The sequence below is a fragment of the Vibrio clamense genome, assembly GCF_050337905.1.
Taxonomy (GTDB): Bacteria; Pseudomonadota; Gammaproteobacteria; order Enterobacterales; family Vibrionaceae; genus Vibrio; species Vibrio cortegadensis.
Map to the genome: position 1 here is coordinate 57,672 of NZ_JAKJTJ010000026.1, position 57,671 is coordinate 115,342.

At 42.0% G+C, this 57,671-nt stretch carries 50 protein-coding genes and 1 other RNA gene (2 of these 51 cut by a window edge); 35 read left to right on the top strand and 16 right to left on the bottom strand.

Annotated elements, in window-relative coordinates:
- Positions 1–686, top strand: partial view of a LysR substrate-binding domain-containing protein gene (locus L4C39_RS14650; protein ID WP_429746693.1) — the 3' portion only. 223 nt of this gene lie to the left of the window's left edge; 686 of the gene's 909 nt are visible here — the last part of the coding sequence; the start codon falls outside the window, past its left edge; the stop codon is at positions 684–686.
- Positions 687–734: 48 nt separating this feature from the next.
- On the opposite strand, the gene L4C39_RS14655 is transcribed toward L4C39_RS14650, so the two are convergent.
- Positions 735–2,243, bottom strand: a complete 1,509-nt coding sequence (locus L4C39_RS14655) for a sensor domain-containing diguanylate cyclase (RefSeq protein ID WP_017053787.1) — start codon at positions 2,241–2,243, stop codon at positions 735–737.
- Positions 2,244–2,635: 392 nt separating this feature from the next.
- Here L4C39_RS14655 and L4C39_RS14660 point away from each other — a divergent pair, with 392 nt between their 5' ends.
- Together L4C39_RS14660 and L4C39_RS14665 are read left to right on the top strand one after the other, a co-directional pair.
- Entirely contained in the window at positions 2,636–3,397 is a 762-nt protein-coding gene (locus tag L4C39_RS14660) for a substrate-binding periplasmic protein (protein ID WP_429746610.1), read from the top strand.
- Positions 3,394–5,559, top strand: a complete 2,166-nt coding sequence (locus L4C39_RS14665; protein ID WP_429746612.1) for an HD domain-containing phosphohydrolase — start codon at positions 3,394–3,396, stop codon at positions 5,557–5,559. The genes L4C39_RS14660 and L4C39_RS14665 overlap by 4 nt, the downstream gene beginning before the upstream one ends.
- 154 nt (positions 5,560–5,713) lie before the next feature.
- Here the strand turns inward: L4C39_RS14665 and L4C39_RS14670 are convergent, their stop codons facing one another.
- The 3 genes from L4C39_RS14670 to L4C39_RS14680 form a co-directional block, all read right to left on the bottom strand.
- A complete protein-coding gene (locus tag L4C39_RS14670; RefSeq protein ID WP_017053790.1) occupies positions 5,714–7,339 on the bottom strand; it encodes an endonuclease in 1,626 nt (541 codons plus the stop codon).
- 334 nt (positions 7,340–7,673) lie between these two features.
- A complete protein-coding gene (locus tag L4C39_RS14675; RefSeq protein ID WP_429746614.1) occupies positions 7,674–9,695 on the bottom strand; it encodes an alpha-amylase family glycosyl hydrolase in 2,022 nt (673 codons plus the stop codon).
- Positions 9,696–9,946: 251 nt separating this feature from the next.
- The gene (locus L4C39_RS14680) at positions 9,947–10,378 is read right to left on the bottom strand and encodes a YccF domain-containing protein (RefSeq protein WP_113796548.1); all 432 of its coding nucleotides are present in this window, start codon (positions 10,376–10,378) and stop codon (positions 9,947–9,949) included.
- Between the two features lie 296 nt (positions 10,379–10,674).
- Between L4C39_RS14680 and L4C39_RS14685 the strand changes: the two genes are divergently transcribed.
- The gene (locus L4C39_RS14685; protein WP_029203494.1) at positions 10,675–11,226 is read left to right on the top strand and encodes a prepilin-type N-terminal cleavage/methylation domain-containing protein; all 552 of its coding nucleotides are present in this window, start codon (positions 10,675–10,677) and stop codon (positions 11,224–11,226) included.
- A gap of 508 nt (positions 11,227–11,734) precedes the next feature.
- Here L4C39_RS14685 and L4C39_RS14690 read toward each other — a convergent pair.
- Positions 11,735–12,379, bottom strand: a complete 645-nt coding sequence (locus L4C39_RS14690; RefSeq protein WP_429746617.1) for a hypothetical protein — start codon at positions 12,377–12,379, stop codon at positions 11,735–11,737.
- Positions 12,380–12,523: 144 nt separating this feature from the next.
- On the opposite strand from L4C39_RS14690, the gene L4C39_RS14695 reads away from it, so the two are divergent.
- From L4C39_RS14695 to L4C39_RS14725, 7 genes are all read left to right on the top strand, one after another.
- Positions 12,524–13,453: a hypothetical protein gene (locus L4C39_RS14695; RefSeq protein WP_429746619.1), complete on the top strand. Its 930-nt coding sequence runs from the start codon at positions 12,524–12,526 to the stop codon at positions 13,451–13,453.
- Positions 13,454–13,575: 122 nt separating this feature from the next.
- Positions 13,576–13,782, top strand: coding sequence for a helix-turn-helix transcriptional regulator (locus tag L4C39_RS14700; RefSeq protein WP_429746621.1), 207 nt, complete (start codon positions 13,576–13,578; stop codon positions 13,780–13,782).
- Between the two features lie 4 nt (positions 13,783–13,786).
- On the top strand, positions 13,787–13,972 hold the full coding sequence (locus L4C39_RS14705; RefSeq protein WP_429746623.1) for a helix-turn-helix transcriptional regulator: 186 nt from the start codon (positions 13,787–13,789) through the stop codon (positions 13,970–13,972).
- A 171-nt stretch (positions 13,973–14,143) separates the two neighbouring features.
- Positions 14,144–14,719: a YagK/YfjJ domain-containing protein gene (locus L4C39_RS14710; protein WP_429746625.1), complete on the top strand. Its 576-nt coding sequence runs from the start codon at positions 14,144–14,146 to the stop codon at positions 14,717–14,719.
- 161 nt (positions 14,720–14,880) lie between these two features.
- A complete protein-coding gene (locus L4C39_RS14715) occupies positions 14,881–17,277 on the top strand; it encodes a type I restriction-modification system subunit M (RefSeq protein ID WP_429746627.1) in 2,397 nt (798 codons plus the stop codon).
- Positions 17,277–18,656: a restriction endonuclease subunit S gene (locus L4C39_RS14720; RefSeq protein ID WP_429746629.1), complete on the top strand. Its 1,380-nt coding sequence runs from the start codon at positions 17,277–17,279 to the stop codon at positions 18,654–18,656. The genes L4C39_RS14715 and L4C39_RS14720 overlap by 1 nt, the downstream gene beginning before the upstream one ends.
- The gene (locus tag L4C39_RS14725; RefSeq protein ID WP_429746631.1) at positions 18,656–21,928 is read left to right on the top strand and encodes a type I restriction endonuclease subunit R; all 3,273 of its coding nucleotides are present in this window, start codon (positions 18,656–18,658) and stop codon (positions 21,926–21,928) included. The genes L4C39_RS14720 and L4C39_RS14725 overlap by 1 nt, the downstream gene beginning before the upstream one ends.
- 17 nt (positions 21,929–21,945) lie before the next feature.
- Here L4C39_RS14725 and L4C39_RS14730 read toward each other — a convergent pair whose 3' ends face one another.
- The 4 genes from L4C39_RS14730 to smpB form a co-directional block, all read right to left on the bottom strand.
- Entirely contained in the window at positions 21,946–22,572 is a 627-nt protein-coding gene (locus L4C39_RS14730) for a hypothetical protein (protein ID WP_429746633.1), read from the bottom strand.
- 146 nt (positions 22,573–22,718) lie between these two features.
- The gene (locus L4C39_RS14735) at positions 22,719–23,960 is read right to left on the bottom strand and encodes an integrase domain-containing protein (protein ID WP_429746635.1); all 1,242 of its coding nucleotides are present in this window, start codon (positions 23,958–23,960) and stop codon (positions 22,719–22,721) included.
- A 165-nt stretch (positions 23,961–24,125) separates the two neighbouring features.
- Positions 24,126–24,492: a transfer-messenger RNA gene (ssrA, locus tag L4C39_RS14740) on the bottom strand.
- A gap of 66 nt (positions 24,493–24,558) precedes the next feature.
- Positions 24,559–25,044 carry an SsrA-binding protein SmpB gene (gene smpB, locus L4C39_RS14745; RefSeq protein WP_017053795.1) on the bottom strand — a complete coding sequence of 162 codons (486 nt, stop codon included), beginning with the start codon at positions 25,042–25,044 and terminating at the stop codon, positions 24,559–24,561.
- Between the two features lie 116 nt (positions 25,045–25,160).
- Here smpB and L4C39_RS14750 point away from each other — a divergent pair, with 116 nt between their 5' ends.
- Positions 25,161–25,589 (top strand): SRPBCC family protein, encoded by a 429-nt coding sequence (locus tag L4C39_RS14750; RefSeq protein ID WP_113796532.1) that lies wholly within the window; start codon positions 25,161–25,163, stop codon positions 25,587–25,589.
- 2 nt (positions 25,590–25,591) lie between these two features.
- Positions 25,592–25,942 (top strand): RnfH family protein, encoded by a 351-nt coding sequence (locus L4C39_RS14755; RefSeq protein WP_113796530.1) that lies wholly within the window; start codon positions 25,592–25,594, stop codon positions 25,940–25,942.
- 238 nt (positions 25,943–26,180) lie between these two features.
- Here the strand turns inward: L4C39_RS14755 and bamE are convergent, their stop codons facing one another.
- The 3 genes from bamE to nadK all read right to left on the bottom strand — a co-directional run bounded on the left by bamE (position 26,181) and on the right by nadK (position 29,469).
- Positions 26,181–26,540 carry an outer membrane protein assembly factor BamE gene (gene bamE / locus L4C39_RS14760; RefSeq protein ID WP_017053798.1) on the bottom strand — a complete coding sequence of 120 codons (360 nt, stop codon included), beginning with the start codon at positions 26,538–26,540 and terminating at the stop codon, positions 26,181–26,183.
- Positions 26,541–26,710: 170 nt separating this feature from the next.
- Complete coding sequence (gene recN / locus L4C39_RS14765; RefSeq protein ID WP_261888473.1) at positions 26,711–28,375, bottom strand: DNA repair protein RecN; 1,665 nt, start codon at positions 28,373–28,375, stop codon at positions 26,711–26,713.
- A gap of 209 nt (positions 28,376–28,584) precedes the next feature.
- A complete protein-coding gene (gene nadK / locus L4C39_RS14770; RefSeq protein ID WP_017053800.1) occupies positions 28,585–29,469 on the bottom strand; it encodes an NAD(+) kinase in 885 nt (294 codons plus the stop codon).
- Between the two features lie 146 nt (positions 29,470–29,615).
- On the opposite strand from nadK, the gene grpE reads away from it, so the two are divergent.
- The 4 genes from grpE (at position 29,616) to dnaJ (ending at position 35,459) form a co-directional block, all read left to right on the top strand.
- The gene (grpE, locus tag L4C39_RS14775) at positions 29,616–30,221 is read left to right on the top strand and encodes a nucleotide exchange factor GrpE (RefSeq protein ID WP_113796526.1); all 606 of its coding nucleotides are present in this window, start codon (positions 29,616–29,618) and stop codon (positions 30,219–30,221) included.
- 323 nt (positions 30,222–30,544) lie between these two features.
- Positions 30,545–31,819: a dicarboxylate/amino acid:cation symporter gene (locus L4C39_RS14780; protein WP_371711906.1), complete on the top strand. Its 1,275-nt coding sequence runs from the start codon at positions 30,545–30,547 to the stop codon at positions 31,817–31,819.
- Positions 31,820–32,184: 365 nt separating this feature from the next.
- Positions 32,185–34,098, top strand: coding sequence for a molecular chaperone DnaK (gene dnaK, locus L4C39_RS14785; protein ID WP_113796522.1), 1,914 nt, complete (start codon positions 32,185–32,187; stop codon positions 34,096–34,098).
- A gap of 215 nt (positions 34,099–34,313) precedes the next feature.
- Positions 34,314–35,459: a molecular chaperone DnaJ gene (gene dnaJ, locus L4C39_RS14790; RefSeq protein WP_113796520.1), complete on the top strand. Its 1,146-nt coding sequence runs from the start codon at positions 34,314–34,316 to the stop codon at positions 35,457–35,459.
- Between the two features lie 200 nt (positions 35,460–35,659).
- Here the strand turns inward: dnaJ and L4C39_RS14795 are convergent, their stop codons facing one another.
- The gene (locus L4C39_RS14795; RefSeq protein ID WP_017051700.1) at positions 35,660–37,129 is read right to left on the bottom strand and encodes an aminoacyl-histidine dipeptidase; all 1,470 of its coding nucleotides are present in this window, start codon (positions 37,127–37,129) and stop codon (positions 35,660–35,662) included.
- Between the two features lie 452 nt (positions 37,130–37,581).
- Here L4C39_RS14795 and vcdP point away from each other — a divergent pair, with 452 nt between their 5' ends.
- From vcdP to pgpA, 15 genes are all read left to right on the top strand, one after another.
- Positions 37,582–37,668, top strand: coding sequence for a small protein VcdP (gene vcdP / locus L4C39_RS20200; RefSeq protein WP_017051702.1), 87 nt, complete (start codon positions 37,582–37,584; stop codon positions 37,666–37,668).
- A 530-nt stretch (positions 37,669–38,198) separates the two neighbouring features.
- Positions 38,199–39,494 carry an NCS2 family permease gene (locus L4C39_RS14800; protein WP_017051703.1) on the top strand — a complete coding sequence of 432 codons (1,296 nt, stop codon included), beginning with the start codon at positions 38,199–38,201 and terminating at the stop codon, positions 39,492–39,494.
- Between the two features lie 41 nt (positions 39,495–39,535).
- Positions 39,536–40,000 (top strand): xanthine phosphoribosyltransferase, encoded by a 465-nt coding sequence (gpt, locus tag L4C39_RS14805; RefSeq protein WP_017051704.1) that lies wholly within the window; start codon positions 39,536–39,538, stop codon positions 39,998–40,000.
- An 87-nt stretch (positions 40,001–40,087) separates the two neighbouring features.
- Positions 40,088–41,335, top strand: coding sequence for an esterase FrsA (frsA, locus tag L4C39_RS14810; RefSeq protein WP_113796516.1), 1,248 nt, complete (start codon positions 40,088–40,090; stop codon positions 41,333–41,335).
- 136 nt (positions 41,336–41,471) lie between these two features.
- Positions 41,472–41,861, top strand: coding sequence for a sigma factor-binding protein Crl (crl, locus tag L4C39_RS14815; RefSeq protein ID WP_017051706.1), 390 nt, complete (start codon positions 41,472–41,474; stop codon positions 41,859–41,861).
- 98 nt (positions 41,862–41,959) lie between these two features.
- A complete protein-coding gene (gene proB, locus L4C39_RS14820) occupies positions 41,960–43,123 on the top strand; it encodes a glutamate 5-kinase (protein ID WP_113796514.1) in 1,164 nt (387 codons plus the stop codon).
- Between the two features lie 48 nt (positions 43,124–43,171).
- On the top strand, positions 43,172–44,425 hold the full coding sequence (locus L4C39_RS14825; protein ID WP_371711941.1) for a glutamate-5-semialdehyde dehydrogenase: 1,254 nt from the start codon (positions 43,172–43,174) through the stop codon (positions 44,423–44,425).
- 234 nt (positions 44,426–44,659) lie between these two features.
- The gene (gene nrdR / locus L4C39_RS14830; protein WP_017051709.1) at positions 44,660–45,109 is read left to right on the top strand and encodes a transcriptional regulator NrdR; all 450 of its coding nucleotides are present in this window, start codon (positions 44,660–44,662) and stop codon (positions 45,107–45,109) included.
- 5 nt (positions 45,110–45,114) lie between these two features.
- The gene (gene ribD, locus L4C39_RS14835; protein ID WP_429746641.1) at positions 45,115–46,296 is read left to right on the top strand and encodes a bifunctional diaminohydroxyphosphoribosylaminopyrimidine deaminase/5-amino-6-(5-phosphoribosylamino)uracil reductase RibD; all 1,182 of its coding nucleotides are present in this window, start codon (positions 45,115–45,117) and stop codon (positions 46,294–46,296) included.
- A gap of 20 nt (positions 46,297–46,316) precedes the next feature.
- The gene (locus tag L4C39_RS14840; RefSeq protein ID WP_429746643.1) at positions 46,317–46,970 is read left to right on the top strand and encodes a riboflavin synthase; all 654 of its coding nucleotides are present in this window, start codon (positions 46,317–46,319) and stop codon (positions 46,968–46,970) included.
- Between the two features lie 143 nt (positions 46,971–47,113).
- Positions 47,114–48,223 carry a bifunctional 3,4-dihydroxy-2-butanone-4-phosphate synthase/GTP cyclohydrolase II gene (ribBA, locus tag L4C39_RS14845; RefSeq protein ID WP_429746645.1) on the top strand — a complete coding sequence of 370 codons (1,110 nt, stop codon included), beginning with the start codon at positions 47,114–47,116 and terminating at the stop codon, positions 48,221–48,223.
- Between the two features lie 158 nt (positions 48,224–48,381).
- A complete protein-coding gene (gene ribH, locus L4C39_RS14850) occupies positions 48,382–48,852 on the top strand; it encodes a 6,7-dimethyl-8-ribityllumazine synthase (RefSeq protein WP_017051713.1) in 471 nt (156 codons plus the stop codon).
- Entirely contained in the window at positions 48,852–49,319 is a 468-nt protein-coding gene (nusB, locus tag L4C39_RS14855; RefSeq protein WP_017051714.1) for a transcription antitermination factor NusB, read from the top strand. Before ribH ends, nusB begins: the two co-directional genes overlap by 1 nt.
- Before the next feature lie 190 nt (positions 49,320–49,509).
- Positions 49,510–50,481: a thiamine-phosphate kinase gene (gene thiL / locus L4C39_RS14860; RefSeq protein WP_429746647.1), complete on the top strand. Its 972-nt coding sequence runs from the start codon at positions 49,510–49,512 to the stop codon at positions 50,479–50,481.
- Between the two features lie 2 nt (positions 50,482–50,483).
- Positions 50,484–50,987: a phosphatidylglycerophosphatase A gene (gene pgpA, locus L4C39_RS14865; RefSeq protein ID WP_017051716.1), complete on the top strand. Its 504-nt coding sequence runs from the start codon at positions 50,484–50,486 to the stop codon at positions 50,985–50,987.
- A 98-nt stretch (positions 50,988–51,085) separates the two neighbouring features.
- Here the strand turns inward: pgpA and dxs are convergent, their stop codons facing one another.
- The 3 genes from dxs to xseB are packed head-to-tail and all read right to left on the bottom strand — an operon-like array spanning position 51,086 to position 54,139.
- The gene (gene dxs, locus L4C39_RS14870) at positions 51,086–52,969 is read right to left on the bottom strand and encodes a 1-deoxy-D-xylulose-5-phosphate synthase (protein ID WP_429746650.1); all 1,884 of its coding nucleotides are present in this window, start codon (positions 52,967–52,969) and stop codon (positions 51,086–51,088) included.
- Between the two features lie 20 nt (positions 52,970–52,989).
- Positions 52,990–53,874 carry a (2E,6E)-farnesyl diphosphate synthase gene (gene ispA, locus L4C39_RS14875; protein WP_371711901.1) on the bottom strand — a complete coding sequence of 295 codons (885 nt, stop codon included), beginning with the start codon at positions 53,872–53,874 and terminating at the stop codon, positions 52,990–52,992.
- A 22-nt stretch (positions 53,875–53,896) separates the two neighbouring features.
- Positions 53,897–54,139, bottom strand: a complete 243-nt coding sequence (gene xseB, locus L4C39_RS14880; RefSeq protein ID WP_113796498.1) for an exodeoxyribonuclease VII small subunit — start codon at positions 54,137–54,139, stop codon at positions 53,897–53,899.
- A 309-nt stretch (positions 54,140–54,448) separates the two neighbouring features.
- Between xseB and pomA the strand changes: the two genes are divergently transcribed.
- The 3 genes from pomA to thiI all read left to right on the top strand — a co-directional run.
- Complete coding sequence (gene pomA, locus L4C39_RS14885) at positions 54,449–55,213, top strand: flagellar motor protein PomA (protein WP_017051720.1); 765 nt, start codon at positions 54,449–54,451, stop codon at positions 55,211–55,213.
- A 14-nt stretch (positions 55,214–55,227) separates the two neighbouring features.
- On the top strand, positions 55,228–56,169 hold the full coding sequence (locus tag L4C39_RS14890) for a flagellar motor protein MotB (protein WP_017051721.1): 942 nt from the start codon (positions 55,228–55,230) through the stop codon (positions 56,167–56,169).
- 331 nt (positions 56,170–56,500) lie between these two features.
- On the top strand, positions 56,501–57,671 hold the 5' portion of the coding sequence (gene thiI / locus L4C39_RS14895) for a tRNA uracil 4-sulfurtransferase ThiI (RefSeq protein WP_429746653.1). 278 nt of this gene lie beyond the right edge of the window; only the first 1,171 of its 1,449 coding nucleotides appear in the window; it begins with the start codon at positions 56,501–56,503; its stop codon lies beyond the right edge, outside the window.

The window sequence follows — 57,671 nt, forward strand, 5'->3', positions numbered from 1 at the left end:
ATAGCGTGATTGATAAGATATTGACGTCAGAAGTGGACAGTAATGAGATCCGTTTGAAGCTCACTCCATCTTTCGCTTTTAAATGGTTAGTGCCACGTTTAGAAAATTTTCATAAGCAATACCCAGATATTCAAATACAAATATTTGCGGAAGGAGCGTTGGTTGAAAGTGAGATAAAAGACTATGATCTTGCGATCGATTATGGCCCACTTCCTCATAAACATGCTGACTCAATGTTATTGAAGCCTGAATTACTGATGAAAGAGAAGTTGCTGCCGGTCATGAGTCCATCATATTTAAAAAGACATCCACAGTTAGAATCGACGAGTTTACAGCATTCTGATTTCGACTCAGTTGTATTGCTACATGATGCGATGCCGTGGGACAACGCGAGCAGAGATCTAGAGTGGAAATCATGGGCTTCAATCTATGGCGTTGAAATTAAAGTTAATCAAGGCCACTTCTTTAATCGAACTGATATGGCGATGTCGGCTGCGGAAGCTGGCGTTGGAATTGCGATGGCTCGTACCGCATTAATTCAAGATGAGCTACGAACCAAAAGATTGGTCACACCTTTTGAGCCCATACCTGCAGGAGCCGGTTATTTTCTAATATCCAATACCACATCACCAGCTGTTGAAAAATTCACGGCATGGTTGAGAGTGCAAATTAAGAATGAGTCCTGAAGCTCTGCCTCTTTGCCATAATTTCAAGCTGGTTTTGAACCATCACGTCTACTTATTTACGGGTTCACGATATACGACTACTTGGTTTTTGCCTCTTTCTTTGGCTTGATATAAAGCGACATCGGCTCGGTGTCGAAACTCATCTTCACCTTCGCCAGTATGCGTGCAAATACCAATACTAAGGGTGGCGTGTATATCTTGGTGGTGCCATTGCAAAGGAGAATTCGCAAGAGTGGTGCATAATCGGTTAGCGACTTCTATCGCTTTACTTTCTTCCGCATTCACAATGGTGATAGCAAATTCATCACCACCAAGCCTTGCGCACACATCAGATGAGCGAGTACAGGTTTTCAAGATTCGAGCAAGGTGGATCAGAGCTTCATCTCCCCCATTATGACCGTAGTTATCATTAATTGATTTGAAATTATCGAGATCAATGAAGGCGAGAGATACTCTAGATTTCCTCTCTAATACCTCTTTGAGATGAACATCAAAAGCTCTACGGTTCATGAGGTTAGTTAATGAATCATGCATTGCTAAGTAATTTAAATCTTTAGTTTTTTTAACTAACTCTTCTTCAACATATTTCTTTCGGGCATCCAATATGTTGACGATCATGAAGGCAAAGAGTGCTAGAAGTAAGCTTAAAAATAGCTCAATGAGCAATGTGATCCACTGACTTGGCGTTAGACTTAACTCTTTTGTTAACTCAAAACCCCAGACTCGATTATAGATGTTAATGCTTTCAAAGTAATATAGGTCATCTAGTATTCTTTCTACATTATTAGTAAAAAACTCTGAGCTTGAGCCATTAGGGTTAATCTCGCTGATTCGAATTGAAATATCATTTGTCGTTTGGATTTGAAGTAGCAGACTTTTAGTATATTTAGCAATATCAAGAACACCTACAACGATACCTATCATATGGTTATCGGATGGGTCGAAGACTGGGTAGTAGAGTAAAACGCCTTGTCGGCTTTTATCATTCTGAAAAAGCTCTAACTTTTCGGATATAGCAGGAAGTTTCGTGGTTTCAATATATCGAGCGACTTCTTGGAAATCTTCCGTGTCAGCGTAAAAACCAAGAAGTTTGATATTCTCTTTTGTTCGCGGCGTTATATCCGTCATGATATAGATATTATCAAACTCGAGTGGTAATCCCTTTTGAGTAAAGGTAAATGGTTCTGATTCTGGTGATATGATTTTGATCTTGTTGATTTTTTCTATGTATTTACGTGAGGTGGATTTTTCAAACCACTCTAGAGCTATGATTGATTGAGTTTGCCCAAGAACTTGCTCTGAAAATGAATCGAATCGGTCCCACTCATCTTCAGGCATGGTATGAAAAAAATTAGCAACAGACCCAATTTTTTCAATATCTCGCTCGACTAAAGTTTTGAGCATCGAGAGTTCAGTGTCAATATTCGCTTGGAATAACGCTTTATTGGCACTAGATTGGGTAAATATAGTGATAGACAAAATAGCCATAGTAACTATAACGACAGCAAGCAGAACACTTTTAGCGTGAGATGGCAGAAATATTTTTAGTCGATTCATTTACAGCTCATCAGGGTGCATAAGATTAATTAAGTAATAGTAATAGCAAATATTTCATAAGTTTCATATTAGGTTACAATTTAGTAGTGATCATGCTCTTAAAAATCAGAAAACCTGACATGCGTATTTTACAAGAGTGCTTTGCTAGATTTGTATTTTTATAAAATATTAAGATGTGGGAGTGAAAATATTAATTACATCATCTGACATTATTTGTATGTACTAGTTTTAATTTATTCAAAACTAAACTGGGTCTATTATTCACATAGCGCACATTATTCACTATACGGTCTGTTTTTTATTTGATAGTTTAGTAAAATTATTAATGTCAGTAGATAAATAGAATGAATGTTATAGTTCATGAAGCATAATAAAAAACAACAAGGTGAAGAATGAAAGCCATCAAGTGTATGGTGTGGAGTGCTGTTTGTGGTTTTCTCTATTCTTCATTAGCCAATGCGGTGTCATTAGATGTTGGGCTTATTGAAGGGGGAAGGGCTCCTTATTTTATGACCGCAACGGATGATCTACCAGATCACGGTATTTACGTCGATGCTTTACGTGAAGTTGGCGCTCAAACAGGGATAAATTTTCAATTCAAATATTATCCTCAAGCACGACTTCGAGCCTATATGAAGCATGGGATCCTAGATATAGAACCCGGAATCGATCCTAGCTGGAGAACTGAGCAAGGAGAAGAATCCATAAGTCTGTATTCTGATGTTATCCTTAGTTCAGATGAAGTTATCGTGTATAACCCTAAAGCGTTCATTTTACCTCCCTCTGTTGATGATTTTAAGTCGTTGCAGTTATGTACTTTGCTTGGATTTGATCTTTTTAATCAAGAACCTAATGCTAAAAAAAGTCACGATACATCAAAGGTAAAGCCTAATGTAGTCCGTGAAAATCAATTACTAAAGCTAGTTGAATTTGGTCGCTGTGATTATGCGATATTCCCTATCGATGTTATCAGTAAAAAAATAAAGCAATACGGACTTGAGATGACAAAACCTGTTGCAACTTACCAGTTAAGAATTAGATTACACCGAGACCGAAAGCTTTATTTAGAAGCAATTAACAATGCGATAGCTAATATGAAAAAGAGCGGAAAGCTGCAAGCTATAATCGATAGCTATACAAAGGGTAGCCAATGAACGTTTTAATCCAGAGTGTTGCTATATTCATGGTTGCACTAATGTCTTCGCTTAGTCTTGCATCTCCAGTTTCAAATACCAAAGACAGCAATGCATTACGAATGGCTAATGAGCTATCAGAGATTACCTCAGGGCTTGTTTATAATATGGATGAAGCTCAACTAAAGCGTACTATCCTTGCTATTCTATCTCAAGATGACAGTGTTAAAGCCGTAAGGGTTGTTGATATAGCCACATCAAGAGAACTCTTTTTATATTTTATCAATGATGGTGAAGCGGTCCTAGGCAAAGCGATTCCAGATGATTTTTCTAGATTTGATGTTGGTGAATCTAATATTGTGTTTAATGGGCATTTGATCGGTTCTGTCACTGTCTATAGTGAAGCCCCAAAAACACTAGCAGAAATAGACGGTACCGTTTCAAATCTAGGCTTACTGCTAATTGTATTTTTACTACTTACCGTTATTCTTTTCTTTATATTTAAAATATTAATCAGTGATTATCGAAGTAATAAAGTATACTTGGCTTTTGGTACAAAAAAGTTTGCTTATCTAGTGATGGGAGCATTGTCAACGTTTATTACTTTAAGCCTTGCAGGGAGTTGGTTACTATTAACTTATAATAAACAATCAATTGAAACTCGGTTAGAGGATTCATTTGTTCAGTATAATAAATCTTTGAATGAGTCTTTTGTATTAGATGGACATGTAAAGTCGAGTGTTTCTAGACATATTCTAAATAAGAAGCCACTACAAGATAGTGTCAGATATATAATTGATAATATTCGTTATGCTGATGCTAATGCTGTTCAGTCGTCTCGCGATACGTTAACGACGATCTTTGAACATTATGCTGGAATGGGATATGCGGGAGCGAAGTCCATTATATCATCTGATTTAGATGTCATTTATTCTTATGGTGATGCTTATCCCCTAGCTGAACTTGATATGTCGAAAACAAGTTCATTCATCCGAGCACTCAATGGCGAATCAAGCATATTACCAGCAAGAAAAGTGGCTGATCCGGAAAGTGGTATTGAGAAGTTTGTCCTGTTTTTTGCTATGCCATATCGTGATGTTGAGACCAAAAAGATAACAGCTGTCGTCATTATTGAGATGGATAATAGTAGTACTTACTTCGACAAGTTAGCCGTGTATCAGTTTGCTAAAACCGGAGAAATGATAGCCTATGATGGAAATGCAAATCAGCTATCTAGTCATCGTTTTCCACCACCAAACAAGTCAACTTCGGTTACTTTAAGCGATAGCGAGACCACTGGTGCTATTGAAGCGGTTAAAAATAGTAAGCGAGCTTACGATACTAACCGTGCATCAAGCCATCTCTATAAATTTGTCGATTATCGATCTAAAAATGTTTACTCCATGGTGTTTTGGAACCCATATGTTAATGCAGGAATGTTGATTAAAATTGATGAGGATGAGGTTCTTTTAGATTACGTTCGATTTAGAAATAGTATTATGCTTATTATCTTATCGATGGCCTTATTTACGGTTCCATCTATGATGTTTACATTATATGCGGGTAGTAAATCAAATCAGAAATTAAAAGACTCCCGGCAAGAGGTAATACGACGATTAGGGCATGCCGCTGAATTTAAAGATAATGAAACAGCGCTACATATTGTCAGAATGAGCCACTATTCTCGAGTGCTTGCTGAAAAATATGGACTGCCTGAGCATTTACAAATGAGTATTTTTAATGCGTCACCTATGCATGATATTGGGAAGATTGGTGTTCCCGACGCAATTCTTCATAAACCAGGAAAACTCTCAAGTGAAGAGTGGGATATTATGAAGAAACACCCTGAATTCGGTGCCGATATTATTGGGGAGCACTCTTTTGGTTTGTTAAAAATGGCTCGTGAAATTTCGTTGTACCATCATGAAAAATGGGATGGTACGGGATACCCATATGGAACTAAAGGTGAGGATATACCTATTTCAGCTAGGATCGTTGCCGTTGCAGATGTTTTTGATGCGTTAACCAGTGAACGTTCATACAAAAAAGCGTGGCCAATTGAGGATGCTATTCACCTTATTATTTCGGAATCAGGGAAGCATTTTGACCCTAAATTAGTAGAAGTGTTTAAGCACTCTTTAGTTGAATTTAAAGCGATTAAAAATAAGTATCACGATGCTTAATATAAATTGTGAACGCTACTTTTGGTTGTCATTATATTGTATGTAGCGGTATCTCCTTCGTACATTTAAAGTTGTTATCTAAATTTCAGATTATACTTAAATGACGAAGGATGTACTCAAAATAGCGAATCTAATGAGTTTTAATGTTAGAAAGTTAGTCCCCCCAAATAGCTGAAACAAACTCTGGATGATCAATAAATGGGTTGCGGTTACCTTGGAAATCTTGGACTGCTTGGTTACGATCAATCTCTTTTTGACTCACGGGATCATTTTGGTGCCAGCGTTTCAACATTGCCAGTAACCAAGGTTCAAATACCGTGGTGTTCGTGCCATTTAATACGGCATTTGAGCTGGTTGAATTTCCTTCCCAATTTGCAATTTCATTCTCATAACGTGTTGCCATATAGAAATAGGCACGAGCAAAGTCACCTTTAAACTCATCAATTGGTTCGAAAACGGTACCGGAATAACCTAAATTAGAAGCTGATGAACCGACTTTTGACCCATTACTTGATGTATAAGTTGCGCTGCCCACTTCGCCAAATGGCCAGTTGCTGCGTTTAGAATTCACGTAGCCATCAGTTGCAAATAAATGGTGACCATCAGAATTCATTGGCTCTACCTTGCCACCAAACCAGCTTTTAGGGAAAGAGTGCTCACGGTTATAACAATCGCCTTCTTTACTATATTGACCGCATTGATTGGTCACTTTAGTAAATTGCACGCTATCGCTGCCAGAAGGTTTCTCTGAATACATGTCTAGAATGGATCCATCTTTCTCAAAATAATTATCGATGTCTGCCACTTTCGTGAGTGCCCAAATCGCCGTGTAGCCTTGGCTATTGTGATTGTCGATAATTTGATACAACGAGGTTTTTAAACTAAAGCCTGTTTTACCTTCAGCGGCTTTGTAGTAATCGCCCAAGACTGGTGGCTCGGTAGGAGGTGTCGTCGTGGTATCACCCAGTGTGAAGCTGGTAACTTGGTTCGATTGGAAGTCACCACCAGAGGCGAGGGTTTTTCCATTCGCAGTTAATGTGTACGAACCGTTGCCTGTGCTACAACAAATACCATCGCCATAAGAATCTATAATTTCGAACTGATAATCGCCATCGCTTAGACACATCTCTTGATTGTTTGTTGTGTTATTGCTGTAACCTGTGCCGGAAAAAAGGGTTTGATTGCTGGCATTTTTAAGTGTCCAGCTTGTTTCTACAGCGTAATCATCGGTCACTAGAGTTAAGGTGGTGCTGGTATCTGTACAGCTTGGTGGCGGTGGTGTGACAGAATCCATTGGTCTGAAATTGTCTACATACACCGTTTCAGAACCATCAAATCCAGTGACATCGTAGAACCTTAAACCAACATTAATGTCTTTATTCGCAGTTGCAGTATAGCTAAAGCTAAGATCTTGCCATTGATTGGTTTGACCGTTATTTGAATAGCCCTGATAGCCATCGACGTATAGGCGGGCTTTTACCTTGCCTTCGGTATGGTACAGCGCAACGGAGAAATCGTACGTTTTCCCTTGCTCGACAGTAACGGTTTGTAAAAAATCAGTACTGCCTTGTGTACCAGTATTCACATCAATTTTTGCGGCCAATCCTCCCGTTTTTACTTGAGCTGATGTCGGAGATACTGAGATGCCGCTATCAATCGTGGTCCAGTTGCTCGGGGTGTTACCATTCCACTGTTCAAAGTCTCCATTCGTTATCTGCGCATAGGCGTTGGGAGTGCAAAGAAGGGCGAGGGTACTTAGTGTAATTATTCTATTTAACATATAACCTTCTGTTTAATGACATAAAAATCAATTAAGCATAAGAATTAACCAACAGGTTAAAGTGGATGTACGTCTCAAAAGAAACTATATGTAAGGTTACTTTTATTGATAAATGTGATGTTAATTCCAAGTCGCATTTGCTGTTGTTATGAGTTGGTGTGCAAGTTGTTGATATGCAGAATAGATAAAAAAGGGAATGCTTGCTGGTTAATGATCTTCATATAGTTTGAAAATCTCAGCACTGCATCCCCAATGTGGACTATGATCATTTGCTATTTGAAAGCGAACTATCTAGTAGCTCGCAACATAAAAGCGAGTAACGGAAAACTGGTCACTATTCAGCACATTTTGATGCCATGATTTTGAGTGGTAAACCCGTTTTATCAAATTTAAGGCTCCAAACATACTGTCCTTCATCCATAATTGTAACCGCAGTATCTTTACCGTAACCACCAAATTTTAATGGATTTTCTTTACCTAGTTTTAAGCTCAGTCCTGTCGCAGTAAATTGTGGGTGCCATGTTTTCGCTGCATATTGCATGCGGTAGCTACCAGGTTTCTCATTGGTTACGACTTGGTAAACACCATCACCTTTGTATTCAAATTTTCGGTGATCTTTGTGTTGCCATGCCGAGTCAGAGAAGTCACCGACCACATAGATTTTTTTCGGGATTGGGCCTTTCTCATCGAGCGTCGGGTTATCACATTGAGCCATGAATCCTTGGCCAATACCGTCGCTCACTGCGGCAGTCGCAACGGCTGGGCCTGCTTTTGATGGCTGCTCAATCTTAATAAATCGAGCCTCAAATGGTGATAGTGAAATGGTGTAATCATTCCCTTGTGCGCTGAACGTTTCCTGTGTTTGTAAATCTGATAGATAACCTTCAGAACCTATCTTTTCTTTGCTGAGAGTGATGGCTTGATCATCTGGCGTTAGGTTGACAGCATAAAGCAGTGCTTCTTGCTCTGTCTGCTTGTGATCGACATAAGCGATTTTATCGGCCATGACATTGATACGCTCGCCTTTCGACAGTGCAGGGTGCTCACTACGAAGTTTCATTAAATCAGCCACGTACTGTTTCAAATCTGATTCACTAGTATTCAGAGTGGCAGTGACACCTTCTATTTTTGCGCTTGAGCGAGCGACGTGATCATCACAAATCCCTTTGATGGCACAATCTTTCTCGACTTTCGCTGCGAAGTTATCGACTTGATCACCGATCTCATCACCGTAGTAAAGTGTAATTGGGCCTGTATAAGCGGCTTGGAAAGAGAATGCGGCTTTATGTCTCAGCCAATATCCAGCATCTTGTGGTTGTGCAATGCCACCACGCTGCAATAAGTCACCAAAACGAACGAGATCATGGTTACCAATCATTAGGTTAGGCTTAGCATGTGGTGGGTATAGAGAGTGTAAATTCATCCCTTCCGCTAGCCATTCCCCACCTTTATTACCAACACCTGCTTCATTGACCGCAAAAGTTTCCACTAAACGGTAGCGAACAGGGAAATCAAAAGCGGAGCATAGCGCAGGGTTTTGTTTCGTGCCATAACCTGTTTCTATGATGCGGTTCTCGCCAGCCCAAATCTCAGCAACCATATAGCCAAGTGGATTAACTGACTCACCTTTGTCGTTAAGGTAGGTTACTTGCTTTGATGCTTGATCTACGGTTTTTCGGATCTCTACCCACGCTTCTTTTGGTACTTGGTAAGCTTGATCTAAACGCCAGCCATCAATTTTTAGTTCTTTTACCCAGTACTCAGCAACTTCTTGATAAAAAGGGAGGCTCTCAGGGTAGTCAACTGGGTTATCTGCGCCCGCAGGCATCTTACCGGTTGGTGATGGAACAACATTGCCTTTGTGATGACCAAAGACACCATCGAAGAAGACATACATACCACGAGCATGTGCTTCATCAACTAACAGCTTCGCATCTTCAAGTGTCCCGAAACGCGGGTCTATTTCAAAGTAGTTGGTCGCAAAATACCCAGTGGCGTCTAAGCGGTCAGCCCAATGTTCCTGTCCGCCAACGGGAACAGAATTAAACATAGGTGTGAGCCATAAGCCATTCATGCCAAGTGACTGAATATAATCTAACGAGTCGATGACGCCTTGAATATCACCCATATGGTGGCTTGTTCCATACCCTGTACCATGGCCGATGCTTTCATCGCCATTAACAAAGCTTTCCACCATCACTTGATAGATACGCAGATCATCAGTTTGGCTAGTTTGAGACATTTCACAGCTGTATTTTGGCACTGTTGGTTGAGGTTCAGTTTTCGACGAAGAGCTGCATCCTGCAAGTAACGCAGCAGCAACCGCTAAAGTGAGTGTGGTAGCAGAGTGTTTCACGTTATGTTCCTTATTATATATATTTATCTTGATTATCAATTAATCAATAGATTGTGAAATCACCCTTAAAATAAGCATGTTAGGAGTAGAAGAAAGGCTGAGAGATCAAGCTCACGCTTGGTAGGTGTTGATGGCTTTTTATACAAAATAGCGATCACATTTTAAGAGGGGATTATGGAATATGAGTGAAAAATAAATTTTATATATCCCCGTTTCAAGAGAAGAAAAGGGGATATTTTTCGAAGATAAACTTAACGCTTGATTGAATAGCGAGCGACCGCCGCTTCTTCTTTCGTGACGACAGTCTTACCGATAGGAGCCAGTGAAATTACGGCTAATTTCAAGTGCTGTATAGCAAATGGAATACCTATAATCGTAATAAAACACGCCACGGCAGAACAAATATGGCCTATCGCTAGCCATATGCCCGCAAATAAAAACCAAATGACATTGCCGATCACGCCGAGTGGGCTTGTCCCTATATCCATTTCATTGAACAGTTCATCCCGGGAAATTGCCTCTTTGCCAAATGGGAAGAAAGAAAAATTCCCCATCACAAAGCAAGCTCGACCCCATGGAATACCGATGATACTAATGAAAGCGAGCAGACCGAAGAACCACCACATTAGGCCCATGATAATGCCACCAAAAAGAAACCAAATAATGTTACCAAGAGTTCTCATTTTATTACCTTGTTTAAATGCCAGTTTATGGAGACTAACGCTAGTAGAAGCTTAATTATGGGCTTATTTGCTTAACCTAGCATGAATAGAGGTAAAAGATTGCTTTAAAGTGGCACTCATTTATTGCTAGACGTACTTATGATTCCCTCTAAATCACAGAAAATTGTGGATTTGGACAGAAATTGATAAGCGAAGCCCAAATATGCGCGTGTCACTATAGAACTTTATAATAACTTCACATAGAGTTTGGTTTTTATACAATAATATCCCGCCTAGCTGCAAGTTGAGTAATAACAATGAGTAATCAAAAAGGATTTACACTAATAGAAATGGTTGTCGTGATTGTTATTGTCGCGGTTTTAGCGGTGGTTGCTGCCCCTCGTTTTCTGAATATAAAAAGTGATGCGACAGAAGCGGTCATGGATGGTATTGCGTCCAGCTTCAGAGTGGTGGTAGAACAAGTTAATTACAGTGCAATCGTGCAAGGGAAAGAGCATGAAAGTAATGTTGCTGTTGATGTTGGTGGCGTAAACATCAATACGTACTTCGGCACACCGCAAGAGCTTTGGGATAATAATATCGCGTCACTGATGAATAGTGATATTGCTTATTTAGGTAATGGTTATTACACCCCGGCATCGCTTACAACGCCTTGCACTGAAGCCTCTATCTGTGTTGTCGATCAAACGCCTGCGAGTCGTGTTTTACCTGGCTACCCTGGTTGGGGGATGTTTTTTATCCCAAGAGGAAAAACCGTTGCAGATAAATGCCTCGCGTTTTATGTTTTCCAGCAAGACGGAAGCAGTATTGTATTTAGAGAGGTCTCGACGCTTACTGATGGGTGTTAGGTTGCATCCATGAGGCTTTGAGGTATCTAAAGTGTGGCTTACACTTCGTTATATAGGATTGTAGTGACCTAGCACGAGTTCTTCTGCCTTCTAGCAATTACCCGTGACGGACGTGAATAGTGATTAATGCAGAAAGGGCAGTTAGACTAATTACTATTACTTGTTGGGAAGGTGAGATGACGACTACACGTAAGCCGCTCAAATATATGGCATACAAAAGTTAATGAGAAATACTGATTCTGAAGCGCAACGGAATGATCCGCAACTAAAGTTATGGCAATCAAAAGCACTTTACATTATGAGTCGCCCTGTGAGTGAAAGTTCGGACGGTCAAGGTAAACAAAAAGGGCCAACTCTTTCGAATTGGCCCTTTCCAAACGTTTGGTGGGCTGGCGTAAGTTGAATTGGGCGTGTAACTATTTGAATTCAATGTTTTTGTTTTGGTTTTATTTGTAGCGGTGTTCCTGTTGATGTTCCCAAGGAGAGTTGCTTAATATTTTTAGCTAAATTAATTCTTAATTTTTTCTTCTTCTTTGGCCGTTTTGTAGCCAAGTAATCTTTTTAGCGTGAGTTGCCCTAGGCCGCCAAGAGTGATCCCTGTGATCAAGTTGTAACTGGTGAATCCTTGATAAAAAAGATATAGCGAGCTTCCCCATGCAGTACAGAAGAGATAGAAATCTTTAGGTCGGTTAAAAAAAGGCTTTGGATCGGTAATGTGGGATATATCGATAGAATGATAATAACTAGGTTGTGAGGTGCGTGGTTTTAAGTTTGTAGGAATATCTAGGTAACCACGATGTAGATCATCACCTTCAACTAAATCTCTTCTCATTATATCGATAACGTCAAGAATAGGTATGATTTGCTTAATTGCGAGATCATTACAGGAATAAATCTGTCTTGGTTTACCTACATACAAATTTTTGTTGTGGTAATGGCACTCGGAAACATACTCAACTGCTAGTTTTTCCATTGAGGCGTAAGGTGATTCCCCTCCATCAGAAGCGAAGCTAAATCTAATGCCTAAAATTCCGGCTTGAGTTCTTTCTATAATAGCGTTAGGTATCCGTTTACTTTCATCTATGTACCAGTACAATTTTTCATGAGTTTGGGCTGGTACTGTATTTTTGTTATATAACAGGTCGTTACTCATATAATCACGATTTCTCACAGTGCAACAGGTGTAGAGGCTATTCTATAGAAAGTGAGATCTTATCACATTTTTGTTTTATGCCTCTTGAACCATCTAGCTCAATCCGTTGTTATCTTATGTCAACTAACAATAGCGGAAGATGTTTTGAATAAGAGTGAGCTAATCCTTGATTTCTACACTATCGACTCAGCAGCAAAAGCACTAAATGTCGATACAGGCGATATTAAACACCTACTTCAGAAAGGAACTATCAGAGCATGTGTGCTTTTTGATGATTACAGCAGTGAGGAACCACCGTTAGTATTTTTTAATAACAGGTTTGACTTTGAATCATTACCTGATGAAACAAAGTTGGAGATGTTGAGTTGTTCTGGTGATTCACCGACTTGGTGTGATGAAGCTGACGACTTTTTAGATAGTATATCTACTTCCGAAAATGAGGAGAATGAAAGAGGGTTTGAGCTTAGCTATTTTGATGAACAACCGTACATACGATTCCCCGAGTTATCCCGCCTTGCATCCACAAGTGAATCAAAAGCGAATGTTCAATACTTAGATAAAAGTGATGAACATAGTACATATATCACTGGAATATTTTCGGGATTATGGCAAATCAAATCATTGTCGATGGTTAAAGGTTTATTGAAAGGTAATCAACAAACAATTGGAGTTCAGTTTGTACCAGTGATTGAAAATGCACTGTACTATTCAACGGCAATGCAAGATTTACCCTTTATCTATGATGGCTTTATATGTGAAGTGACCACCAGCGATATTCGTTTACTACGTGAAGATGTAGAGAGAATCCGTTTGGCATTGACTAGTGGCAGTACAATCCAGCCGCTGAATGGAGAGCCTTGGGAGATCAAGTCGTCACGGGTGCGCCCACCATCAGTTCAAGCAATCAGTGTAATACGTCAGTTAATAGAGTCTAACTCTCAATTAGGCACTAGCATTTTAGACCATCCAACGAAAGCCAAAGAAAAGATTGATCAATACCTAGCTAGGCAGGGGCTCCCTCCGTTAAAAGTAGGTGATAGTACATTCTCAAACTGGTTAATTCATACTCGCTAATCACTAAAATCAGAACTGTTTTTTCTTAACTCAGTTCTGACTTTCCTTAACTCAGTTTTTTACCTGCATATCTCAATTAATCTATTTGCATCCATTAAGGCAACATAAGATTGAGATTAAAAATGAATACAAAAATACTTCGATTAAAAGATGTTTTAGACATCACAGGCCTGTCACGAGCGACAATCTACGTACATATGTCTCAAGGTACATTCCCTCATAATATTAATTTAGGTAAGGGTTCTATCGGTTGGGTGGAAAGTGAGGTTCAAGAATGGATTCAGGTTCGAATTCAAAAACGTGATGAAGCTTTACTGGCGCAGGAGTAAAGGTATGAAAATTTTAAGCCCTAAAGATGTGAGTAAACTTATCGGTCGTTCAACATCTACTTTAAATCGCTGGTGGCGTAAGGATGGTGTTTTCCCTAAACCTTTACTGATGAATGGGCGAACATTGGGATGGCGTGAAGATGCGGTATTGGATTGGATCAATAAGTTAGAAAAGAATGAAGCTGAATGAACTGACTTGAAGGTATATGCCTATTCATTACCGCTTTTTATCAGCGGTAAATTTTAAAGAAAGTATACATGGAGCCCTTGGTATCTCTGAACTTTGACGGAAATGATATACCAAGATTTACTGGGTATTTAATAATATCCAGCAAGCTCCATGCTAGTAGGTTTGGAACTTATGAGCAGATATATTAGCTATAGTCCAGTATTCAAGTATAACCAGAAATTGTTCCAAGTAAACGGTTCTGAACGAAGACCGTTTTACACCAATTTAATGAAAAGAATCATCGAGCAATTAGAAGCGTTTTTAAGTTACCATGCACGAGCTTTTGTGTTGATAGTCGTGCTGAGCACAAAAGAATGGACGAGGGACAATACGTTAATATCTGAGCTTATTGCTAAGTTGATGATAAAGCTGAAAGGAGCGTACAAGTTCAGACGAGTAGGATATGTCTGGTGCCGTGAGCAAGCTAGTTCATCTACTCAGCATTACCATTTGAGCATAATTCTTGATGGTGCTGTTATTCAATATCCTGCAAAAGTCATCAATATATTGAAAGTGCTTTGGAAAGGTGTTTGTAATGGTAACGTTAGTTGGCCTGAAAACTGCTATTACCATTTTCAGCGTACTGATCAGAATACCTTTTGTGATGTGATTTATCGATTATCGTACTTGGCAAAGGTTTGGACGAAGGATAAAACGCCTAAGTTCGTGAGCATGTTTGGTGCGAGTCGAATTAAGTTAAAAGAGTGAATACTGCTGGTGGCATTTATCGAGCAGCCACCAGCATTTACATGTAATAAATGCTGCTTAGTGAATGGAATGTTATACGCGTTTTTATTTGATGCATACATCATCGTTAGCGTTCAAAGGCGTGTATAATCGCGGCAATTTTTACTAATAGTAATGCCAATATGACCAACACAAACTTTTCTCAAACCGCTGCCTTCATTTGGTCGGTTGCCGACCTGCTTCGCGGTGACTTCAAACAATCTCAATATGGGCGAGTTATCTTGCCTTTCACTCTTCTTCGTCGTCTTGAGTGTGTATTAGAAGAAAGTAAAGATGCCGTCGTTATTCAGGCTGAAAAAGTAAATGCTATGAACCTGCCTGAAGAAGCACAAGAGAAGATGCTGCTTCGTGCGACTAAATCACCTAGTAACGAAAAAGGTTTGTCGTTCTTCAATACCTCACCAATGAACCTTGGCAAGATGGGACAGAAGGACATCAAAGATAACCTAGAGAACTACATTCAATGTTTCTCGGCAGATGCTCGTGAAATCTTTGAGCACTTTAAGTTTGATGAATTTGTTGGCCTTTTAGATGACGCTAACTTGCTATTCAAAGTAGTAAAGAAGTTTGCGACTACCGACCTTAGCCCAAGTAAAGTATCTAACCATGAAATGGGTTTGGTGTTTGAAGAGTTGATTCGCCGCTTTGCTGAAAGCTCAAACGAAACGGCAGGTGAGCACTTTACCCCGCGTGATATCGTCGAATTAACTACTTCTTTAGTGTTTACTGGAGATGAAGGATATTCAAAAGAAGGTGCCATTCGGACTATTTATGACCCAACTGCGGGAACGGGTGGCTTCCTATCTTCTGGCATGGAATATGTTTATGAAATGAACCCTAGCGCTCGAATGGTTGCCTTTGGTCAAGAGCTAAACCCTGAGTCCTATGCTATCTGTAAAGCCGACATGCTTATCAAAGGGCAGGAAGTTAAAAACATCAAACTAGGTAACACCCTTTCTAATGACCAACTGCCAGCCGACCAATTTGACTACATGCTATCGAACCCTCCGTTTGGTGTAGATTGGAAAAAAATAGAGAAAGATATCAAGGATGAGTTTGAAGAGGGGGCTGATGGTCGTTTCGGCGCGGGCTTACCTCGTGTGTCTGATGGCTCTCTACTGTTCTTGATGCACCTGATCAGCAAAATGCGTGACACTCATGCCGTCGACGGCAGCGTTACGGATGGTGGTCGTATCGGTATCATCCTCAATGGATCTCCACTTTTTACTGGTGGTGCTGGTAGTGGCGAAAGTGAGATTCGTCGCTACATCCTTGAAGCGGACTTACTTGAAGCTATCGTCGCGCTACCTACTGACATGTTCTATAACACTGGTATTGCAACTTACGTATGGGTGCTAAGCAATAAGAAAGCCTCAGAACGAAAGGGCAAAATTCAATTAATTGATGGCTCTAACCTGTGTGGCAAGATGCGTAAATCGCTAGGCTCTAAGCGTAACGTAATGAGTGAAGACGACATTAAAACCATTACTCGCAGCTTTGGTGATTTTGAAGTGGTTGATGCGCGCCCAATCTCGGAAATACATGGTGATAAGCCAGCAGAGCAAAAGTCTAGCCGTGGTCGCCAAGCCGCGAATCCGAAAGTCGACACACCTAAAACCTTCGCCAGCAAGATTTTTGACACCCATGAGTTTGGCTATCGCCGCCTAACGATTGAGCGCCCATTGCGTTTATCTACACAACTAACGGATGAACGAATCAATACGCTCCGTTTTGCTCCTAAGCCATTAAACTTAGTTATGCCTGCGATCTATGAGCAGTTTGGTTCAGAGTGGACAGAAGAAACATATGGTCTGCTAGGTCATGTTGAAACTGAGGTTCGCGCATTGATCAAAACGGATTTTCCAGAACTCAAAGAAAAAAATATTAAGGATGTATTAGAGAGTAAGATCTGGTTATTTCAAAAACAGCTAATGGAAAAGGCATTCCAGCTTCAGCAGGCGGTAGGCTCTGAATTAGGTGGGAAAGATCATCAAAGTGATGACTTTAACCAGTTTGAGTTGACCTTAAAAGCTGCCTTTAAAGCCACCAGCATCAAACTTGATATTAAAGAGAAAAAGCAGTTCCTTGATGCGGTAACGTGCAAAAACCAAAGTGCTGAACGCGTGGTTAAGAAGGTATTAAAAGAAGTATCACAACCATTGTATGGCGCTTTCGAGTATGTCGGTGATGTTAAAGGCTTAGTGGGTAAGATCGTAGAGTTTCAACAAGATGGCGACTTACGTGACAACGAGAACGTACCACTTGACCCAAGCATAAGCACATCAATCCTAATCGAAAGTTACTTCAAGCGCGAAGTGCAACCACACGTTGCTGATGCATGGTTCAATGCCGATAAACGAGATGATAAAGACTCTGAAATTGGTGTTGTTGGCTATGAAATTCCGTTTAACCGTCATTTCTATGTTTATCAGCCACCTCGTGAGCTAGAAGCTATTGACGCGGATTTGGATGCGATGAGTGCTGACATTATGAAGCTACTACAAGAGGTGCATTCGTAATGAGTAAGTATCAAGCGTACCCTGAGTATAAGGAGTCTGGAGTTGAATGGTTAGGTGAAATACCAAACCATTGGCAAGTTATACCAATCAAATATTTAGCAGATTTAAACCCTAAAAAATCTGCTATTGACCATACATTGCTGAACAAAGAATGCAATTTCCTTCCTATGGAGAAGCTAAAACTTAACTCCATTGCTTTGGATGAGAAACGCCTAGTCAGCGATGTTTATGATGGCTATACATACTTCGAAGATGGAGATGTACTCATGGCTAAGGTTACCCCTTGCTTTGAGAATAAAAATATCGCAGTCGCTTCTGGATTGGTAAACGGCGTTGGTTTTGGTTCATCCGAGATTTACGTTCTTCGCTCTAATGAAAAGACAGATAGCCGTTTTCTGTACTACCGCCTTCAAGAAGACAGTTTTATGGATATTGCAACGGCGGCAATGACTGGAGCTGGGGGGTTAAAACGTGTGCCATCAGATGTTGTTAACGGGTATTCTTTAGGAACTCCAGATGGAGACGAACAAACCCAAATTGCCAACTTCCTCGATCACGAAACCGCTAGAATAGATACATTGATCGACAAGCAGCAGCACCTTATCAAGCTGCTAAAAGAAAAGCGCCAAGCAGTGATCAGCCATGCTGTGACTAAAGGGCTAAACTCTGACGCACCGATGAAAGATTCTGGTGTGGAGTGGTTGGGAGAAGTGCCAGAGCATTGGAGTGTTAAAAAAATTAAACATTTTGGTCGAGTTGTCGGTGGCTACGCCTTCAAGAGTGGCGACTTTGTAGAGTCCGGTTACCCAGTTATAAAAATCACCAATGTTTCTCATTTAACTATTGATCTAAAGGAACAGTCCTTCTTACCTCAAGCGTTTGCAGAGGCTCACTCAGAATACTTAGTCAAGCCAAATTCACTAGTATTTGCAATGACCCGTCCAATAATTTCTGGGGGGGTTAAAGTGGCAATCATGCCTCATTTGGAAAGAATGCCGCTGGTTAATCAAAGAGTTGGTTTTTTGACATTAGATTGTGATGTTCTATCTAAATTCATACTGTTTTCATCCATGAGCGGGAGTTTTGTTGCTCAGTTTACCAACAATATGACCATCACAAATCAACCTAATATTTCCGGTGAAGGAATTGAGTCCGTATGTATTCCTGTGCCTTCAGCCTTTGAGCTTAAACAGATTGTCGACTTTTTAAATATCAATGAAGAAAAATTTAAGATGTTGAATATTGCAGCGATTCAACAAATAAAACTACTTGGAGAACGCCGCGCAGCCCTAATTTCTGCTGCAGTCACTGGAAAGATTGATGTACGTAATTGGCAAGCTCCAGTAAACCAAGAAGCTCAACAGCAGGAGGCTAGCTAATGAGCACAGATTCAACTCAAGAACGTATCTTCCAAGATGATATTATTCGCCAAATGGTGGCGAACGGCTGGGTAGAGGGTAAGCCTGAAGGCTACAACCGAGAATCTGCACTCTATGAACAAGATGTGCTGACGTTTGTGAAAGAAACCCAACCTAAAGAGTGGGAGAAGTTTTGCAAGGTTTACCCGAATGAATCTGACCGTCATTTTGTTGAAGCTCTGGTTGCTCAATTAAAAAAAGCCGATGTGAATGCTACCGACCAAGCCTCTCGTAGCTTTGGAACATTGGGTGTGCTGCGTCACGGCTTGAAGATTCGTAATGCGCGATTCTCACTGTGTCAGTTTAAACCAGAGCATAACTTAAATCCTGAAACCTTGGCGCGTTATCAGCAGAACATCTGCCGCATTGTTCCTGAGCTGGTTTATAGCCCTTATGCCACCAAAGAGCACTTAGAAGCTACGGGTAAAAAAGCTAAAGCATGGCGTATTGATCTGGTGCTGTTCGTCAACGGCTTACCAGTATCAACGCTTGAACTGAAATCAGAGTTCAAGCAAGCGGTAGAGAACGCGATTAAGCAGTACAAACGTACTCGTCTACCCAAAGACCCTGCGACTAAGAAACCAGAGCCACTATTGACCTTTAAACGTGGTGCTTTGGTGCATTTCGCAGTGAGTCAGTATGAAGTCTACATGGCGACCAAATTGGCAGGTGATGACACCTTCTTCCTTCCTTTCAACAAAGGGACTAAAGAGGGTGGTGCGGGTAACGATGTACCTGAGGATGAAAATCGTTATGCCACGGATTACCTGTGGAATGAGGTATTAGCCCCTGACAACCTATTGAATATCATTGGTCGCTTTGTTCACCTTCAAATTGAAGAGAAGGAAGATTGGGAAGGGCGTAAATACAAGAAGGAAACGCTGATCTTCCCGCGTTACCATCAATGGGATGTTGTCACTAGGCTGATTGATGCCGCCATCGAAGAAGGGACGGGTAACAAGTATCTTGTGCAGCATAGTGCGGGGTCGGGTAAATCGAACTCAATTGCATGGACAGCGCATCAGCTTTCTACCCTTTATGACGCTGAAGGTAACAAGCAATTTCATTCGGTTATTGTTGTCACCGACCGAACCGTGCTTGATGATCAATTACAAGATACCATCTACCAGTTTGAACATGCCGATGGTGTGGTGGGGCGTATCAACAATAAAGAAGGCGACGGTTCTAAATCAGAGAAGTTGGCCTCAGCATTAGAGAACTCGCAACCTATTATCATCGTAACCATTCAAACCTTCCCGTTTGTGCTGCGTGCGATAGAAAACAGCACTAGCTTGAAAGAGCGCAGCTATGCCGTAATCGCGGACGAAGCGCACTCTTCGCAAAGTGGTTCTACTGCTCGTCAATTGAAAGAAGTATTGATGACCGAAGAAGCCGATGACGATGTCGAGTTGTCTTCGGAAGATATTTTGGATGCGACCATTGCTGCACGTCAAGGCAGTGCTAACCTCAACTACTACGCATTCACGGCAACCCCTAAACCAAAGACGATGGAGCTATTTGGACGTTTACCTAAGCCTGAGCTTGCGCCATCAAAGCAGAATAAGCCAGAAGCGTATCATGTGTATTCAATGCGCCAAGCCATTGAAGAAGGCTTTATTCTGGATGTGCTAAAAAATTACACTAACTATAAGGTGATGTATCAATTAGCGCAGAAGGTGGACGCCGCTGACAAAGAAGTCGACAGCAAAAAAGCCAAGGTGAAGTTGAACCAGTGGGTACGCCTACACGATCACAACATCTCACAAAAGGTCAAAGTGATTGTTGAGCACTTCAAAGATAACGTCATGGGCTTATTAGGTGGTCAGGCTAAAGCGATGGTGGTTACTAGCTCTCGTAAAGAAGCGGTACGTTACAAATTGGCTTTTGATAAGTATGTGGCGGATGCACTAGCAGAGAAGAAGGTGGGCTATGATGCGATTCGCGCTATGGTGGCCTTTTCTGGTGAAGTCGAATTCAACGCTAACGATCCTGATAGCTTTGCTTATATTGATCAGAAATTCACTGAAAAGAGCATGAACCCAGACTTAAAAGGTCGGGATATGCGTAAAGCCTTCGATAGTGATGACTATCAAGTCATGCTTGTGGCGAATAAGTTCCAAACGGGCTTTGACCAGCCTAAGCTGTGCGCTATGTACGTTGATAAGAAGCTAGGCGGTGTTGAGTGTGTTCAAACACTTTCTCGTCTTAACCGTACTTATCCGGGTAAGGCAGAAACAGGCACCTTCGTCTTAGACTTTTACAATGAGCCAGATGAGATTTTGGGTTCTTTCCAACCGTATTATCAAACAGCAGAGCTAGCAGATGTGACAGATCCTAGTATGGTGTTTGATCTGTTTGAGAAGTTACGTACCAGCGGCATCTTCTTATGGTCTGAAGTAGAACAGTTTTGTGAAGCCTTCTTCACCAAGAACAAATCTAATGCTGCGATTAGCAACATCTGTCACCCAGCCAAAGAGCGTTGGCAAAAGCGTTATACCTCGGCGGTAGAAGCTTACATCAAAGCCAAAGATATGTTTGAACGCACTAAGAAAACAGGCGATGCCGTTCTTATTGCGAACGCTGAGAATAGCTTCAAAGACTGCAAGCAAGAGAAAGACCGTCTTGAGATATTTAAGAAGGATCTCGGCAGCTTTACCCGTTTCTATGAGTTTATGTCTCAGCTCGTTGACTACGATGATAAAGAGTTAGAAAAATTGAGCTTGTATGCGCGCCACTTACGTCCGCTGCTGCGTGAGAAAGTGATTGAGGAAGATGAACTAGATTTAGATAACGTGGTAATGAGTCACTATCGATTATCTAAGATCCGTCAGCAAGATATACAACTCAAAGAAGATGCTCCGGATTACCAACTTGAGCCAAGTACCGACATCGGCACTGCTAAGGCCAAGGATAAGAAGGAAGAGTTCCTTTCCCATATCCTTGATAAGTTGAATGAAGTCTTCATTACCGACAACCTGACAGACAAAGACATGATCAATTATGCCTTTACTGTTAGAGACAAGCTCACAGAGAACGAAGAGGTAATGAGTCAAATTGCCAATAACACCCGTGAACAGGCAATGCTGGGCGATTTCCCTCAAGCGATTGATGATGCGATTCTTGGAAGTAATGAAGCTCACCAAGAACAGATGATGCAGCTTCTGTCTGACCCAACAAAAACTCAGCAATTTGCGAGAGTTATCTTTGATATGCTGAGTGGGTATAGAAACTAAGATTAGCTGAAAAGTGCTCATGTATTGATTGAAAGGGGATGTCTTTTAGTGAATATATTGAGCACTTTTTCCGTAACATCAACAGTGGTGTAGCTTTGTCGCATTGGTGTTGTATTCTTGTTTGGGTGATACAGTAAGTAAAAATGATTAGCGTGTGTAAGTATTTTTTCTGCATCGCACCTGTTTATTTGTGCTCGAACCGTGTTATATGGGAGTGCATAAATATTGCAGAAAGCCTTTACTGACATTTCGTAATCACTTCGTATTAATTCATACGCATAGATGATACGAATAAAGTGATAGCTACCTTGCTCGGCTAGTGGATTAAGGTGTCGCTCCCAAATATCGTAACTTGCGAATACGGAGTTGATTCGATCATATAAAGTTGATTTTGGTTGGTTTAACCACCTTGACGCTTTCCGAATAGTCATATCAGGGTACATGAAATTGAGCCACGTATAATCGAAGCAAGTAAACGTAAGACCAAACCATTGAATAAAAAAACGCTCGTTTTGTTTTCGCATTTTTTCATCCATTCTTTCTAATCGCAAAATCAATTTTTTCTCTTGTTGTACTAGAGCTTCAGTTTGCTGTTGAAGCCTAATTAATCTGCGTTTCATCTGAACAAGCTTATCATCAAGCATTTTTAGCACCAATTTCTTAAAGTCATAAAAGAGCAATTAGATCATAGCATTAAAATTATTTTTGAGTTGATGGTTGTGATCAGGTGTCCGGATGGAATTCATAATTTCAAAAAGGGGGGAGTGAATCCCCTTAGTAAAATTATTTTTTAGCCAACAATTTTTAATGTTTTATAGCCTGTTAGAGATAAGCTACCTTGACTTGCTTTTTCTATATGTTCACTCCACCAGCACATCATCGGCATACGACGATCTAAGTAATCAGTTCGGTTATATGCGCTTCTTACTTGGTTATCATCAACGTGAGCTAAAGCTGCTTCAATTAAGTCAGGTTCAAAGCCTTGTTCGTTGAGAGTGGTACTAGCAAGTGAACGCATACCATGACTGACTAACCTCCCTGCAAATCCCATACGCTTTAGCGCCATATTTGCCGTTTGACTATTAGATGGTTTCTTAGGATCTCGGCTTGAAGGAAAAATGTATTCTCGATCAGCACTTATATTCTTCATGATATCGAGTAGCAGGAGAGATTGTTCTGTAAGCGGAATTCGATGTTCGCGGCGCTTCTTCATTCGCTCTGCTGGAATTACCCAAATATTGTTTTCAAAATCTATCTCTTCCCAACGAGCACTTGCGGCTTCGTTCGGACGTGTCATGGTATGAAGTTGCCACTCTAATAGGCATCTAGTAGTTCGCTTAATACTGGCATTGGCAATTTCTTGCATTAACTCAGGAAGCTCTTCAGGTTTAAGGGCTGCCATGTTCTCTTTCTTCGGTTTCTTAAAAGCAGCTTTAATACCAGTTAGTGGGTTAGCTTGAACAAAACCACAGTTAGTTGCGTAATTCATTATCTCATTCAATCTTTGTGAAATACGCTTTACCGTTTCTAAACTACCTTTCGCCTCTATTGGCTTTAATAGCTCAATAACCATCGGTGCAGTTATATGGCTAATAGGAGTTTCACCAAGCTTAGTGAATACATATAGCTCAAGTGAGCGCCATATATCTTTTGCATAGTCAGGCGTTATGGTGTCCTTTTTGATTTTGAACCACTCATTGGAGATATAAAAAAGAGTGTGTTCAGTTAGAGCTATCTTCTCAGCCTTTAAATCATCCTTGTGTTCTTTTGGGTCAATTCCTTGAGCAATTAGCTCTCTTGCTTCTAGTGCTTTTTTTCGAGCATTAGATAAGCTTAGATCTGGGTATTTACCAAGAGCTAGATTTGCTCTTTTGCCATTGGTAGGACGATAGTAATTGAGTAACCAAGATTTGGTACCGTTAGTGGCAACGCGCAGTTTTAGCCCATCACCATCATATAGGTGGATTTCTTTTTCTTGGGGTTTGGTGTTTTTTATTTGTGTAGGAGTTAGTCTTTGGATTGATTTAGCCATAATGGGAACACTACGTTAGGAACACGATATTGATGTTCCCATAAATGTTCCCACAAACGCAAGATGCCACTAGATGCAGTAATACACCAAAATACGCTAACTCCTTACAGTGTAAGGGCTACAGGCATAAAAAAAGACGCCCTAAGGAGTCTTAATTTAATGAATTGGTGGAGCTGGCGGGAGTTGAACCCGCGTCCAGAAATCATTCATCATTGGTACTACATGCTTAGTCGATCTTTAATTTCACCAAGTACCTGCGAACCGACACGCTAGTAAATGACTATCCTGAATTAAATTTCGAACTTCATCTCTCAGGCGGGAGAATCCGATCTAGCTAGTTTGGGTTTGACTCTCTGTTATTCCCCGTCTTACAAGCGGAAGCTAGGGCAGAAAGGCTCTCAGCAGGTTATTAAGCTGCTAGTGCGTAGTTTTCGTCGTTTGCGACTATTTTTTTGCGGCTTTTTACGTGGCCAACCGCCCCACGGCATGCACCTCAGACTTCAAAATTCCTGTCGAATCCTGAATCAGCCCCAAGTGTTATTTGCATAGTACCAGAAAAGCATAGCCTGTCTAGCGTTGTGCGTTTAAGTGCTTAAAATTAACGCAAACTACTCTTCATAATTCGCGATTTATCTCTCGCCCAATCTTTTTCTTTCATATCAGTACGTTTGTCGTGCAGTTTTTTACCTTTTGCTACGCCAATTTTGATTTTCGCCCATGAGCGAGACCAATACATAGCGGTTGCAACTAGCGTCATACCTTCACGATTAATGCGCCCGATAAGATTATCGAGTTCTTTTCTAGATAAAAGAAGTTTACGAATACGAGTTGGGTTAGCGACAACGTGTGTTGATGCTTGGATAAGCGGAGTGATAGTCATACCACTGATAAATGCTTCTCCATCCCGAACATAGACGTAACTTTCCACGATATTAGTTTTACCTTCACGTAGAGATTTTACTTCCCAGCCTTGTAGCTCAAGCCCCGCTTCTATCTCATCATCGATGAAATATTCGTGGCGAGCTTTCTTATTTAGCGCAATGGTATTGCTACCCGCTTTTGATTTTGATTTATTCTTTGCCATAATGGCCTCATTATACGGATTGCACCTGAATTGGGGAATCCTTTATTTGCGCGCTAGCTCAATAGAATTAAATTTTTCGACAGCTAAATGTATCGCTGTTACTTACAGGAGTCTATATGCCACAAGTCACTCGCTCAGCGTTAGTGTCGTTTAGTGCTGACCAGATGTATGCTTTGGTTAATGATGTTGCCCGTTATCCCGAATTTTTGCCTGGTTGTTCAGGCTCTCGTGTCTTGGAATCATCAAGTACGACAATGGTCGCATCAGTTGATGTTGCAAAAGCCGGTATTAGTAAAACGTTCACTACTTCTAATCAGTTAACTGATGGTACTTCTATTATGATGGAGTTGGTAGATGGTCCGTTCAGAAAGTTACAAGGTGGTTGGTCTTTTATCCCATTAGATGAACAGGCATGCAAGGTTGAGTTGAAGTTGGAGTTCGAATTTTCAAGCCGGATGATTGAGATGGCTTTTGGGAAGATCTTCAATGATCTGACGAGTAATATGGTCAGTGCATTTACCCAACGCGCGAAACAGGTGTATTAAAGATGAGTATTGAATCGGACATGATCCATGTAGAGGTTGTGTACGCGTTGCCACACGAGCAGCGAGTATTTAACTTGGTGGTTAACCGTAATATGACAGTGGAAGAGATTGTACAGCAGTCGGGCGTGTTGGCTTTGTACCCTGAGATTGATTTAGCCAAAAATAAGCTGGGGGTGTTTAGTCGCAATATTAAGTTAGATGCGACGGTTAGAGACAAAGATCGCATTGAGATTTACCGACCACTGCTTGCTGATCCTAAAGAAATCAGACGCAAGCGAGCGGAACAAGCCAAAGCCGCAGGGACTATTGACCCTGTGACAGGCGGTAAGATGAATGAGATGCGTAAAAGCTAGTTAGGTCTTGTTTGCAATCTCTTTGTTATCATGTCTTCGTTGACTATATCTATGGTAACGATGTCTTCGGTAAAAATGGTTTCGTTAACCACATCTGCATTGGCGTTGCTGTGTTTAACTTGAAACCGTTGTCGTTACAGTAATGTGACGTCATTGTGGAAAATTGCCTATGCGCCAGATATAGAAAAGGCTCGTCATTGCGAGCCTTTTTATTGCGCGTTGTGTTTTCCGATGAGGATTAGTTTAAGCCTTCGAAAAAGGTGTCGCTTTCCGGGAAATCACCCGCAATATTCAATAATGTACCATGTTCACCAAAGTTCACGATTAAGTCCTTTTGGATCGGATCGTTATGGCCTTTGGTGTGATGGTAGATGTAGTACCAAGTATCAGGGTAGCCATTTTCAATTAGCATAGGGGATCCCATGACATATCGAACTTGGTCTTTAGTCATACCAAACTTGAGTTGGCTAACTGCTTCTTGTTCTACATAGTTACCTTGGTTTATATCAATTCGATAAACCAGCTTTTCTAATACGGAGCAACCCGTCAACATTGTTAGTGCTAGTGGGACTGCTACTAACCACTTCTTAAATCGCATAGTAAAATTCTTAGTCGTTATCCGTAAATCTGGCCTGATAATAAACAAGCTAGAGGCAGAAGTAAAAAACTCCCTGTTATTTGATGCTAATCAGACTGCTATTTTTGAGTTAAGTTGCATTATTGGACAAAAATAGTGCTCTGATTGAACTTTTCAAACAAACTTTCGGCTTAAGCAACCATGAGTAGTTCTTTCGCGTTGGCTAATGTCGAGTCGGTGATTGTGCTGCCTCCAAGCAGTCGTGCTAGCTCTCCAATACGCTGAGTTTCATCCAAAACGTTCATCTGCGTTTCAGTTTTTCCCGCTTTAGTATTTTTCGCGACAAACAACTGTTGATGCCCACACCCTGCGACTTGAGGAAGGTGAGTAACACACATTACCTGAGTGGACTCTCCTAGTTGACGAAGCATCTTCCCGACAACGGCAGCGGTTGGGCCGCTGATACCGACATCGACTTCATCAAAAATAAGGCTTGGTGTTTCTACCTTCTGTGCGGTGATGACCTGTATCGCCAATGAGATACGTGATAATTCACCACCAGAAGCGACTTTCGCAATGGGCTGCATTGGTTGCCCAGGGTTAGTCGAAACCACAAAAGTGACGCAATCTAATCCAAGAGGAGAGGGATGAGAACCTTGAGCTTCAACCTGAATCGCAAACTTAGCGTTTTCCATGCTCAATTCATGCATGCTTTGTGTGATCAGTTTATTTAACTCTTTCGCATAGCGACTACGAGACTTATGCAGTTTCTCGCCATGATTGAGGAATAATTGGAATTTTTGCTGCACTTCTTGAGCGAGTTCGTCGAGTTTCTCGTCTGAACAATCAAGCTCTTCGATCTGTTTCAACAAATCTTGATGATGCTGATAGAGCTCATTGGGTTGAACATGATGTTTACGAGAGATAGACATAATTTTTGAGAAGCGTTCTTCCACAAAGGCCATTCTTCCTGGATCTACATCAATGCAGTCTAGATATGAGCGCAGTTCGTTGTTGGTCTCTTCAATTTGAATGATCGCTTCCTCAAGCATATTAGGAAGTGAGGATAGTTTTTCGTCTAGCTCAGCCAGTTGGATTAACGAACTATTGGCTTTTTGAAGCACGCTGAGTGCATTGTATTCATCGCCTTCATAGATGAGATCAATGGCGAGTTGGCAACTTGAGGCAAGCTCTCCGCTATTGGATAAGCGTTTATGCTCTTGCTCTAACGTTTGGAACTCCTCTTCACCAATGGCGAGTTCAGTTAACTCTTTAATTTGGTATTCGAGAAGCTGCTTTTGAGCTTGGTTCTGTTGGCTATTATCACGTAAAGTTTTTAGGTTGTTGTCAGCTTGTCGCCACGCTTGATAAGCGTTACGGACATTTTTTAGTAGATTAGTATGGCCTGCATATTGATCCAACATGGAGAGTTGGTAATCACTTTTCATTAATTGATGGTGCGCATGTTGACCATGAATGTTGATCAATAGTTGAGCGAGTGATTTTAGTTGAGATAGCGGAACAGGGCTGCCATTAATAAAAGCGCGAGAGCGACCCTCTTTGGTGATGGTTCGGCGTAAAATGCATTCGCTTCCATCAAAAAGATCGTTGTCTTCTAACCAGCGAGTGGCATTGAGATTGTTGTCGAGTAAGAACGCGGCACTGACTTCGGTTTTTTCTTCACCTTGTCTTACCATGCCTGCATCAGCTCGACCGCCTAAACATAACCCGAGTGCATCTATTGCAATAGATTTACCTGCGCCTGTTTCACCAGTGATGGTGGTCATGCCCTTAGAGAGCTCTAGCTGTAGCGACTTAACAATTGCAAAATTATTAACACTTAAATGAGCCAGCATCTTTTATTACCTGTATAACTAAACACTACTGTATAAGAAGACAGTATATACTGTTTCTTTATACAGTAAAGTTATACAGGTAATTTTTGTTGCTTATGCGATTTCATTTTGTGAGCAGCATCAATCTAATGGCCGTTTCTCTTTAATCTACTTATGTTTTAGTAACTTGGTAGATTTATATCCGTCCAATGCCTTAAGCGAGCACGGAATTAAAACAGCTTACTAGACCACCCAAGTTTGTTTCGCAGTACATGGTAATAGCTGTAATCTTTCGGGTGAATCAACTTAAGTACGTTGGGGCTTCGGTAAATATGAATTTCATCGCCAGGAGAAACAGGTAGCGATATTTGTCCATCACAACTCACCTCTTGAGTGCCCGGATTATCAGGAGAAACAATGAGCTTAATATTTCGATTTCCATCTACTACAAGCGGTCGACTCGATAAAGTGTGTGGGAACATAGGCACAAGTGAAATGGCATTAAGGCTTGAAGAGAGGATAGGGCCTCCACCTGAAAGCGAATAAGCGGTGGATCCTGTAGGTGTGGAAACGATTAATCCATCTGAACGCTGAGAAAAAGCAAAACTATCATCGATATACACTTCGAATTCGATCATTCGTGCGACTTGACCCGGGTGTAAAACGGCTTCATTTAATGCGGCATTATGACTTTTTATTTGACCGTGGCGATGTATTTCAGTTTCTAATAGAAAGCGTTCTTCTTCAGAGTATTCACCACTCAATACGGCTTGCAGTGAGGTTTGGAAGTCTTCTGGGTTGAGATCGGTAAGAAATCCTAAGCTTCCACGGTTGACTCCAATGACGGAAATATCAAAGCGTGAAAGGATCCTTGCCGCTCCAAGCATATTCCCATCACCACCAACAACAATGGCAAGATCGGCTTTTTTTCCTAGGCTGACTAGGCTGGCAAATTGTTCTTGTGGGATATCATCTAAGATCGCAGCAAGACGATCGTCAATAAATACTTGATAACCCTCAGAAGTTAGCCAATTAAATAGCTCTCGATGGGTTTGAATTGCTTTTTGATCACGAGGTTTACCTATGATGGCAATGACCTCAAATGGCTTTTTCATAACGTTTCCAAACTATTAATGCTTGAATCACAAATCTTCGTCCCCATAATAAAGGCAAGTCGAACGTCTATGCGAGTTTTTTATCTCAATTTAGAGGTTTAATATCGCCTTTTGATATGCATAGAAAATTGAATTCTGGAGAGAACATGAGCAACGAAGAGAACAAATTGAAAGAAGAAGAGCTGCAACAGCAAGAAACAGCCGAGCAAGAAGTTGAAGCTGTTGGTACTGAAGCGGATGTGGACTGGAACCCAGAAGAAGAACTTTTTCCAGAAGAAGAGTCTCAAGTCGCTCAACTTGAAGCTGCATTGCTTTCTAGCGAAGCTAAAATTAAAGAGCAACAAGAGTCTGTATTACGTGCTAAGGCTGAAGTTGAAAACATGCGCCGCCGTACTGAGCAAGAGATCGATAAAGCTCGTAAATATGCACTGAACAAATTTGCGGAAGGCTTGCTACCGGTTATTGATAACCTTGAGCGTGCAATTCAAGCAGCAGATGCAGAACATGAAGCGGTGAAGCCAATTCTTGAAGGCATTGAGCTGACTCACAAGACATTCGTAGATACCGTGTCTAAGTTTGGTTTGAAAGAGATTAACCCTGAAGGTGAAGTGTTTAATCCAGAATTCCACCAAGCTATGTCAATTCAAGAAAGTCCAGATCACGAATCAAACACGGTTATGTTTGTGATGCAAAAAGGCTATGAGTTGAACGGGCGTGTGGTTCGCCCTGCAATGGTTATGGTTGCAAAATAAAGTACCAAATCGAATGCATAAAAAGAGAGGCTTAGGCTTCTCTTTTTTTTGTTTTTAATTCAAGGGAGGCTCGATATATAAGGGCTTTCTAATCTTTATTGAGTTCGATGTAATAACATATTGTTATCTTTGGTGATTGGAGTTTTGTATTGCAATGCTATGCGTTGGTGATTGTTTGTTCTGATTTGCTTTATGTAGCATTAATGTAAATAAATGCTTTAAATTGTAATTTTGCTGTGTATTATGCGCGGTAGTTTAGCGTTTTAAACGCTTTGCTCACTAAAATATTACAATTATTCAACACAACGAACCGGAGACGAACGATGGATAAATCGCTCTCAAGTAAAATTTTTGTAGGCTTGTTCGCTGGTCTGCTTATTGGTACTGCCATTCAGTATCTATTTAATGGGATAACAATTTTCGATACATACTTACTAGGCCTTGCAGAAGGCGCTGGTGGCATGTTTGTTTCACTGATTAAACTTTTGGTTGTGCCTCTAGTTTATGTCTCTATCGTTTGTGGCATCGTCGATTTAAAAGACATCACGGCATTTGGTCGTCTTGGTGGTAAAACCTTTGCGCTTTACATTATTAACACCATCATTGCGATTACGGCTGCTTTAACTGTTGGTATGATCTTCCAACCGGGTGCTGATGCAAATCTTGCTGGAACGGTCTCTGAAGCGGTTAAGCTGACGACAACAGAAACGCCAGACATTTTCTCTCTAGTTGTTAATATTGTACCAAGCAACCCTGTGCAAGCTTTTGCCAATGGTGACATGCTCCAAATCATCTTCATGGCTATTTTGACTGGTCTTGCTATTCAGGCGCTTGACTCTCGTGGCGGCCCTGCGATCAAAACGTTCAAAATGGCCAATGAGATCATGATGAAGCTTGTAGGCTTGGTGATGAGTTTGGCTCCATTTGGTGTGTTTGCCCTTATGATTCAACTGGGTGCCACTTTAGATGCGAATACTCTTGCTTCTGTTGCTGGTTACGTGGCGCTTGTTGTCGCAATGCTTGTATTCTGGATTTTTGTCTTCTATCCAATGATGGTTGGACTGACAACAGGTATTTCTCCTCGCCAATTCTTGCGTGCAACTCGTGAACAAATACTGTTCTCACTATCTACAGCAAGTTCTAACGCAACTATCCCTGTAACGATGCGTACTTTGACTGAAAAGCTTAATGTATCTAAGTCAGTGGCTGGTTTTGGTGTTCCGCTCGGCGCGACAATGAACATGTCAGGCGTGTCTATCTATATTGCATTGGCGACTATTTTCGTTGCGAACGCATTTGGTCAGCCAATTAACTCTGCAGACATCTTCACTCTAGGCTTAACGATTCTACTTCTGTCTATTGGTGCTGGTGGTGTTCCTGGTGGTGGTGTTGTGATGGTGGGCGTGCTTCTTCATCAACTAGGCTTGCCACCGGAAGGTCTTGCAATCATTGCTGCGGTTGACCGTATTAATGATATGTTCTGTACTTCTTCAAATGTGGTTGGTGATACCGCTGTGAATACCATTGTGGCTAAATCAGAGAATGAAATCTCGGTATCAATTGAGAAAGAAGCAGAGCCAGCTCAAGCTAACTCATAAGACAAGCTAACTCATAAGAAACGATACAACAGATATAATAAGCGGAGCCAACTTGGCTCCGCTTTCTTTTGGCGGTTTTCAGCTTTTAGGGGGGGACCGTTACTGATGAGTGCCGGTGCCATTTTTAAAGAGTCGAAACCGCCTTTTTGAAAATAACCCTTCGCTTTTTGACTAATACAGATAAAAAAGTGATTTTTTTTGCTTGCGACCCTTGAAAAGGAATTGTCCGCCCCTATCTATTGGGCATACAAGAAGCAAACATGATTGTGCTTCATAATTTGTGAATGAGGATTGCGTCCTTGTTTACTCGCTCCAATTTTGGGGCATAGCAAAAACTAAACAGAATTTATTTCGGAGATAGCCTGATGGGTAGAATCATTGGTATTGATTTAGGTACTACTAACTCTTGTGTTGCAGTTTTAGACGGCGACGCACCACGCGTAATTGAAAATGCTGAAGGCGAACGTACTACAGCATCAGTAGTTGCATATACTGAAGGTGAAACGCTAGTAGGCCAGCCAGCTAAACGTCAAGCCGTAACAAACCCTCAAAACACACTATTCGCAATTAAGCGTCTAATCGGTCGTCGTTTTGAAGATGAAGAAGTTCAGCGTGATATCGAAATCATGCCTTTCAACATTGTTAAAGCTGACAATGGTGATGCTTGGGTTGAAGCGCAAGGTCAAAAAATGGCTGCTCCTCAAGTTTCTGCTGAAATTCTTAAGAAGATGAAGAAGACAGCTGAAGATTTCCTAGGCGAAGAAGTAACAGCAGCAGTAATCACTGTTCCTGCATACTTCAACGATGCACAACGTCAAGCAACAAAAGATGCTGGTCGTATTGCTGGTCTAGAAGTTAAGCGTATCATCAACGAACCAACAGCAGCTGCACTTGCTTACGGTCTTGATAAGAAAGATGGCGATCGCACTATCGCAGTATATGACCTTGGTGGCGGTACATTTGATATCTCTATCATTGAAATCGACAAAGTAGACGGCGACCAAACTTTCGAAGTACTAGCAACTAACGGTGACACTCACCTTGGTGGTGAAGATTTCGATAACCGCATGATCAAGTACTTGGTTGAAGAGTTTAAAAAAGAGCAAGGCATCGATCTTAAGAACGATCCTCTTGCAATGCAACGTGTTAAAGAAGCTGCAGAAAAAGCGAAAATTGAACTGTCTTCTGCACAGCAAACTGACGTAAACCTTCCTTACGTTACCGCTGATGCGACTGGTCCTAAGCACATGAACGTTAAAGTGACTCGTGCAAAACTAGAATCTCTAGTTGAAGACCTAGTACAACGTTCTCTTGAGCCACTTAAAGTTGCTCTAGCTGACTCTGATTTATCAGTAGGCGATATCACTGACGTAATCCTAGTTGGTGGTCAAACACGTATGCCTATGGTTCAAGCTAAAGTTGCTGAGTTCTTCGGTAAAGAAGCTCGTCGTGACGTAAACCCTGATGAAGCAGTAGCAATGGGTGCTGCAGTTCAAGGTGGTGTACTTGCTGGTGATGTTAAAGACGTTCTTCTACTAGACGTAACTCCTCTATCTTTCGGTATCGAAACGATGGGCGGCGTAATGACTAAACTAGTTGAGAAAAACACAACTATCCCAACAAAAGCGAACCAAACGTTCTCAACAGCTGAAGATAACCAAAGCGCGGTAACTATCCACGTTCTTCAAGGTGAGCGTAAGCAAGCGACTTACAACAAGTCTCTAGGTCAATTCAATCTAGAAGGTATTCAACCAGCACCACGTGGCATGCCACAAATCGAAGTTACATTCGACCTTGATGCTGATGGTATCCTAAACGTATCTGCTAAAGATAAAGCGACTGGTAAAGAACAGAAGATCACTATCCAAGCTTCTGGTGGTCTATCAGACGACGAAATCGAAGCAATGGTACAAGAAGCTGAAGCTAACAAAGAAGAAGATAAAAAATTCGAAGAGTTAGTGACTACTCGTAACCAAGCTGACCAAATGATCCACGGCACTCGTAAGCAAATGGAAGAAGCTGGTGAAGCTCTACCTGCAGACGAGAAAGAGAAAATCGAAGCGGCTATTACAGCATTAGAAGGCGTTAAGTCTGGTGATGATAAAGAAGCGATCGATGCTAAAGTTCAAGAACTTATGCAAGCGGCTCAAAAGCTAATGGAAATTGCTCAACAACAAGCTCAAGCTCAACAAGCTGGCGCCGAAGGTGAGCAACCTAAGCAAGAAGACGATGTAGTTGACGCTGAATTTGAAGAAGTTAAAGAAGACGCTAAGAAGTAATACTTCTCGCTAATCAACTTCAGATCTAATAGTCTTGCGGGCGTCAGAGGTAACTCTTACGCCCGCAATCTTGTAAGTAACGAATCACTCTAGATAATACTCAGATAAATAGCTCAATTTTTAATGATCTCTTTAGGGGTTTTATCTAGATTGATACATAAACCGCCCATGGCACGTTGAGTGCGATGTGGTAGCAATAATTGGTGACCTAGAACATGTCAAAACGTGATTTTTACGAAGTATTAGGCGTGAGCCGCGATGCATCAGAGCGCGATATTAAAAAGGCGTACAAACGCCTAGCAATGAAATTCCACCCTGACCGTAATCAGGATGATAAGAGTGCGCCTGAAAAGTTTAAAGAAGTAAAAGAAGCGTATGAGATCCTAACCGACGCTCAGAAAAAAGCCGCTTACGATCAATATGGTCACGCTGCTTTTGAACAAGGTGGAATGGGCGGCGGCGGCTTCGGTGGCGGCGGTCAAGGCGATTTCGGTGATATTTTCGGCGATGTGTTTGGTGATATCTTCGGCGGCGGTCGTCGTGGCGGTGGTCAGCAACGTGCACAACGTGGTGCTGATTTACGTTACAACATGGAACTATCATTAGAAGAAGCGGTACGTGGCTGTTCTAAAGAGATCCAAGTACCGACATTAGTCGAGTGTGACACTTGTGATGGTAGTGGTGCGAAGAAAGGTTCTTCGGCACAAACGTGTGGCACTTGTCATGGTCATGGCCAAGTTCAAATGCGCCAAGGTTTCTTTGCAGTTCAGCAAACATGTCCTACGTGTAATGGTAAAGGTCAGATCATTAAAGACCCTTGTAACTCTTGTCATGGTCAAGGTCGCAAACAAAAAACGAAAACGCTTAATGTTAAGATCCCAGCAGGCGTGGACACTGGCGATCGCATCCGTTTATCGGGTGAAGGTGAAGCCGGAGAAATGGGCGCGCCAACCGGTGATTTATATGTTCAAGTACATGTAAAAGAGCACCATATCTTTGAGCGTGACGGCAACAACCTTTACTGTGAAGTGCCAGTAAGCTTTGTTCAAGCGGCTCTTGGTGGTGAAGTTGAAGTTCCAACACTTGATGGTCGTGTTAACCTTAAAGTGCCAGAAGAGACGCAAACAGGCCGTATGTTCCGTATGCGTGGTAAAGGGGTTAAAGGCGTTCGTAGCGGTGGCGTTGGTGACTTAATTGTGAAACTTGCGATTGAGACTCCGGTGAAATTAAGTTCACGTCAAAAAGAGTTACTTCGTGAATTTGAAGACACTTGTGGTGGTGCAGTTGCGAATAAGCACAATCCAAAATCAGAAGGTTTCTTTAATGGCGTTAAGAAGTTCTTCGATGATCTAACCAGCTAATTGGATTAGATGAAATGAGAGGTCTACTGCGGTAGGCCTTTTTTGTATCTATAGGTTGGGGGCTTGGGTGCTGATGTTCCAAGACGTAACTGAAAGTGAATGGACATTTCGCGAGTAGATGACAAAAAGCCCAGCAATCAAATTACTGGGCTTTTGGGTGTTTAATGCGGCAGTAGATTTAGCCGTTTAGCACAAACCGATTACTTGTTTGGAATCGCTTCTAATAGCGCACACATCTGTTCCCAGTAAAGTGTAACGGTATCGATTTTCACTTTCTCGTCAGGCGAGTGTGGGAATTTGATTGTTGGACCAAAAGAGACCATATCCATGTTCGGGTAAGGTTCTTTGAACAGACCACACTCAAGACCCGCGTGGATCACCATGATATTTGGTTTATGACCGTAGATACCTTCGTACATGTCACGGAAAATACCCATGATTTCAGAATCAGCATCAGGTTTCCAACCAGGGTAAGCACCTGTAAATTCGACATCAGCACCTGCAAGTTCAGCAACAGAAGCAATCATGCTTTCTACTTGCATACGGCCTGAATCCATTAGTGAGCGGATTAGGCAAAGTACAGATACTTTATCGTCTTCAGTTGTAATTACACCAACATTCAAAGAGGTTTCTACTACACCTTCAATCTCGTCACTCATGCGAATAACGCCGTTTGGACAAGCATTCAACGCAGCAACGAAGCGGCTTTGGTCAGCATTCGCAAATACGCCTTGCTCTGTCTCAATCGCTTCGTTAAATGTAACGATGTCAGTTTCAACTTTACCAAGCTCAGTAGAAAGTAACTCAGTGTAGTAAGTGTAAAGTTCTGCTAGTTTTGCTTCATTCTCAGCAGGAACCGCAACAGTAACGAAGCCTTCACGAGGAATTGCGTTACGTAGGCTGCCGCCTTTGAATTCGATCATTCGTAGATCAAGTTCTTGAGCGTGACCAGCAAGGAAACGAGCAAGCAGTTTATTTGCGTTAGCACGGCCAGTGTGAATATCACAGCCAGAGTGACCGCCTTTTAGACCTTTTAGGATTAGCTTACGAGTTACGTAACCGGCAGGTTGAGCTTCGCGAGTGATGTTGAAAGTCATTTCACCATCAATACCGCCAGCACAGCCCATGTAAACTTCGCCTTCTTGCTCTGAATCGGTGTTAAGAAGGATATCACCTTCTAACCAGCCCGCTTCTAAGCCAAATGCGCCAGTCATACCAGCTTCTTCATCGATAGTTAGTAGAACCTCTAGTGGGCCGTGTTTAAGGTCATTAGAAGCTAACACAGCAAGACATGAAGCCATGCCAATACCGTTATCTGCACCTAATGTTGTTCCTTTCGCTGTCACCCATTCACCATCAATGTATGGCTGAATTGGATCGGCTACGAAGTCATGTTCGGTGTCTTCATTCTTCTGTGGCACCATATCGATATGAGCTTGAAGTACGACACCTTTCTTGTTTTCCATTCCAGCAGTCGCAGGCTTTTTGATGAAAACATTACCTGTTGGATCACGACGAACATCTAGCCCTTGGCTCTTAGCCCAATCAACAATGTATAACGCTAAAGGTTCTTCATGTTTAGATGGGTGTGGGATAGAACAAATTTTATCGAAAAATTGCCAGATTAGTGCAGGTGATAAACTGCTGATTTCAGAATGGAATTCAGACACGGATGACTCCTTTATGGATTAATTACCAGATTTATGATTGCAAAGTTGTAGTAATAGTAGATTTATTATCTACCGACAATTGCGTTGGTATGGCCACAGCATACCACTACTCGAATGGGGCTAGTAGTGGCAGAAATCGTGAAATGTCTCTGAGCTCTCAATTTTTATCTAAATGGGAATTTCAGTATATGAGTGTCGTTTTATTAGAAGTGTCCAACAGAGGCTCTGTAACTAACATTTCTGTAATTTAATTACGAAAATCATTTGATCTAGATCGTTATTTTCAAATAAGTGTGACTTAAGTCTACTTTTTTGTTGTAATTTTTTTTCTCAATGGTATATTAAACCCAACTTCTGAAGCGAAGAAGAAATGCTCAAAGGATGAGTCCGTTAATCGCCTCCAAGGAACTGAGAATCAAATTTTTGTTTATTGATTTATTAAGGTGATATTTATGAAAGGTTTACCAGCTGCAATGTTTTGGACAAACAACTCTGTTTTTACTAACAACTTTGCATACCCAACAAGCTTTGGTTACTAATTAATACCAACGCATGTGATTGAACATTATGTTCACCCCTATATATTAGAATTTTTCTACAGTCCTTGACTGACAAGATTCAACCGCCACTCCTCTTGAGTGGCGTTTTTTTATCTGAACCATTTTTTGATTAATCTTTGACCTTTAACGGTTGTCATTCCACCAACTCTCTTCTCCCTTAGCCACAACAGTCCATTATTCTGGATAAACTCGTAATTAAAGAACCACTGAACTCAGTAGAAAAATACCGAATAGATTAAATAACATCCATATTAATGGTTTTTAAATTTATGTTTAATTCATTGTTTTTAAAGTTATTTATTGTTTAGTTGATACTTTCTGATTGATGGTTTCTATCTTTTATAGAAAGAAATATTTATTAGAGTATGAATTCTATCTGGAATTTGTTATTTGATAACTTTATAATCCCTGCCAATCGATTACGCAACCGTTTACTTTGATAATTCACTAGCCACTTTTAGCGGATAAGAGGGCTACTGAATTTGATTACACTTTTTAGGAATAACAAAATGCTCGAAAGGCTATTTAAACTCAGCGAACATGGAACGAACGTTCGAACTGAAATCATTGCAGGTATGACGACTTTCCTGACAATGGCATACATCATCTTTGTTAACCCGGCGATTTTGTCTGATGCAGGAATGGATCACGGAGCCGTATTTGTAGCGACCTGTTTAGCGGCGGCGATTGGCTGTTTTATCATGGGATTTGTGGCGAACTACCCAATTGCACAAGCGCCTGGGATGGGACTCAACGCCTTCTTCACCTATTCAGTCGTACTTGGGATGGGATATACATGGCAAGTTGCACTAGCAGCGGTATTTGTTTCAGGTATTTTGTTTGTCCTTTTAAGTATCTTCAAGATTCGTGAATGGATCATCAATTCAATTCCTATGTCTCTTCGAACGGGTATCTCTGCGGGTATTGGACTTTTCTTGGCTTTCATCGCTCTAAAGAATGCAGGCATCGTGGTGGATAACCCAGCGACATTGGTTTCTATGGGTGCGATTACTTCTGTTCCTGCGGTACTGGGTGCGATTGGGTTTTTCCTTACGATTGCATTAGTTCACCGTGGTGTGAAAGGTGGAGTGATGATTGCCATTCTGGCGGTCACGGGTCTTGGTCTTATTTTTGGTGATGTGCAGTACCACGGTATTATGTCAGCGCCACCGAGCATTGCGCCGACTTTCTTGCAGCTAGACTTTTCTGCTGTATTTGAACTGGGCATGATTTCTGTTGTGTTTGCGTTCTTATTTGTCGATTTATTTGATACTGCGGGTACTTTAGTTGGTGTCGCACAAAAAGCGGATCTTATCGGTAAAGATGGCAAAATTCCTCGCCTTAATAAAGCACTGCTTGCGGATTCAACAGCAACATCGGTTGGTGCTCTGCTTGGTACCTCAAATACGACGTCATATATTGAAAGTGTTTCAGGGGTCGCAGCGGGTGGACGAACAGGTTTAACTGCGGTTGTTGTTGGTATTTTCTTCCTACTTGCTTTATTCTTCTCGCCATTAGCTGGAATGATCCCGGCTTACGCAACCGCTGGCGCACTGTTTTATGTCGCGATCTTGATGCTATCTGGTTTAGTTAGTATTGATTGGCGTGATCTGACAGAAGCGGCTCCAGTTGTCGTTACTTGCTTGCTTATGCCACTGACTTTTTCGATTGCTGAAGGTATTTCTCTTGGTTTTATCGCGTATGCGGCGATCAAGTTATTCAGTGGTAAAGGTCGTGATGTATCGATGAGCGTGTGGGTCATGGCTGCAATCTTTATTCTAAAATACGTGTTAACAGCTGCTTAATTCGTAAAACAATAAGTTTATAACTATTAGGTTTTATTATTATGACGACTAAATTCATCATTACTTGGGACAACATGCAAACATATTGTCGCCAGCTTGCTGAGAAGCAAATGCCAGCAGAACAATGGAAAGGGATCCTTGGTGTAAGCCGTGGTGGTTTGGTTCCTGCTGCAATTTTAGCTCGTGAACTTGGTATTCGTTACGTAGATACAGTGTGCATTGCAAGCTACGATCACGATCATCAGCGTGATATGCGTATCTTGAAAGCGCCAGAGCATGACGGTGAAGGGTTCTTGATTGTTGATGACTTAGTAGACAGTGGCGATACAGCACGTAAAATCCGTGAAATGTACCCAAAAGCTAAATTTGTGACGGTATGTGCAAAACCTGCGGGCGCTGATCTAGTTGACGAATACATTGTTGATATTGCTCAAGACACATGGATTGAACAACCGTGGGATACCGCGATTACTTACGTAGAGCCAATTAATCGTAAGCAAAAATAAGATCAAAATGTGATTATTTGAAAATGACCCTTTATTGGGTCATTTTTTTTATTATGATTAAGGCAAATCATTGTAAGAAGCGTAGATATGACTGACGAAACAAGTAAAAATCTGTCTGAGACCCTGTTTGTGAAGTACAAACAAGCACAGGAAACCTCTGCCTTAACACGTTACCTACCAAGCTCATTAGAGATCCTCAATGAGCGTAAACAGCAGGACAATTTTTCGTGGTATCGTAACCTACGTAGATTGCAATGGATTTGGCAGGGCATCGATCCGATTGAGCAAGAAGGGGTATTGTCTAGAATCGCTTGCTCAACGCACTCACGAACAGATGAACAGTGGCTCGATACCGTTATGGGTTATCACAGTGGTAATTGGGCCTATGAGTGGACAAAGCTTGGCATGCTTCATCAAAAAAGAGCCAATGATATGCAGAATGAAGAAGCTGCCAATGAGCTTTTTTCTGCCTCTCTGTGTTTCAGCATTGCAGGCTACCCACACCTTAAAAATGATAACCTTGCCTTACAAGCGCAAACCCTTGCGACAGGTGCCTACCAAGAAGCCGCGAAACACACGAAACATGTAATTAAGCAGATAGAGATCCCATATAAGAATAAGAAAATTATCGCTAATTTACATATGTCTTCAACTGACAAACAGCAGCCAGTCGTGATAGTAAGTGCGGGGTTAGACAGCCTTCAGACGGATATGTGGCGTCTGTTTAGAGATTATCTTGCGCCTAAGAATATAGCGATGCTGACTGTAGATATGCCTTCGGTTGGGCATAGTTCTCATTGGAGTTTGACTGAAGACTCTTCATGTTTGCATCAAGCTGTATTGAATGAACTGCCTAATTTACCCTGGGTGGATCACTATAAGGTTGGTCTAATCGGTTTTCGCTTTGGTGGTAATGCTATGGTTCGCCTCTCTTTTATAGAGCAGACTAAGATAAAAGCATGCATTAGCCTCGGTGCTCCAATCCATGATGTGCTCGCCACTCCTGGGAAATTAAAACAGATGCCCAAGATGTATCTTGATGTATTAGCCTCTCGACTTGGAAAGAGTGGAGTGGATATCAATAGCCTTGCAGGGCAAATGATGGCGTGGTCATTAAAAGTTCAAGGCATATTATCGAGCCGACGAACTAAAGTGCCAATTCTTGCTATTGGTTTAGAGGGCGATCCTATTTCGCCATACTCTGATAACCAATTGGTTGCACTTTTTAGTGAGTATGGAAAAGCAAAAAAAATTGATTCTAAAACTATTTCAAAAGGGTATGAGCAATCCCTCGATTTAGCGATAAAGTGGCTTGAAGAGGAATTATTTAGGTGACATTTTTCCTAATTTAGTTAAGCATGATATAGCAATGTAGCGTAAGCTTATGATCCCCATTCATAATTTATTGGAGAGGGTGGGGAGGACATTGTCATAAAGGATATTATGCTTTTCATTGAAATGGAGATTCAATATGTCAGATGAAATCACAAAGTCGACTCACTTTCGTCTACTTCCGGCACTAAAAGCGATTGGCCCATATTTGAGAGAGCCTCAATCGGAAGACGGTCATTACCTATTCGACTGCCTATCAGTCTGTGTTAACGATAAAAAATCACCAGAAGAACGAGAGTTTTGGTGCTGGTGGTTAGAGCTTGAGCGGAATGATGAGGGCTTCGCCGCGAAATACCATATTGGTAAATACAATCAAGCGGGTGATTGGGTTGGTGAAAAAGTGCCGAAGAAAGCCCATGCCGAAATTAATCGAACCCAAGAAAATTTCCACGCTAAACTTGTCGAGACACTTGCGACGAAATTTGACTTGGAAGTGACTATTCACGCAGATTCGGCCGAATTTGTCTGATTTTACCCAACTAACTTCTTCTTAGAACAAAAAGGTGCTTATTAGCACCTTTTCTACTTGTGAATTGATGGTTTGATTGTTAAAACAACGGTTCTTATATGTTTTTTAATTCAAAAGAACCCATGAATACGAATCAGAAAAGCGGGAACACAACACACTCCAAGACAGTGGTTGTTAAACTAGGTACTAGTGTTTTAACTGGTGGAACGTTAGCGCTTGACCGAGCTCATATGGTTGAGCTTGTGCGTCAATGTGCGGAGCTTAAAAAGCAAGGGCACTCAATTGTAATGGTATCGTCTGGTGCTATTGCGGCTGGACGTGAACATCTAGGATACCCCGCACTCCCCAACTCAATGGCAAGTAAACAACTACTTGCGGCAGTAGGGCAGAGCCAGCTGATTCAAGCGTGGGAATCACTTTTTGCTATCTACGGCCTGAAAATCGGCCAAATGCTACTGACACGAGCGGACCTTGATGATCGTGAGCGATTTTTAAATGCTCGCGATACCATTAATGCTTTAGTTGATCACGACATCATTCCTATTGTGAATGAGAACGATGCCGTGGCGACGAATGAGATTAAAGTTGGCGATAACGATAACTTGTCCGCTTTAGTCGGGATTTTATGCGGTGCCGATAAGCTGCTTCTGCTGACGGATCAACGCGGGTTGTTTACGGCGGATCCAAGAAGTAACCCGAATGCTGAACTTATCCGTGAAGTCACCACCATTGATGAAACGTTACGTAAAATAGCGGGTGGTAGCGGAAGCACATTAGGTACGGGCGGAATGGCAACTAAACTTCAAGCTGCCGATATTGCACGCCGAGCCGGAATCGAAGTGATTATTGCTGCGGGTAGCGCAGAAAATGTCATTTTTGATTCATTGAGCGATGAGCCTCAAGGTACTCGATTCTTGCCTTTAGCGGAAGCTTTAGAAAACCGAAAACGTTGGATCTTAGCGGGCCCAGCGGCTTCTGGAGATATTGTTATTGATGATGGAGCGGTAAGCGCTGTGGTTGAAAAGGGCAGTAGCTTGCTTGCTAAAGGCGTGGTGGAGGTGAGCGGACAATTCGCGCGTGGTGAAGTCGCACGAGTGACCAACACGAAAGGTCAGCTTATCGCCCGTGGTATTTCGAGTTATTCCAATCAAGATTTAGCAAAAATTGTCGGTAAACACAGTAAAGATATCGGTTTGATTTTGGGTTATGACTATGGCTCAGAAGTTATTCACCGTGACGACCTCGTGGTTATTCAAGATTAACGATTTAAACGAATTTAGGGAGCGTTCAACGTGACTAGCTTACAAAATATGGGCATAGCGGCAAAAGAGGCGGCTTTCCATTTATCAACCGCATCGACGGCACAAAAAAACCAAGCATTAGCAACGATTGCTGATGAACTTGAAATCAATTCAGCGGCCATTTTAGCCGCGAATGCAAAAGATATTGAACTTGGACGCAATGCAGGGCTAACCGATGCTCTGCTTGATCGACTGATGCTGAACGAAGAGCGTTTAACGGGTATCGCTAACGATGTACGTAATGTTATTAGCTTAAACGATCCTGTTGGCAGTGAAATCGACAGTAAAGTATTAGAAAACGGCATGTCATTGTCGCGACGTCGAGTACCACTGGGTGTGGTTGGCGTTATTTACGAAGCTCGCCCAAACGTGACGATTGATATCGCGGCGTTGTGTCTGAAAACCGGTAATGCGAGTATTTTGCGTGGTGGTAAAGAGACCTTTTTCTCAAATATGGAGTTGGTTAAAGTCATTCAATCAGCTTTAGAAAAAGCACAATTACCCGCGGCTTCTGTGCAATACATTGAAAAACCTGATCGTGAATTAGTGTCACAACTGCTTAAATTGGATGACTATGTGGATATGATCATTCCACGCGGCGGCGCTGGTCTGCATAAAATGTGTAAAGAGAACAGCACCATTCCTGTCATCATTGGCGGTTTTGGTATCAGCCATATCTTTGTCGACGAGAGTGCAGATTTAGAAAAATCAGTTGATGTAGTCGAAAACTCGAAAGCACAGCGCCCATCGGCATGCAACTCATTAGATACGCTGCTGGTGCACGAATCCATTGCCGTTGATTTTCTGCCAATGTTAGCGAAACGCTTGAGTGGTAAAGTTGAGTTTGTGGTCGAAGAGAAAGCAAAGTCATTATTAAGCGAGACGGTGAAAACGGATGCCGAACTGCAATTACGTGATGTAATTTCGGGTGATTTTGATACTGAATGGCTCAGTTACACTTTGGGCATTAAAGTGGTATCGGGTGTGAAAGAGGCGATCGATCACATGCGTATTCACAATGCGAGTCACTCTGATGCGATCATGACCAACAGCTTAACGAATGCGGAATTGTTTATTAATTCGGTAGGTTCTGCGGCGGTTTATGTGAATGCTTCAACACGATTTACCGATGGCGCTCAATTTGGTTTAGGGGCAGAGGTTGCTGTATCGACTCAGAAACTGCATGCTCGTGGTCCGATGGGACTGGAAGAACTCACCAGCTATAAATGGGTAGGTAAAGCGAATTACTTGGTTCGTCCATAGCGCGTAACGTTAGGCAGAGATGCCTCTATAATGAAACGCTTCACATATAGAGTTTTGGTTAGAATTGGGGAGATCCCATCTCTATCCTAAGTTCTTGAGTGAAGCGTTTGCGTATTTGATATGAAAAACGCAATATACGCACCATTATTCGGCAAATCTCGGCCTAACTATCGACTTCTTCATTCACTCCCTGTCCCAATTCCGTTACACTGATGCCAATTAATTGGAGGTGATATGCATTGTCCTTTTTGTTCAGAAAATGACACTAAAGTGATTGATTCGCGCTTAGTCGCAGACGGTCACCAAGTTCGTCGTAGACGCCAGTGCTTAGCGTGTAGTGAACGTTTCACTACTTTTGAAAGTGCTGAGCTTGTGATGCCTAAAGTGATCAAATCAAATGGCAACCGTGAACCATTTAATGAAGATAAAATGGTGGGCGGAGTACAGCGCGCACTAGAAAAACGCCCAGTCAGTGCTGATTCGATTGAGTTAGCAATCAGTACGATTAAATCTCAGCTGAGAGCAACGGGTGAGCGAGAGGTTCCGAGTGACCTTATCGGTAACTTAGTGATGGAACAGCTTAAAGTCTTAGACAAAGTGGCTTATATTCGTTTTGCGTCTGTTTATCGTAGTTTTGAAGATATCCGAGAGTTTGGTGAAGAAATTGCCAAGCTAGAAGACTAACCGTTATGTCTAATTTCACTCCTCTAGATTATCAATTTATGGTGCGTGCGCTTGAGCTTGCCAAGCGTGGCATTTATACCACGGCTCCGAATCCTAATGTCGGCTGTGTGATTGCGCGTGACGGCGAAATCGTTGGAGAGGGTTTTCACCTAAAAGCGGGTGAGCCTCATGCTGAAGTTCATGCTTTACGAATGGCGGGTGAAAAAGCGGTGGGAGCCACGGCTTATGTCACTTTAGAGCCATGTTCGCATTATGGTCGAACGCCACCTTGTGCTGAAGGCTTGATAAAAGCGAAAGTCGCGAAAGTTATCTGTGCAATGCAAGACCCGAACCCTCAAGTGTCTGGCCGCGGTATTCAAATGCTGCGTGATGCTGGTATTGACGTTGAAGTCGGTTTATTAGAAGCCGATGCAAAAGCTTTGAACCCTGCATTTATCAAAAAAATGCAAACGGGGATGCCATTTGTTCAATTAAAAATGGCCGCGAGCTTAGACGGGCAAACCGCATTAAACAATGGTAAAAGCCAGTGGATCACTTCTCCCCAAGCAAGACAAGATGTTCAGACTTTCCGTGCGATGTCTGGCGCTATTCTCTCAACCAGTAAGACGGTGATTGACGATAATGCTTCGTTGAATGTGCGATGGGATGACTTACCTTGCAGTGTTCAGTCTCGCTATGGCCTAAAACCTAGTGCTTTACTGAAACCTAGCGATGTACTTAAGCTAAGTGATGAGGTGAACTCTCAAGCTCAGAAGAGTGCGGTTAGGCAGCCTATTCGCGTGATTCTTGATAGGCAGCATCAGTTGACCGAAGATCTTAATCTGTTTCAAACTCAAGGTGAAGTGCTGAGAGTTGGCTCTGAAGGGGCGGATATCAACCTAACGGAGACGGGTCATCAACTGGATTTAGCTGAGTTGATGTCACAGTTAGCAGAACAGCATAATATCAATCACGTGTGGGTTGAAGCTGGGGCGACTCTGGCCGGACAGTTGCTCGTTAATGGTTTAGTTGATGAGTTGATCGTTTATTTAGCACCTAAACTCATGGGAAGCGATGGCAGAGGCTTAATCGGAGCGCTCGGCTTAGAATGTATGTCGCAAGTGATTGAGCTTGATATTCAAGATGTTCGCCAAGTGGGTCAAGATATTCGCTTAATTGCTAAGCCTGTATTGAAAGAAAATAAATAGATGATATTCATAGGAATCATATGTTTACAGGAATCGTAGAAGCTGTCGGAACATTGGCGGCTATCACCCCAAAAGGGGAAGACATTAGCATTACAGTTAATGCTGATAAGTTAGATATGTCAGACGTTAATTTAGGCGATAGTATCGCGACTAATGGCGTTTGTCTGACGGTTGTAAAATTTGATGCTTGCAGTTATACCGCCGACCTCTCACTTGAAACATTGAAAAAAACAGGTTTTGCTCAATACCAAGCTGGCGATAAGGTTAATCTTGAAAAAGCGATGTTACCGACAACCCGCTTTGGTGGGCACATTGTTTCAGGCCATGTGGATGGTGTTGGTGAAATTGTAGAGCGAAACCATGTCGGACGTTCGATTGAATTTTGGGTCAACATGCCAGCAGATATTGCAAAATACGTTGCTCAGAAAGGCTCTATTACCGTAGATGGAATTAGCTTAACGGTTAATGCTCTACGTAAAAATGCATTCAAATTAACTATCGTACCTCACACCTCCGAAGAGACGACGATTGATGATTTTCAGGTCGGCAGAAAAGTTAATTTAGAAGTAGATGTGCTTGCTCGTTATATGGAACGTCTACTTCAAGGACAACCAGAAGAACAACCGGAATCTCGTTTAACGATGGAATTTTTGCAACAAAATGGATTTGCTTGATTCAATGAAAAAGTAAGGGGAGCTTCTCCTACACTCTTTTAGAATTACCGAAGATTTTCATGATTACAGTAGACTTTCATGATCACCGTAGATGTAAGCCTAGAGTCTTAACACCTAGCGCCTAATAAAATAGGAACAACATAATGCCAATTAGTACGCCTCAAGAAATTATTGAAGATATTCGCCTCGGTAAAATGGTTATCCTGATGGATGACGAAGATCGTGAAAACGAAGGCGATTTAATCATGGCAGCGGAACATATTACCCCTGAAGCGATTAACTTCATGGCAATGTATGGTCGCGGTTTGATCTGTCTAACTATGACAAAAGAGCGTTGTGAGCGTCTTGGATTACCGCCAATGGTTCAAGATAATAATGCTCAATACACAACTAACTTTACTGTTTCTATTGAAGCTGCTGAAGGAGTGACAACGGGTATTTCAGCATCTGATCGTGCGGTTACTGTTCAAGCCGCTGTAGCGAAAGATGCGAAAGCCGCTGATCTTGTTCAGCCGGGTCATATTTTCCCTCTTACGGCTCAAGAAGGTGGCGTGCTAACTCGCGCTGGACATACTGAAGCAGGCTGTGACTTAGGTCGACTCGCAGGCTTGGAGCCAGCTTCTGTTATCGTTGAGATCCTAAATGAAGATGGCACAATGGCTCGTCGTCCAGATTTAGAAGTCTTCGCAGAAAAACACGATATTAAACTCGGCACCATTGCTGATTTAATCGAATACCGAAACAACACAGAAACCACTATTGAGCGTGTTGCTGAGTGTAAGTTGCCAACGGAATTTGGTGATTTTGACCTTGTGACTTTCCGCGACACCATTGATAACCAAGTTCACTACGCGCTGAAAAAAGGCGATGTGAAAACGGGCGCTCCACTTGTGCGTGTTCACCTGCATGATACGTTTACCGATTTACTGCACTCAGACCGCAGCACAGAGCGTAGCTGGACGTTAGATAAAGCGATGCAACGTATTGGCACAGATGGTGGTGTTTTAGTGATTTTGGGTAACGAAGAGACGTCTGAAACCTTGATCAATAAAGTGAAAACCTTTGAAGCACAAGATAAAGGTGAAGCTCCGACAATGGCGAAAAAGCAGGGTACATCTCGCCGTGTTGGTGTTGGCTCTCAAATTTTGGCGGATTTAGGAGTAAGCGATATGCGCCTGCTTTCTTCTAGTTCAAAACGTTACCATGCATTAGGCGGGTTTGGCCTTAATGTCGTTGAGTATGTTTGTGAATAATTAGCGTTTATTCAATACAAAAAAAGCGAATACAGAAAGCTGTGTTCGCTTTTTTATTTGAATAGGGCTAATTAAGTTAATTGGTATTAGATATCGCTCACAGTTCTGTGCTAGAATCCGTCGATTCTCACTTGATGAACATAGTTAAAGGAAGGCTTATGAAAGTGATCGAGGGTGGCTTCCCAGCGCCAAATGCAAAAATTGCTATCGTTATTTCTCGTTTCAACAGTTTTATTAACGAAAGTTTACTTTCTGGTGCAATCGATACTTTAAAGCGTCATGGACAAGTTAGCGAAGACAATATTACTGTAGTTCGTTGCCCTGGTGCAGTGGAATTACCGTTAGTTGCTCAACGTGTTGCGAAAACAGGAAAATTTGATGCTATCGTATCACTTGGTACTGTAATTCGCGGCGGAACGCCACATTTTGACTATGTTTGCAGTGAATGTAATAAAGGTTTAGCTCAAGTGTCTATGGAGTTCAGTCTTCCTGTAGCATTTGGTGTACTTACTGTTGATACAATCGATCAAGCTATTGAACGCGCAGGAACCAAGGCTGGTAATAAAGGTGCAGAGGCTGCACTAAGCGCACTTGAGATGATTAACGTTCTTTCTGAAATCGATTCCTAATGGGGGCCAGTGTGAAACCAGCCGCACGTCGTAACGCACGTCAATTTGCTCTGCAAGCAATTTATTCTTGGCAAATTACTAAAGAAAATGTCGCAACAGTTGAGGAACAGTTCCTAACTGGTGGCAAGTATGATGAAGAAGAGCATCATGAATTAGAACCGGCTTTGTCGGCTCCAGAAACAGACGTTGCGTATTTCCGTGATCTATTTTCTGGTGTTGTACTTGGTCATATGGAGCTGGACAGCAAATTGCGTCCATACCTATCACGTCCAATGCAAGATTTGGATATGATGGAACTTGCTCTGCTACGTCTTGCTATGTACGAGATGACTCGTCGTGAAGATGTACCATACAAAGTCGTAATCAATGAAGCTATTGAGCTAGCAAAAGTATTTGCAGCGGAAGATAGCCATAAGTTCGTTAATGGTGTGCTTGATAAAGCTGCGCCACACGTGCGTAAAAAGTAATTGATTATCTAAGAATTGAAAAGGTCAGCTATATGCTGGCCTTTTTTGTGAGTATTTTTTCAACAAACGTTCTAGATCCTAAATCAACACATCATGAAATTTAGTGATAAAGCCTTTTCGTGATTAAACCTAACTGTGTTGATATCTGCTCTATAATGATGGGTCTGAACGAGACATCAAGGATGTATGTATGTCTGGTGAATTCAATTTAATCGAAAAGTATTTTTCTAATCGCCAAAGTCAGCGAAAAGATGTGCTGTTATCATTAGGCGATGATTGTGCCTTAGTCAAACCGCCAAGTAATGTTCAAATTGCGATTAGTACAGATACGCTGGTCGCAGGTACACACTTCTTAGCCGATGCAAACCCTGCATGGGTAGCACATAAAGCATTAGCCTCCAACGTGAGTGATTTAGCCGCGATGGGCGCGACACCTGCGTGGGTATCATTTGCGTTGACCATGCCGGACGCTGATGAAGCGTGGCTGGCTCCATTTTGTGATGCGTTCTTTGAGTTAGCTGACTATTTTGGGATTCAATTGATCGGTGGAGATACCACCAAAGGCCCATTAAGTTTAACTTTAACGGTGCAAGGATTTGTTCCTGAAGATAAAGCACTACGCAGAGATGGCGCGAGTGTGGGGGATTGGATTTATGTCACTGGGAACTTAGGTGACAGTAAAGCGGGTTTATCCGTGATTTTAGATGATAGCCTCCGTTGCCAACCTTTTGCACCAGAACTTGAAAAACGTCATTACCTTAGCCAACCTAGAGTACTTGCAGGACAAGCATTGTTAGGTTTAGCGTCATCGGCGATTGATATCTCAGATGGGTTGATATCTGATCTTAGTCATATACTCAAACGCTCAAATGTTGGGGCCAGTATTAATGCTAATTTGTTGCCTCTCTCTTCTGAACTTATACAATTTAGTGGTAATGTGGACAGTGCTCAGCAGTATGCTCTGACGAGTGGGGAAGAGTATGAACTCTGCTTTACCGTTCCTGAAGAGAATAAAGGATCACTGGAAACCGCTGTAGCTCATATTGGCGCGAAAGTAACATGTATTGGTCAGATCCGTCCGCAAGGAATGTTAGAACTGCATAGCAACGGGCAACCTCTTGATTGGCACTTAGATGGCTATGATCACTTTAAGGTTAAATAATTATGACTAACCCTCTCTCTTTAATTTCATTAAAAAACCCATGGCATCTGTTGGCGACGGGCTTTGGCAGCGGTTTATCGCCGATCATTCCGGGAACAATGGGGACTCTTGCTTCTATTCCATTCTATTTGCTTCTTGTTCAGTTGCCGCTTCCGATGTATTTAGTGGTGGTGGTTATTTCATGCATTATTGGCGTTAAGATCTGCCAAGTGACGTCAGATGACATGAAAGTTCACGATCATGGTTCAATTGTGTGGGATGAATTTGCGGGCTTTTGGATCACCATGAGCTTAGTGCCTATGCTAGACCTTCCCGTTGATGACTGGAAATGGCTTATCACCGGTTTTGTGCTGTTTCGTTTCTTCGATATGGTTAAGCCGTGGCCTATTGGTTGGCTAGATAAGCGCGTCGATGGCGGCTTTGGGATCATGGTAGACGATATCGTCGCTGGTGTAATGGCGGGTGTCGCTTTGTATCTTGTTGGGCATTTTTCTGGCTGGTTATAATGGTAGCTGCCTAATGTTAGACAAATGAACGGTTCTTAAATGGTAATAAAAAGCCCACAGATTTTGCTGTGGGCTTTTTTGTATCTTTCTAATTTTGGTTATTTTTCAAGATATTGTTGAATCGAACGAATGATGCCATCACTGTCTAACCCAAGTTCTTGATGCAGTTCGCCTTGCGTACCTTGAGCAATAAACTTGTCAGGAAGACCAAGAGTAAGAACGGGCATTGGGCGCTTATCTTGCATTAAGAATTCAATCACGCCTGCGCCTGCGCCACCAATGATGGCATTTTCTTCAAGTGTAATGAGCACATCATGATCAGCGGCCAGTTGCCGGATTAACTCTTCATCGAGAGGCTTAACAAAACGCATATCCGCAACGGTTGCGTTTAGTGTTTCTGACGCTTCCAAAGCATTTGGCAAGAAAGTACCAAAGTTCAAAATCGCAACTTTATTCCCATCTTTTGGTGCATTGCTTTGCTTGATGATTCGACCTTTGCCAATTTCAAGTGCGGTGAACGTTTCGACTAACTCAGTGCCCATGCCATTACCTCTTGGGTAACGCACAGCACTTGGACCTGTATGCTTATGGCCAGTATAAAGCATCTGACGGCACTCATTTTCATCACTTGGTGCCATGATGACCATATTAGGAATGCAGCGCATGAAGCTTAAATCAAAGGCTCCTTGGTGAGTTTGACCATCGGCACCCACAAGACCTGCTCGGTCAATTGCAAACATCACGGGTAAATCCATGATCGCAACATCGTGAATCAGTTGGTCATAACCACGCTGTAAGAAGGTAGAGTAAATCGCGACGATAGGGTGATCCCCTGCGATAGCCATGCCTGTTGCCAAAGTCACAGCATGTTGTTCTGCGATTGCCACATCATAATATTGGTCTGGGAACTCTTTGGAGAAGCGCACCATGCCTGAACCTTCACGCATTGCTGGCGTGATTGCTCTTAACTTAGGATCTTGCGCGGCCATGTCACATAAGAAGTCACCAAATATCTTAGAGAAAGTTGGTTTACTGCTTGTGCTCTTAGGCAGGCTGCTGTGGCTAGGGTCAAATTTAGGGACGCCATGATAGCCAATAGGATCTTTTTCTGCGGGCTCATAACCTTTGCCTTTCTTGGTCATAATATGCAGAAATTGAGGGCCTTTTAGCCCACGCATGTTGCGCAGCGTTTTAATCAGCTCATTTACGTCGTGACCATCCACAGGGCCAATATAATTAAATCCAAGCTCTTCAAAAAGGGTTCCAGGAACAACCATGCCCTTAAGATGTTCTTCAGTGCGGCGTACTAATTCTTTGATTGGTGGAACACCAGAAAGAACTTTTTTACCGCCTTCACGAATAGACGTGTAAAGGTTACCTGAAAGCACTTGAGCTAAATGGTTGTTCAGCGCACCGACATTTTCTGAAATTGACATTTCGTTATCGTTTAATACCACGAGCATATCCGAATGAACATCACCTGCGTGATTCATCGCTTCAAATGCCATACCTGCAGTAATCGCACCGTCACCGATAACGCTCACCACTTTGCGGTCTTTGCCTTCCTTCTCAGCACTAATTGCCATACCAAGAGCGGCACTTATCGACGTTGAAGAGTGTCCAACTGAAAGGGTGTCGTACTCGCTCTCTTCACGCCAAGGGAAAGGATGTAACCCATCTTTCTGGCGAATCGTTGATAATTTTTCTCTTCGACCAGTAAGGATCTTGTGCGGGTAGGCTTGGTGGCCAACATCCCAAACAAGTTGATCGAATGGAGTGTTGTAGACATAGTGCAACGCTACCGTGAGCTCGACTGTACCTAAACCAGACGCTAAGTGACCACTTGATTGGCTCACTGAGTTTAGAAGGTATGAGCGTAGTTCATCACATAATTGTGGCAGAGTGGATTTTGGCAAAAGGCGCAGAGCATCAGGAGTGTCTGCTAAAGCCAATGTTGGATACTTTGAAATATCAAGAGTCATATAATTGCGCGCTTATAGTCTTAGTTCTTGCGCTCGATGACGTATCGGGCGAACTCTTCGAGTAACTGGGTATTGTATGGGATTGCATCCAAAGCTTGAAGGGCTTCAGTTAACAGAGTTTGAGCTTTTTTCATTGCGCCATCTAATCCGAGCAATGAAGGGTAAGTGCTCTTGTTCAATTCTTGATCTGAACCTTGTGGTTTACCCAATGTTTCAGTATCGCCAATAATATCCAAAATATCATCTTGGACTTGGAAGGCTAAACCAATCGCATCAGCATATTTATCAAGTTGAGGTAAAATTTCCACGCCTTTCTGACCCGCAGCCAACGCGCCTAAACGAATAGCACACTTCATGAGTGCGCCCGTTTTGTTTTTGTGGATATCTTTTAGCTCTTCGAGCGAAACCGAGCGGTTTTCTGCTGCAAGATCAAGAGCCTGACCAATGCACATGCCTGAGGCGCCAGATGCTTGAGCTAAGACTTGAACCATCTTAATACGGTTCGCTTCGCCAGCAGCGGATAACTCACCTTCTGCAAGGATGGTAAAGGCTAACGTTTGTAGAGCATCGCCAGTTAAAATAGCGGTGGCTTCATCAAATTTAATATGACAAGTCGTTTGCCCACGGCGCAGCTCATCGTCATCCATTGCAGGAAGATCATCATGAATTAAAGAGTAAGCATGGATGCACTCTATCGCTGATGCTGGTGTGTCTAGAGTGGCTGATGAGCACCCGAGCATTTCCCCTGTGATGTAAACCAAAAATGGGCGCGCTCGCTTTCCTCCAAGTAATAAACCATAGCGCATTGCTTGCACGAGAGGTTGATCTTGATGAGGTAGGCGATCGAGCCAATAATTTAATTGGGAATTATTTCTTTCCTGATAAGAGGTTAAGGCCTCAACCATAGGGGGTCTCATATATTTTGTTCTAGTCTTGCTGAGGATTAAATTCGCTTAATTCAGCATTGTCGTCATTTTGTAGCAAAATACTGACACGCTGTTCAGCATCGCTTAATTTATTTTGTCCGGCGCGGGCTAATGCGATGCCACGCTCGAATTTCTTTAGCGCATCATCTAAAGCCAGTTCACCATTTTCTAGTTGATCAACTAGGCCGTCGAGCTCTTCGATCGTTGCTTCGAAGGTCATATTTTCAGGTTTCTTAGTCGCCATAATAATTCTGCATTGCAAAAGATGCACGAAAGTTACCTTAGGGCGTGAAGATGGTCAAATTTAACCAAGTAAAATTGTTAGAAAAATGGAGCTCATACGTGCTTGAGTCGAAGATAAAACTTAACATATCAGCTCGTGTGATGAACAAAACCCACGTAGACTCAAATAGCTAAGAATGAGTATTGATCAAATTTAATGAAAAAGTATGAGATTTACTCCAAGGTTTCACTTAAAGATCTTACGATCTTGCCGATAACAATATTATTCTCCATATAGTTGGCACAAAACAGATAGCATGAGGAGTGCTTTGTGGATTTAGCAACGCTGATAGGTCTAATAGGTGGCTTCGCCTTTGTAATCATGGCAATGATTCTTGGTGGCAGTCTATCCATGTTTATTGATGTCACTTCGATTCTGATTGTGGTTGGTGGCTCTACGTTTGTTGTATTAATGAAATTTACCATGGGGCAGTTCTTTGGAGCCGCCAAAATTGCAGGTAAAGCTTTCATGTTTAAGTCAGACGAACCTGAAGATTTGATCGCTAAAGTTGTCGAAATGGCAGATGCAGCTCGTAAAGGGGGCTTCCTTGCTCTTGAAGAAATGGAAATCACGAACAGCTTCATGCAAAAAGGTATCGATCTTCTCGTAGACGGTCACGATGCTGATGTGGTGCGCGCCGCTTTGCAAAAAGATATCGCTTTAACCAATGAACGTCATGAACAAGGCGGTAAAGTATTCATGGCCTATGGTGATGTATCTCCTGCGATGGGGATGATCGGTACCTTAGTTGGTTTGGTGGCAATGCTTTCAAACATGGATGACCCTAAATCCATCGGTCCAGCGATGGCGGTTGCTTTGCTAACGACACTATATGGAGCGGTATTATCCAATATGATCTTTTTCCCTATCGCCGATAAGTTGGCCTTGCGTCGAGAGCAAGAGACACTGAACCGCCGTTTAATTATGGATGGTGTACTTGCGATTCAAGATGGGCAAAACCCTCGTGTGATTGATAGCTACCTGAAAAACTACCTCAACGAAGGTAAGCGACTTCTTGGTGTTGATGGTGAATAGACAGGACTCTTAAGATGGATGATGAAAATGAATGCAAATGTCCACCACCAGGTCTCGCGTTATGGATGGGAACGTTTGCCGATTTAATGTCACTGCTGATGTGCTTCTTCGTTCTGTTGCTTTCCTTTTCAGAAATGGATGTACTGAAGTTCAAGCAAATCGCTGGTTCGATGAAGTTTGCCTTTGGTGTTCAGAATAAGCTTGAAGTAAAAGATATTCCGAAGGGGACCAGTATTATTGCTCAAGAGTTTCGTCCGGGCAGACCTGAGCCAACGCCTATTGATGTGATCATGCAACAGACGATTGATATTACCCAACAAACGTTAGAGTTTCATGAAGGTGAATCGGACCGTGCGGGTGGTAATAAGCGTGATCAAGGTAAGTTGAACGGCGGACAATCGCCTGAAACTTCGACCCAAGATAACCAAAATACGGAATCTGAACAGCAGCAACAGCAAGCGGAATCCATGTCGGAAGAGATGGAAACATTGATGGAGAACATCAAGAAAGCGCTGGAGCGAGAGATTGATCAGGGGGCGATTGAAGTTGAAAACTTAGGTCAGCAGATTGTCATTCGTATTCGAGAGAAAGGCGCATTCCCTAGTGGTTCGGCGTTCTTACAGCCTAAATTCCGCCCGTTGGTAAGGCAAGTTGCCGAGTTGGTTAAAGACATTCCGGGTATTGTTAGAATTTCAGGTCATACAGATGATCAACGCCTCGATTCTGAACTGTATCGTTCAAATTGGGATCTCTCTTCTCAGCGAGCGGTTTCTGTAGCTCAAGAGATGGAGAAAGTTCGTGGATTTTCTCATCAGCGATTACGAGTGAGAGGGATGGCGGATACCGCACCTCTGGGCCCGAATGATACAGAAGCTCAGCGTTCAATTAACCGACGAGTTGAAATCAGCATCATGCAAGGCGAACCTATTTTTAGTGATGAAGTTCCTGTCTTATAGTTAACTCTTATTAATATAGTTAGCACTCATTAATAAAGGCTTCTAATTAGCGATTCGTTAGCTTTAGGAGCCTTTTTTATTTCTGAGATAAACTAAACTCGAAGGTGGTTATTCATCTCCCTCTTTCCTTTAGTTTGAGATCTCATGTATAATCTTGCGCCCTCAGTGGGGCTGTGCATTCGAAGGTTTCTGCCTATCGACAGTTTGAATATAAAATCGAAAGTTTGGATATAAACAAGCTAGCACCTAATCAAGGTTGAATAAATCAATCTGATGCCCACGCAGAGAGACAACCTCATCTTGCAAACCCTAAAATTATTGTGAAGAAAATATGAAATTTATTGTTAAGCCCCATCCGGAAATTTTTGTAAAAAGTGAGTCGGTGCGTAAGCGCTTCATCAAAATTTTAGAATCTAACCTTCGCATTATCATTAAGCGCCGAACTGAATCTGTTGCGGTATACAACCGTCGCGATCATATTGAAGTGAGCGCAAGCTGTGATAAATACTACGAGCAAGTGCTTGAAATCCTGACTCATACATCAGGTATTCATCATACGCTTGAAGTTCTTCAAACTGAATTCACTGATATGCACAATATCTATGAGCAAGTGTTAGAGCGCAGTGGTAGCAAGATTGTTGATAAAACATTCGTGGTTCGTGCTAAACGTCGCGGCCAGCATGATTTTACTTCAATTGAACTTGAGCGTTATGTTGGCGGTGGTTTAAACCAAGCAGTAGAAAGTGCGAAGGTTAAACTGAAGAAGCCAGATGTATCAATCAACATTGAAGTTGAAAACGATAAATTAAACCAAGTGATTGAACGTCACAAAGGATTAGGCGGTTTCCCTCTAGGTACTCAAGAGGATGTATTAAGCTTAATTTCTGGTGGCTTCGATTCTGGTGTATCAAGTTACTTACACATCAAGCGCGGTTCTAAAACGCATTTCTGCTTCTTTAACTTAGGCGGCCCTGCTCATGAGATTGGTGTTAAGCAAGTTGCTCACTATCTTTGGAATAAGTACGGATCTTCTGCAAAAGTGAAGTTTATTGCGGTGGATTTTGAACCTGTCGTGGCTGAAATTTTAGAAAACGTCGATGACGGCCAAATGGGTGTCGTTCTAAAACGTATGTTCATGCGTGCTGGTGGCATGGTGGCAGAACGTTTTGGTATTCAAGCCTTAGTGACTGGTGAAGCGTTAGGCCAAGTTTCAAGCCAAACGTTAACTAACTTACGCCATATCGATAACGTGACCGATACTCTTATTTTGCGCCCACTGATTAACTGGGATAAAGAAGACATTATCGATCTATCTCGAAAAATTGGCACGGAAGATTTTGCCAAAGTAATGCCAGAGTATTGTGGTGTTATCTCTAAGAAGCCGACCATTAAAGCTGAAAAGGCGAAGTTAGAAGCTGAAGAAGCGAACTTTGATTTCTCTATCTTAGATGGTGTGATTGAGAATGCTCGTATCATGGATATTCGTGATATTGAGAAAGAGA

Bases quoted from the DNA above. Each gene is read 5' to 3' on its own strand.
- L4C39_RS14685 (WP_029203494.1), top strand. From the start codon at position 10,675: ATGAGTAATCAAAAAGGATTTACACTAATAGAAATGGTTGTCGTGATT.
- nadK (WP_017053800.1), bottom strand. From the start codon at position 29,469: ATGAAAAAGCCATTTGAGGTCATTGCCATCATAGGTAAACCTCGTGAT.
- crl (WP_017051706.1), top strand. From the start codon at position 41,472: ATGTCAGATGAAATCACAAAGTCGACTCACTTTCGTCTACTTCCGGCA.
- xseB (WP_113796498.1), bottom strand. From the start codon at position 54,139: ATGGCGACTAAGAAACCTGAAAATATGACCTTCGAAGCAACGATCGAA.
- dnaK (WP_113796522.1), top strand. From the start codon at position 32,185: ATGGGTAGAATCATTGGTATTGATTTAGGTACTACTAACTCTTGTGTT.
- smpB (WP_017053795.1), bottom strand. From the start codon at position 25,044: ATGGCAAAGAATAAATCAAAATCAAAAGCGGGTAGCAATACCATTGCG.
- nrdR (WP_017051709.1), top strand. From the start codon at position 44,660: ATGCATTGTCCTTTTTGTTCAGAAAATGACACTAAAGTGATTGATTCG.
- vcdP (WP_017051702.1), top strand. From the start codon at position 37,582: ATGAAAGGTTTACCAGCTGCAATGTTTTGGACAAACAACTCTGTTTTT.
- L4C39_RS14690 (WP_429746617.1), bottom strand. From the start codon at position 12,379: ATGAGTAACGACCTGTTATATAACAAAAATACAGTACCAGCCCAAACT.
- nusB (WP_017051714.1), top strand. From the start codon at position 48,852: ATGGGGGCCAGTGTGAAACCAGCCGCACGTCGTAACGCACGTCAATTT.
- dxs (WP_429746650.1), bottom strand. From the start codon at position 52,969: ATGACTCTTGATATTTCAAAGTATCCAACATTGGCTTTAGCAGACACT.
- gpt (WP_017051704.1), top strand. From the start codon at position 39,536: ATGACGACTAAATTCATCATTACTTGGGACAACATGCAAACATATTGT.
- grpE (WP_113796526.1), top strand. From the start codon at position 29,616: ATGAGCAACGAAGAGAACAAATTGAAAGAAGAAGAGCTGCAACAGCAA.
- L4C39_RS14705 (WP_429746623.1), top strand. From the start codon at position 13,787: ATGAAAATTTTAAGCCCTAAAGATGTGAGTAAACTTATCGGTCGTTCA.
- L4C39_RS14730 (WP_429746633.1), bottom strand. From the start codon at position 22,572: ATGCTTGATGATAAGCTTGTTCAGATGAAACGCAGATTAATTAGGCTT.
- pgpA (WP_017051716.1), top strand. From the start codon at position 50,484: ATGACTAACCCTCTCTCTTTAATTTCATTAAAAAACCCATGGCATCTG.
- L4C39_RS14700 (WP_429746621.1), top strand. From the start codon at position 13,576: ATGAATACAAAAATACTTCGATTAAAAGATGTTTTAGACATCACAGGC.
- ispA (WP_371711901.1), bottom strand. From the start codon at position 53,874: ATGGTTGAGGCCTTAACCTCTTATCAGGAAAGAAATAATTCCCAATTA.
- L4C39_RS14720 (WP_429746629.1), top strand. From the start codon at position 17,277: ATGAGTAAGTATCAAGCGTACCCTGAGTATAAGGAGTCTGGAGTTGAA.
- L4C39_RS14710 (WP_429746625.1), top strand. From the start codon at position 14,144: ATGAGCAGATATATTAGCTATAGTCCAGTATTCAAGTATAACCAGAAA.
- L4C39_RS14840 (WP_429746643.1), top strand. From the start codon at position 46,317: ATGTTTACAGGAATCGTAGAAGCTGTCGGAACATTGGCGGCTATCACC.
- L4C39_RS14655 (WP_017053787.1), bottom strand. From the start codon at position 2,243: ATGAATCGACTAAAAATATTTCTGCCATCTCACGCTAAAAGTGTTCTG.
- L4C39_RS14750 (WP_113796532.1), top strand. From the start codon at position 25,161: ATGCCACAAGTCACTCGCTCAGCGTTAGTGTCGTTTAGTGCTGACCAG.
- L4C39_RS14800 (WP_017051703.1), top strand. From the start codon at position 38,199: ATGCTCGAAAGGCTATTTAAACTCAGCGAACATGGAACGAACGTTCGA.
- L4C39_RS14780 (WP_371711906.1), top strand. From the start codon at position 30,545: ATGGATAAATCGCTCTCAAGTAAAATTTTTGTAGGCTTGTTCGCTGGT.
- L4C39_RS14665 (WP_429746612.1), top strand. From the start codon at position 3,394: ATGAACGTTTTAATCCAGAGTGTTGCTATATTCATGGTTGCACTAATG.
- proB (WP_113796514.1), top strand. From the start codon at position 41,960: ATGTTTTTTAATTCAAAAGAACCCATGAATACGAATCAGAAAAGCGGG.
- dnaJ (WP_113796520.1), top strand. From the start codon at position 34,314: ATGTCAAAACGTGATTTTTACGAAGTATTAGGCGTGAGCCGCGATGCA.
- thiL (WP_429746647.1), top strand. From the start codon at position 49,510: ATGTCTGGTGAATTCAATTTAATCGAAAAGTATTTTTCTAATCGCCAA.
- L4C39_RS14890 (WP_017051721.1), top strand. From the start codon at position 55,228: ATGGATGATGAAAATGAATGCAAATGTCCACCACCAGGTCTCGCGTTA.
- bamE (WP_017053798.1), bottom strand. From the start codon at position 26,540: ATGCGATTTAAGAAGTGGTTAGTAGCAGTCCCACTAGCACTAACAATG.
- L4C39_RS14715 (WP_429746627.1), top strand. From the start codon at position 14,881: ATGACCAACACAAACTTTTCTCAAACCGCTGCCTTCATTTGGTCGGTT.
- ribBA (WP_429746645.1), top strand. From the start codon at position 47,114: ATGCCAATTAGTACGCCTCAAGAAATTATTGAAGATATTCGCCTCGGT.
- L4C39_RS14735 (WP_429746635.1), bottom strand. From the start codon at position 23,960: ATGGCTAAATCAATCCAAAGACTAACTCCTACACAAATAAAAAACACC.
- recN (WP_261888473.1), bottom strand. From the start codon at position 28,375: ATGCTGGCTCATTTAAGTGTTAATAATTTTGCAATTGTTAAGTCGCTA.
- L4C39_RS14725 (WP_429746631.1), top strand. From the start codon at position 18,656: ATGAGCACAGATTCAACTCAAGAACGTATCTTCCAAGATGATATTATT.
- L4C39_RS14755 (WP_113796530.1), top strand. From the start codon at position 25,592: ATGAGTATTGAATCGGACATGATCCATGTAGAGGTTGTGTACGCGTTG.
- L4C39_RS14825 (WP_371711941.1), top strand. From the start codon at position 43,172: ATGGGCATAGCGGCAAAAGAGGCGGCTTTCCATTTATCAACCGCATCG.
- frsA (WP_113796516.1), top strand. From the start codon at position 40,088: ATGACTGACGAAACAAGTAAAAATCTGTCTGAGACCCTGTTTGTGAAG.
- L4C39_RS14680 (WP_113796548.1), bottom strand. From the start codon at position 10,378: ATGAGAACTCTTGGTAACATTATTTGGTTTCTTTTTGGTGGCATTATC.
- ribH (WP_017051713.1), top strand. From the start codon at position 48,382: ATGAAAGTGATCGAGGGTGGCTTCCCAGCGCCAAATGCAAAAATTGCT.
- ribD (WP_429746641.1), top strand. From the start codon at position 45,115: ATGTCTAATTTCACTCCTCTAGATTATCAATTTATGGTGCGTGCGCTT.
- L4C39_RS14670 (WP_017053790.1), bottom strand. From the start codon at position 7,339: ATGTTAAATAGAATAATTACACTAAGTACCCTCGCCCTTCTTTGCACT.
- L4C39_RS14660 (WP_429746610.1), top strand. From the start codon at position 2,636: ATGAAAGCCATCAAGTGTATGGTGTGGAGTGCTGTTTGTGGTTTTCTC.